The organism is Roseibium sp. R5, from assembly GCF_055755305.1.
The window spans coordinates 4,624,555-4,680,709 of sequence record NZ_CM146910.1 but is presented as its reverse complement, the minus strand read 5'-3'; the positions used below and the strand labels follow the sequence as shown (position 1 = coordinate 4,680,709).

58 protein-coding genes (2 of these 58 running past the window's edge) are annotated in these 56,155 nt (G+C 58.0%); 13 read left to right on the top strand and 45 right to left on the bottom strand.

What is annotated here, in order from left to right; genetic code table 11:
* The 38 genes from AC0J4F_RS21830 to AC0J4F_RS21645 form a co-directional block, all read right to left on the bottom strand.
* Positions 1-2,994: the 5' portion of a DUF4815 domain-containing protein gene (locus AC0J4F_RS21830; protein ID WP_473024691.1), read on the bottom strand. It extends 183 nt beyond the left edge of the window; 2,994 of the gene's 3,177 nt are visible here — the first part of the coding sequence; it begins with the start codon at positions 2,992-2,994; its stop codon lies beyond the left edge, outside the window.
* Positions 2,995-3,003: 9 nt separating this feature from the next.
* Positions 3,004-3,732 (bottom strand): hypothetical protein, encoded by a 729-nt coding sequence (locus AC0J4F_RS21825; protein ID WP_428527166.1) that lies wholly within the window; start codon positions 3,730-3,732, stop codon positions 3,004-3,006.
* Positions 3,733-3,755: 23 nt separating this feature from the next.
* A complete protein-coding gene (locus AC0J4F_RS21820; RefSeq protein ID WP_473024690.1) occupies positions 3,756-5,276 on the bottom strand; it encodes a phage tail protein in 1,521 nt (506 codons plus the stop codon).
* Positions 5,273-6,130, bottom strand: a complete 858-nt coding sequence (locus tag AC0J4F_RS21815) for a hypothetical protein (protein ID WP_473024689.1) — start codon at positions 6,128-6,130, stop codon at positions 5,273-5,275. Before AC0J4F_RS21815 ends, AC0J4F_RS21820 begins: the two co-directional genes overlap by 4 nt.
* Positions 6,123-6,506, bottom strand: coding sequence for a GPW/gp25 family protein (locus AC0J4F_RS21810; protein WP_428527160.1), 384 nt, complete (start codon positions 6,504-6,506; stop codon positions 6,123-6,125). Before AC0J4F_RS21810 ends, AC0J4F_RS21815 begins: the two co-directional genes overlap by 8 nt.
* Positions 6,507-6,553: 47 nt before the next feature.
* Positions 6,554-6,781 (bottom strand): hypothetical protein, encoded by a 228-nt coding sequence (locus AC0J4F_RS21805; RefSeq protein WP_473024688.1) that lies wholly within the window; start codon positions 6,779-6,781, stop codon positions 6,554-6,556.
* A 25-nt stretch (positions 6,782-6,806) separates the two neighbouring features.
* Positions 6,807-7,403, bottom strand: a complete 597-nt coding sequence (locus tag AC0J4F_RS21800) for a hypothetical protein (protein WP_473024687.1) — start codon at positions 7,401-7,403, stop codon at positions 6,807-6,809.
* Entirely contained in the window at positions 7,400-7,918 is a 519-nt protein-coding gene (locus AC0J4F_RS21795; RefSeq protein WP_473024686.1) for a hypothetical protein, read from the bottom strand. The genes AC0J4F_RS21800 and AC0J4F_RS21795 overlap by 4 nt, the downstream gene beginning before the upstream one ends.
* Positions 7,915-8,388: a phage virion morphogenesis protein gene (locus AC0J4F_RS21790; RefSeq protein ID WP_473024685.1), complete on the bottom strand. Its 474-nt coding sequence runs from the start codon at positions 8,386-8,388 to the stop codon at positions 7,915-7,917. The genes AC0J4F_RS21795 and AC0J4F_RS21790 overlap by 4 nt, the downstream gene beginning before the upstream one ends.
* 2 nt (positions 8,389-8,390) lie before the next feature.
* Positions 8,391-8,831, bottom strand: a complete 441-nt coding sequence (locus AC0J4F_RS21785) for a gp436 family protein (RefSeq protein WP_473024684.1) — start codon at positions 8,829-8,831, stop codon at positions 8,391-8,393.
* 4 nt (positions 8,832-8,835) lie between these two features.
* Complete coding sequence (locus AC0J4F_RS21780; RefSeq protein ID WP_473024683.1) at positions 8,836-9,156, bottom strand: hypothetical protein; 321 nt, start codon at positions 9,154-9,156, stop codon at positions 8,836-8,838.
* 118 nt (positions 9,157-9,274) lie between these two features.
* On the bottom strand, positions 9,275-10,177 hold the full coding sequence (locus tag AC0J4F_RS21775) for a Mu-like prophage major head subunit gpT family protein (protein ID WP_473024682.1): 903 nt from the start codon (positions 10,175-10,177) through the stop codon (positions 9,275-9,277).
* A gap of 55 nt (positions 10,178-10,232) precedes the next feature.
* Positions 10,233-10,634 (bottom strand): hypothetical protein, encoded by a 402-nt coding sequence (locus tag AC0J4F_RS21770; protein ID WP_473024681.1) that lies wholly within the window; start codon positions 10,632-10,634, stop codon positions 10,233-10,235.
* Positions 10,635-10,672: 38 nt separating this feature from the next.
* Positions 10,673-11,665 carry a phage protease gene (locus AC0J4F_RS21765; protein WP_473024680.1) on the bottom strand — a complete coding sequence of 331 codons (993 nt, stop codon included), beginning with the start codon at positions 11,663-11,665 and terminating at the stop codon, positions 10,673-10,675.
* Between the two features lie 324 nt (positions 11,666-11,989).
* Positions 11,990-13,225: an MBL fold metallo-hydrolase gene (locus tag AC0J4F_RS21760; RefSeq protein ID WP_473024679.1), complete on the bottom strand. Its 1,236-nt coding sequence runs from the start codon at positions 13,223-13,225 to the stop codon at positions 11,990-11,992.
* A 297-nt stretch (positions 13,226-13,522) separates the two neighbouring features.
* Positions 13,523-14,707, bottom strand: a complete 1,185-nt coding sequence (locus AC0J4F_RS21755; RefSeq protein WP_473024678.1) for a phage head morphogenesis protein — start codon at positions 14,705-14,707, stop codon at positions 13,523-13,525.
* Complete coding sequence (locus AC0J4F_RS21750; RefSeq protein WP_473024677.1) at positions 14,707-16,347, bottom strand: DUF935 domain-containing protein; 1,641 nt, start codon at positions 16,345-16,347, stop codon at positions 14,707-14,709. The genes AC0J4F_RS21755 and AC0J4F_RS21750 overlap by 1 nt, the downstream gene beginning before the upstream one ends.
* A complete protein-coding gene (locus tag AC0J4F_RS21745; RefSeq protein WP_473024676.1) occupies positions 16,347-17,969 on the bottom strand; it encodes a terminase large subunit domain-containing protein in 1,623 nt (540 codons plus the stop codon). The genes AC0J4F_RS21750 and AC0J4F_RS21745 overlap by 1 nt, the downstream gene beginning before the upstream one ends.
* Entirely contained in the window at positions 17,966-18,574 is a 609-nt protein-coding gene (locus tag AC0J4F_RS21740) for a DUF3486 family protein (RefSeq protein ID WP_473024675.1), read from the bottom strand. The genes AC0J4F_RS21745 and AC0J4F_RS21740 overlap by 4 nt, the downstream gene beginning before the upstream one ends.
* A 2-nt stretch (positions 18,575-18,576) precedes the next feature.
* Complete coding sequence (locus tag AC0J4F_RS21735) at positions 18,577-18,873, bottom strand: VpaChn25_0724 family phage protein (protein ID WP_428527131.1); 297 nt, start codon at positions 18,871-18,873, stop codon at positions 18,577-18,579.
* A gap of 1 nt (position 18,874) precedes the next feature.
* Entirely contained in the window at positions 18,875-19,198 is a 324-nt protein-coding gene (locus AC0J4F_RS21730; protein ID WP_428527129.1) for a DUF2730 family protein, read from the bottom strand.
* An 11-nt stretch (positions 19,199-19,209) separates the two neighbouring features.
* On the bottom strand, positions 19,210-19,380 hold the full coding sequence (locus AC0J4F_RS21725; protein WP_428527128.1) for a hypothetical protein: 171 nt from the start codon (positions 19,378-19,380) through the stop codon (positions 19,210-19,212).
* Positions 19,381-19,389: 9 nt separating this feature from the next.
* Positions 19,390-19,785 (bottom strand): hypothetical protein, encoded by a 396-nt coding sequence (locus AC0J4F_RS21720; RefSeq protein ID WP_473024674.1) that lies wholly within the window; start codon positions 19,783-19,785, stop codon positions 19,390-19,392.
* Positions 19,782-20,993, bottom strand: a complete 1,212-nt coding sequence (locus AC0J4F_RS21715; protein WP_473024673.1) for an N-acetylmuramidase domain-containing protein — start codon at positions 20,991-20,993, stop codon at positions 19,782-19,784. Before AC0J4F_RS21715 ends, AC0J4F_RS21720 begins: the two co-directional genes overlap by 4 nt.
* Positions 20,994-21,875: 882 nt before the next feature.
* Positions 21,876-22,301 carry a hypothetical protein gene (locus AC0J4F_RS21710; RefSeq protein WP_473024672.1) on the bottom strand — a complete coding sequence of 142 codons (426 nt, stop codon included), beginning with the start codon at positions 22,299-22,301 and terminating at the stop codon, positions 21,876-21,878.
* Positions 22,298-22,915 (bottom strand): regulatory protein GemA, encoded by a 618-nt coding sequence (locus AC0J4F_RS21705; RefSeq protein ID WP_473024671.1) that lies wholly within the window; start codon positions 22,913-22,915, stop codon positions 22,298-22,300. The genes AC0J4F_RS21710 and AC0J4F_RS21705 overlap by 4 nt, the downstream gene beginning before the upstream one ends.
* Before the next feature lie 7 nt (positions 22,916-22,922).
* Positions 22,923-23,168, bottom strand: a complete 246-nt coding sequence (locus AC0J4F_RS21700; RefSeq protein WP_473024670.1) for a gas vesicle protein V — start codon at positions 23,166-23,168, stop codon at positions 22,923-22,925.
* Between the two features lies 1 nt (position 23,169).
* Positions 23,170-23,829, bottom strand: coding sequence for a DUF3164 family protein (locus AC0J4F_RS21695; RefSeq protein ID WP_473024669.1), 660 nt, complete (start codon positions 23,827-23,829; stop codon positions 23,170-23,172).
* A 2-nt stretch (positions 23,830-23,831) separates the two neighbouring features.
* Positions 23,832-24,299, bottom strand: coding sequence for a hypothetical protein (locus AC0J4F_RS21690; RefSeq protein ID WP_473024668.1), 468 nt, complete (start codon positions 24,297-24,299; stop codon positions 23,832-23,834).
* Entirely contained in the window at positions 24,296-24,562 is a 267-nt protein-coding gene (locus tag AC0J4F_RS21685) for a hypothetical protein (protein ID WP_473024667.1), read from the bottom strand. The genes AC0J4F_RS21690 and AC0J4F_RS21685 overlap by 4 nt, the downstream gene beginning before the upstream one ends.
* Entirely contained in the window at positions 24,555-24,938 is a 384-nt protein-coding gene (locus AC0J4F_RS21680) for a transcriptional regulator (protein WP_428527108.1), read from the bottom strand. The genes AC0J4F_RS21685 and AC0J4F_RS21680 overlap by 8 nt, the downstream gene beginning before the upstream one ends.
* Positions 24,935-25,576 carry a hypothetical protein gene (locus AC0J4F_RS21675; protein WP_473024666.1) on the bottom strand — a complete coding sequence of 214 codons (642 nt, stop codon included), beginning with the start codon at positions 25,574-25,576 and terminating at the stop codon, positions 24,935-24,937. The genes AC0J4F_RS21680 and AC0J4F_RS21675 overlap by 4 nt, the downstream gene beginning before the upstream one ends.
* Entirely contained in the window at positions 25,576-26,331 is a 756-nt protein-coding gene (locus AC0J4F_RS21670) for an AAA family ATPase (RefSeq protein ID WP_473024665.1), read from the bottom strand. The genes AC0J4F_RS21675 and AC0J4F_RS21670 overlap by 1 nt, the downstream gene beginning before the upstream one ends.
* A 68-nt stretch (positions 26,332-26,399) precedes the next feature.
* Complete coding sequence (locus AC0J4F_RS21665; protein ID WP_473024664.1) at positions 26,400-28,559, bottom strand: DDE-type integrase/transposase/recombinase; 2,160 nt, start codon at positions 28,557-28,559, stop codon at positions 26,400-26,402.
* Positions 28,556-29,023, bottom strand: a complete 468-nt coding sequence (locus tag AC0J4F_RS21660; protein WP_473024663.1) for a hypothetical protein — start codon at positions 29,021-29,023, stop codon at positions 28,556-28,558. Before AC0J4F_RS21660 ends, AC0J4F_RS21665 begins: the two co-directional genes overlap by 4 nt.
* Positions 29,016-29,852, bottom strand: coding sequence for a ParB N-terminal domain-containing protein (locus tag AC0J4F_RS21655; protein ID WP_473024662.1), 837 nt, complete (start codon positions 29,850-29,852; stop codon positions 29,016-29,018). Before AC0J4F_RS21655 ends, AC0J4F_RS21660 begins: the two co-directional genes overlap by 8 nt.
* A gap of 132 nt (positions 29,853-29,984) precedes the next feature.
* Positions 29,985-30,335, bottom strand: coding sequence for a hypothetical protein (locus AC0J4F_RS21650; protein WP_473024661.1), 351 nt, complete (start codon positions 30,333-30,335; stop codon positions 29,985-29,987).
* Complete coding sequence (locus AC0J4F_RS21645; protein WP_473024660.1) at positions 30,336-30,647, bottom strand: helix-turn-helix domain-containing protein; 312 nt, start codon at positions 30,645-30,647, stop codon at positions 30,336-30,338.
* A gap of 194 nt (positions 30,648-30,841) precedes the next feature.
* Between AC0J4F_RS21645 and AC0J4F_RS21640 the strand changes: the two genes are divergently transcribed.
* From AC0J4F_RS21640 to AC0J4F_RS21630, 3 genes are all read left to right on the top strand, one after another.
* A complete protein-coding gene (locus AC0J4F_RS21640; RefSeq protein ID WP_473024659.1) occupies positions 30,842-31,324 on the top strand; it encodes a helix-turn-helix domain-containing protein in 483 nt (160 codons plus the stop codon).
* 171 nt (positions 31,325-31,495) lie between these two features.
* Entirely contained in the window at positions 31,496-32,566 is a 1,071-nt protein-coding gene (locus AC0J4F_RS21635; RefSeq protein WP_473024658.1) for an FRG domain-containing protein, read from the top strand.
* 80 nt (positions 32,567-32,646) lie between these two features.
* Positions 32,647-33,537, top strand: a complete 891-nt coding sequence (locus tag AC0J4F_RS21630) for a hypothetical protein (RefSeq protein ID WP_473024657.1) — start codon at positions 32,647-32,649, stop codon at positions 33,535-33,537.
* A gap of 501 nt (positions 33,538-34,038) precedes the next feature.
* Here AC0J4F_RS21630 and AC0J4F_RS21625 read toward each other — a convergent pair.
* Both AC0J4F_RS21625 and AC0J4F_RS21620 read right to left on the bottom strand, forming a co-directional pair.
* Positions 34,039-36,285 carry an EAL domain-containing protein gene (locus AC0J4F_RS21625; RefSeq protein WP_473024656.1) on the bottom strand — a complete coding sequence of 749 codons (2,247 nt, stop codon included), beginning with the start codon at positions 36,283-36,285 and terminating at the stop codon, positions 34,039-34,041.
* Between the two features lie 352 nt (positions 36,286-36,637).
* The gene (locus AC0J4F_RS21620; RefSeq protein ID WP_473024654.1) at positions 36,638-37,183 is read right to left on the bottom strand and encodes a LuxR C-terminal-related transcriptional regulator; all 546 of its coding nucleotides are present in this window, start codon (positions 37,181-37,183) and stop codon (positions 36,638-36,640) included.
* 83 nt (positions 37,184-37,266) lie between these two features.
* Here AC0J4F_RS21620 and AC0J4F_RS21615 point away from each other — a divergent pair, with 83 nt between their 5' ends.
* The 3 genes from AC0J4F_RS21615 (at position 37,267) to AC0J4F_RS21605 (ending at position 41,116) form a co-directional block, all read left to right on the top strand.
* A complete protein-coding gene (locus AC0J4F_RS21615; RefSeq protein WP_473024653.1) occupies positions 37,267-38,802 on the top strand; it encodes a class I adenylate-forming enzyme family protein in 1,536 nt (511 codons plus the stop codon).
* Positions 38,795-39,598 carry an SDR family NAD(P)-dependent oxidoreductase gene (locus AC0J4F_RS21610; RefSeq protein ID WP_473024652.1) on the top strand — a complete coding sequence of 268 codons (804 nt, stop codon included), beginning with the start codon at positions 38,795-38,797 and terminating at the stop codon, positions 39,596-39,598. The genes AC0J4F_RS21615 and AC0J4F_RS21610 overlap by 8 nt, the downstream gene beginning before the upstream one ends.
* A gap of 162 nt (positions 39,599-39,760) precedes the next feature.
* On the top strand, positions 39,761-41,116 hold the full coding sequence (locus AC0J4F_RS21605) for a PP2C family protein-serine/threonine phosphatase (protein ID WP_473024651.1): 1,356 nt from the start codon (positions 39,761-39,763) through the stop codon (positions 41,114-41,116).
* 4 nt (positions 41,117-41,120) lie between these two features.
* On the opposite strand, the gene AC0J4F_RS21600 is transcribed toward AC0J4F_RS21605, so the two are convergent.
* Positions 41,121-41,654 (bottom strand): PilZ domain-containing protein, encoded by a 534-nt coding sequence (locus tag AC0J4F_RS21600; protein ID WP_209177289.1) that lies wholly within the window; start codon positions 41,652-41,654, stop codon positions 41,121-41,123.
* A 397-nt stretch (positions 41,655-42,051) separates the two neighbouring features.
* On the opposite strand from AC0J4F_RS21600, the gene cysD reads away from it, so the two are divergent.
* Both cysD and cysN read left to right on the top strand, forming a co-directional pair.
* Positions 42,052-42,972 carry a sulfate adenylyltransferase subunit CysD gene (gene cysD, locus AC0J4F_RS21595; protein WP_209177807.1) on the top strand — a complete coding sequence of 307 codons (921 nt, stop codon included), beginning with the start codon at positions 42,052-42,054 and terminating at the stop codon, positions 42,970-42,972.
* The gene (gene cysN / locus AC0J4F_RS21590; RefSeq protein WP_473024650.1) at positions 42,972-44,906 is read left to right on the top strand and encodes a sulfate adenylyltransferase subunit CysN; all 1,935 of its coding nucleotides are present in this window, start codon (positions 42,972-42,974) and stop codon (positions 44,904-44,906) included. Before cysD ends, cysN begins: the two co-directional genes overlap by 1 nt.
* Before the next feature lie 220 nt (positions 44,907-45,126).
* Here the strand turns inward: cysN and AC0J4F_RS21585 are convergent, their stop codons facing one another.
* Positions 45,127-45,603, bottom strand: coding sequence for a YbaK/EbsC family protein (locus AC0J4F_RS21585; protein WP_473024649.1), 477 nt, complete (start codon positions 45,601-45,603; stop codon positions 45,127-45,129).
* A 238-nt stretch (positions 45,604-45,841) separates the two neighbouring features.
* On the opposite strand from AC0J4F_RS21585, the gene AC0J4F_RS21580 reads away from it, so the two are divergent.
* A complete protein-coding gene (locus AC0J4F_RS21580) occupies positions 45,842-46,030 on the top strand; it encodes a hypothetical protein (protein ID WP_133951090.1) in 189 nt (62 codons plus the stop codon).
* 97 nt (positions 46,031-46,127) lie between these two features.
* Here AC0J4F_RS21580 and AC0J4F_RS21575 read toward each other — a convergent pair whose 3' ends face one another.
* The gene (locus tag AC0J4F_RS21575; RefSeq protein ID WP_133951088.1) at positions 46,128-47,294 is read right to left on the bottom strand and encodes an FAD-dependent oxidoreductase; all 1,167 of its coding nucleotides are present in this window, start codon (positions 47,292-47,294) and stop codon (positions 46,128-46,130) included.
* Positions 47,295-47,368: 74 nt separating this feature from the next.
* Here AC0J4F_RS21575 and mnmC2 point away from each other — a divergent pair, with 74 nt between their 5' ends.
* Positions 47,369-48,133 carry a tRNA (5-methylaminomethyl-2-thiouridine)(34)-methyltransferase MnmC2 gene (mnmC2, locus tag AC0J4F_RS21570; RefSeq protein WP_133951086.1) on the top strand — a complete coding sequence of 255 codons (765 nt, stop codon included), beginning with the start codon at positions 47,369-47,371 and terminating at the stop codon, positions 48,131-48,133.
* Positions 48,134-48,139: 6 nt separating this feature from the next.
* Here mnmC2 and AC0J4F_RS21565 read toward each other — a convergent pair whose 3' ends face one another.
* Positions 48,140-51,208: an EAL domain-containing protein gene (locus tag AC0J4F_RS21565; RefSeq protein WP_473024647.1), complete on the bottom strand. Its 3,069-nt coding sequence runs from the start codon at positions 51,206-51,208 to the stop codon at positions 48,140-48,142.
* Between the two features lie 370 nt (positions 51,209-51,578).
* Here AC0J4F_RS21565 and AC0J4F_RS21560 point away from each other — a divergent pair, with 370 nt between their 5' ends.
* Complete coding sequence (locus tag AC0J4F_RS21560; RefSeq protein WP_473024646.1) at positions 51,579-51,887, top strand: EthD family reductase; 309 nt, start codon at positions 51,579-51,581, stop codon at positions 51,885-51,887.
* Between the two features lie 7 nt (positions 51,888-51,894).
* Here AC0J4F_RS21560 and AC0J4F_RS21555 read toward each other — a convergent pair whose 3' ends face one another.
* Positions 51,895-52,851, bottom strand: coding sequence for a 2-hydroxyacid dehydrogenase (locus AC0J4F_RS21555; protein WP_473024645.1), 957 nt, complete (start codon positions 52,849-52,851; stop codon positions 51,895-51,897).
* 225 nt (positions 52,852-53,076) lie between these two features.
* Here AC0J4F_RS21555 and AC0J4F_RS21550 point away from each other — a divergent pair, with 225 nt between their 5' ends.
* On the top strand, positions 53,077-54,270 hold the full coding sequence (locus AC0J4F_RS21550; protein WP_473024644.1) for a sirohydrochlorin chelatase: 1,194 nt from the start codon (positions 53,077-53,079) through the stop codon (positions 54,268-54,270).
* Between the two features lie 426 nt (positions 54,271-54,696).
* A protein-coding gene (gene ettA / locus AC0J4F_RS21545) for an energy-dependent translational throttle protein EttA (protein WP_133951076.1) crosses the window boundary here: on the top strand, positions 54,697-56,155 show its 5' portion. The gene runs 194 nt beyond the window's last position; only the first 1,459 of its 1,653 coding nucleotides appear in the window; it begins with the start codon at positions 54,697-54,699; the stop codon falls past the right edge of the window.

Genomic DNA, 56,155 nt, shown 5'->3' with positions numbered 1-56,155 from the left:
TTCCTCGCGGACCTCGACCGTCACCGTCGAGTTGCCGGGCAAGAACGCCTCAAAGCGCACCAACACGTCCGCGTTTGTGCCGCCCGTGAAGGCGCGGGTCACATAGTCGCCCTCATCGGCCAATGTTCCCAACACGACCTGGACGTTTGGAAACAGGATCGGCGACGCGTTCCCGGTTTCCGGTCCTTTCAGAACCGCGTGAACCTGCAGGTCCTCGGTGATCTTTTCCGACAGCGACACCACCGAATTGGGGGCAACGCGGATGGCGGAGCCGTCGGTCCGGGTAAAGGTCAGCTCGATTTCAGTACCGGCGGCCGGTGTGTCCACCCCGGCGTTGGCCAGAAGATCGGTCAGCTGCTCGGCCGCAATGGTTCCAAGCGGAACGGTGCGGGACGCCTCGGTAAAGGTGGCCTCCAGGATGTCACAGGTGAGGTCCATGTTCTGGTGCGCCGTCCAGGTCCGGGCGTTGGAAGACGACAGCAAGACCATGTTGGTGTTCGCCTGCGCGGTCACCCAGCCATGGTTTGGATCGTATTTGCCGGTTTCGGCGATCCCGAGCGCATGGTCCGCGTCGTCTGTCAGGAAGACAAACGCGCGCTCGGCCCCCTCCGGCCACCAGGGCGGCAGATCGAACAGGACATCCACCGTCTCGCCAACGGACACCGAGGTCATGTCGATGATGGCATCGGCGATGACGGTTTGGTTCGGCAAGCCGGTGGTCGTTTCGCGCAGCTGCATGATGATCGGCTTTTCAGTATCGCCAATCGCCATGATGGTGACGCGGATCCCGGCGCAATGGAAACCGCGCGGGGTCAGGAATGTGGTGGCCAACGGGTCGCGGCCCGCCCACCAGAACGTGGTGGTCCGGGTTGTCACCTGGCGCAGCTCGCGCAAGGTGATCGTGCCGCGTCCAATGTACTCGGCGCCGCCAAAAGATCCTTGAGTACCGAGGGCCTCAACCATCTTTGCGCCAACCGGGATATCCGGCGGCACTTGGAACGTGCCGGACATTGCACCGTTTTCGTCAGCGACCGGGGCAGGGTCCGGCAGGACGCTCACCCCGTCAAAGGTCAGGCTTGCCAGGACTTCGTTCGCATCGAAGCCGGACACCGTGAACGCCACGTCGCGTTGGCGGAGTGTGGTGCTTTCCGTGGTTTCCTCGCGCAGCACCTCGACCGACGTGCTGGTGGACGTGGAAGACGCATTGCCGGATCCACGGGTCAGGCTCCGGGTGACCGCGCTCTGCCAGGTCTCATTGACCGTGGTCCATTGATCGACCGCCGGGTCCAGCGTGACAATCGCGGGCAACGGGTCGAAGGCCATGTAGGGGTTGACCTTCATGGAACCGGTTTGAAGCGGCTGGGAAACGAAGGCGCTGACCTCGTAATTCAGAGACCAGGCTTCCGGCGACAAGGCCCCGTCCAGAACGGTGGCCGCAATCGGCAGGGTCAGCTCGCCGTCAATGATGGCCAGCGTCTGCGGGATACCCTGGTCGCGCAAATCATCGTCCACGAAGTTGTCAACGAAAATGCCATTCTTGGCGGCCGGGTCCATCCGGTCCGCGTCCTGGCGCAACTCAACACGGGCAAGCTGATCAAAGGCCGTGACCAACAGTTTCCGCATATCCTGTATATCGTCATAGGGCACTGACCGTGTGGCAACGTTGCGCACTTCCGGCGGTGTTCCGGTTGCGAACGTGTTGGCAATGGTGGCCAGCGGCAATAGGTCGTCCGGCACCTGCGGCGGGACCGGATTGTAGGCAGTTGAAACGCCTTTAACACAGACGATCTCGCCAAGCGTGTTGACCGCAAGGATATCGGTGCGGGGCCTGCGCCATTTGTAATCGATATCAACTTCACTGTCTGTCACCGCGCCGGATACGGTCACGGTATTGTCGTCCCAAGCGTCGGGGTCGATGGATTTCTTGTAGCGGTAGGTTACGGAGTAGGTGGACCCCGGCGCGGGTTCCACACCCCCGGCCGACCAATCCACCTCATCGCCGATCAGCGTGAAATCTGACCCGACCGCATAGGTGGTCGCGCCCTGCTTGATCTCAATGATGGTGGCGATTTGCGCGTGGGGGAGCGGGTCCCGGCCGCCGGAGGTTTGCCCGCGCAAGACGTTTTCTGTCACTTGGGTGAGCACCGACACGTCAAGGATCTCATCGATCGGGGTGCGGTTCAGCGTGAAAATCATGGTGCCGTTGCCGCCGTCGGCGAAATAATGCGGCTCGGCGTTGATGGTTTCCAGATCCGGATCGTCAGCGTAGGCAACGCGCAATGCGGCCGCACGGTCGATCTTGAGGCCGCGCACGTTGGCGACACCCTCTTCAATGGAATAGGTTCGCTCGTTGTTGATGAGGCCAAGATAGGTGACCTTGAAACCGCTGGCGACATAGTTGCCGTTGGCGTCCCGGTCATAGCGGGCGATCTCCGCATTGAGGCCCGTGATTTGCGGCGGCGGCGAGTTGTCCACCACCACGCCGTTGACGATCCGGTAGACCGGGAAGAACCGGTAAGAGACCACCGGTGTATCGGCCAGAGCCTCGGTGGAAGCCCCCCAACGGCACTTTTCCTGAAGGCGGGCCGCGCGCGGCTGACCGTGGGTCTTGAAGCGTTGATCGTTGAACTTCAAGGACGGGTCTTCCAACATTGTGATGACCCGTGTTTCGATGATGACGCCCACCGAAACCTCACCCGTCACGGGCAAGGTCATGTCGGCCGGGGCAAGATCGCGGACGTGGCCCTGAAGGTAGACCGATCCGGCTTCCAAAGAGGTTGCGCCGGTCGTATCGTTGACCACGATCTGCCCGCCGGAGGCGACATCGCCATCACGGAACAGGGCGTCGCCGTTGGCTTTCATCTGATGGCGGATCTGGCTTTGGGTTTCGCTCAAATCCTGCGCGAAGAAATAGCCGTCCTCGGTAAAGACGCTTTCGACGTATTCCTTGGCCGGATCGAACTCGTTTTTGTGGAACTGTGGGTAAATCGGCATGGGCCGCTCCTAGATCTCGAACACGAGGGAAAGATCAAGGCCGCTTTCCCCGGAGTGCGGGACGGCGGCAATGTGGGTGGCAAGCGCCAAAACCCCGGTTTCCGTTACTTGATCAGGTTCATAGAACTGCTGGCCCGGTGGCAGTTGCGCGTCGACCGCGCAGCCCATGAACAAGCCATAGGCGCGGATCGGATCGCCCGTGCCGTCATTCGGCAAAAGGTGGGCGCGGGCGAGCAGCATGCGGGTCGGCCGCTGCACAATCGCGTAAAGGTCGGACCCGATGTAGACGGTCACCGCGTTGTCGCTGTCCAGCACCTCAGCGACCGGCAAACAGAAATCGAGTGCGGTTGGCGCCAACCGGCCAACCTCGGCCTGGAGCACCGTTTGCTCCAGCGCGGCGGGCGGTGTCGATGCCTTGTAGGTAAACTGGACCTGGGCACCGGGGGGAATGGCACCGGTGGCAAGCCGGGTCACCGTGCCGGTTTGGCTGTCCACGGTGTAGTCGGTGTTCAACACGTAAAGCGTATCCCCGGCGGCGTTGGACAGCTGCGGGTCTTCCAGAGGCGCCAGATCGCTGGAAAACGTATCTGCGTCAAAGGTCTTCAGCTCGGCCTGATTTTCCCCCCACCAGTCCTCGCCATTTGCCACGGCAATCAGGAAGGTTTTGGGGTCGGCGATGAACAGATCGCGCAGCACCTTGGCAACTTCGGCGCGGCCTGCATTGGTCAAGACAGCCATTTTGGTGGGCTCCTATGTTTCGGTCATGGCGTTTCGGTATGGGCAAACAGGCCGACCGGGTTGGGTGGTGAGAAATTGAGGTCCGGGGACCAAGTCAGGCCGGAGACCGGCGCACCCTTGGACACAGCGGCGGCGCCGCCGGTCGACACGGTCTGGCCTGCATCTGCGGCGCTGGTCGCGGCCGCAGTTCTTTCCAGCGTGATATCGACACCGTTGTTCACGGCACCGGTGGTGGCCAGCGCCAACGAGACCCTGATCGGGTCCGGGACTTTGGCAAGGTGAAGCCAATGCGGTTTGGAGACCTGGTCGAGGAACCGGGTGGTTGCAAAGCGGGCGTGGCTTGCCTGAACCGGTACCAGATAGGCAAAGCGTGATTGCCAATCGGCAAACCGGGTCTGTGCACCCCGGACACTAGCGGCCAGGTGGCGGTCCGCTTCAGCGGAGGGAACCAGCCCTGTGCCCGCAATGTGCTCGCCCGGTGAAACGGCCTGACCGTGTGGGCTTTTGCGGGCCTTGTGGCCCGCAAACCGTGGGGGCGGGCTGGTGGCCAAGGCCCCTACGGTCTGCGCGGGGCCGGTGTTTAAAGCCCCTTTACCGGCCGCTTTAAGCACCCGTTCAATGGGGTCCGGGATCCGGTAGACCCGTTCCCACCCCGGTGCATCGACTTTAGAGCCGAACGGGAAGCCAATCTTTAGCCCGCCGCCCTCCACAGGCCTCAAGCCGATGAACACTGATTGCCAATCGGCAAAGCGGCCATGGCCTGCCCAAGCACTGGCAATGGGTCGAAGCACGTCCATCTGACCGCGTTGACGCGCGCCCGCGCGGGCCTTGAGGCCAATGGACGGCAAGGCCTGGTCCGGCGGCGCGAACTCTTGCCGTGACCCGGCCTTGTCCACGCCAAAGACGATTTTCATGTGCCGCCGCGCGACCGACCCCAGCAGCACGTCGAGGCCGCCCCGCAGTTCCGGGACCGCTGCGGCGTGTGCCAACCGGTAATCGACAAAGGACAGGATTGGTCCGTCCGGGGTCATGCGGTGGCCGCTGTCCGCGCCAAAGATGGACAACGCCATTTTGGACCGGCCGCCGCCTCTGACCGCGCGGATGTCGTAGTTGTAGGTGAGCCGGTAGAGCTTGGAGCGCAAGGAGTTGGACAGGCGGGACAAGTTGATGACCGCCTCAAGCCGGTCGCCAATGACAAGCTCGGTGAGGTGGAGGTGATAGTTCTTGTTTGCCTCTGCCTCGAATTCCGCGGAAACGTCGATCCAGCCGCGCGCTATGTGGCCCGCCGGGATCGTGCCACGCACCTTGTGCCAGGGGCGGCCCTCAGCCAGCGCCCGGCGCGGGTCGGTCAGGTAAGGCATGACCGGCTGCAAGCCCCATTCCCAAATCAGAAAAGGCAGCTCTTCATCGGCCGGGCGTTCAAACCTGTCCTCCAAGCGCGCGGGGATCGCGGCGATATCCTCCGGCACGGCCATGGCTTCTGCCAAGGCGCGTTCCAGCGCGCTGTCATTGGGCGGCAGGATGAGGCGGCGGGGCAGGGTCAATAGGCCCTCCCGCTCGCCAATTCAAGCACGAGGCTGTCCAGTGTTGCGACTTGGTAGGGGTGAACGTCCGGGGGCGGAGCACCCAACTCTTCCACCGAATAGACACCGGGAACCTGAAGCCGCGCGGAAGACCAGGACCACGGCATGTCGCGGCCGAGCGCCCGGCGCACCGCAAAGCCGTCCCGGTAGTGCCTGTCGAGCGCATTGAAGACCGCCGGGTCGGTGTCCGGCTCCAACACAATCCGGGCACGGACGGTGACCGGGACCGGTTCGGCGCCCATAACGATGATTTCGATATGATCTTCCGGGTGGACCGCTTCGGATGTCAGCTTTGCCCCAACACGGGCGACCAGGTCTTCCGAGGGGATGCCATCCACCGTCTTGGCGAGGATCGCGACGCGGACGGTGCTGGCATCGGGGAAATCAACCGCAATGGCTTCGATCTCATTGGGGGCAACGGCAATGGCATGGCGCCGGTACCACTCCGGCGGACCGGCGGCCGAGGACCCGGTCCGGCCGAGGATGATGCGCTCCTGGCGGCGTTCCTTGGTTTCCCCGTCGACCGGCTCCAGGCCTTCATCGCGCATCAGGTGGACAAGGTTGTCACCGCTTGCGAAATAGACAAAGCGGCTGCGGTAACGCTCGTTGTGGCGCTGGCGGGCGTTGGCCTCGTCCTCGGCGTCCGCGCGCAACAACCGGACCACGATATTGCTTTCGGTCAAGCTCGTGTAGTCGTTGCCGGTTGCCGTCTTGTAGGACGCCAGGAACACGCCAAGCTTGCGTTGAAAAATCGCCTCGGCGGAAAACTCGTCAATGATCGACGGCGGGGTCAGAAGGTGGAGGGCGTCAGACACGGAGCGCCTCCGGATTTGTCTCTGGGGTCAACTCCGGATCATCCGGGTCATAAACGCGGGTGAACACTTCACCGGTCGGCAGAAAGACGAAACTGTAGGCGAGCGCGACCCGGCCGGTTTCTGAAATGTCTTGCAGTTGAAACGTGCGGATGTCGGCTTCCGGCTCCCAATCGAACGCATCGATCAAAGCGCCGTAAAGATCCATGACGGCCGCCTCTCCGGCGGGCTTGGAAATCATCTCGGGGAGTTTGCTGCCGAAGGCCCGCTGGCCCGGTTGCGAGAAAAATGGCGTGGACAGGGTGGTTTCCACATCCTGCACAACCCGGTCGGGGCCGGACAAGGGTTCGCCTGTAAACCGGTTGGCGCCCAAAAGCATCACCGCGCTCCTTCTCGTATAGCGCGGTGATGGTGCGTCAGCTGGCCTTAGTAAGGCCCGGTGACATTTGAGCGGTCGAGAAGCTCGGCCGTGCTGGGTTCGATCACCATGATGTCAGGGCTGGCGTTGAACTCTGGCAGCTCTTCATCTGAGATCAAAACCAAGGCGCCTTCCTTGTAGTGGCGGCCATTGTGAAAATTGAGCTGAAGGATCCGCGCTTTTTCCGCGTCCCAGCCTTCGGGCAAGTCCGGCTTTATGGTCGTGTCTTTTGTCATTCTCTCAGTCCTTTCACTTTCGGGGTTAAACCGCGTGGGTTTTGCTGGCGCCGGTCACGATGGACCAGAGCCCGGCAGACGAGCCGATGGCCACCAGGACCTTGTCCCCGATGCGGGCAACCTTTGGGCCGCCTTCCGCGCCCAGATGCACCGTGGCGTTCACTGTGGCGGTGTCGGCATTGCAGGTGATTGTCCCGCTGGTGAGGTCGTAGGTTTCCTCACGCGCCTGGATCTTCGTGTCGCCGATGATGGTGAGGTCTTCCGCGCCGTGGTTGGACGGTGACGGGTTGGCCTCATTTGGACCGAGCGGCAGCACCAAAGAGGTTTCGCCCAGGTTGCCATTCGGGTTGATGACCACGACCTGTTCGCCCTTGGTGAGCGTGGTGCGTTTCTTGACGCCCCCGGCTTGGCCGAGCACCCGCGCAGGCGGGGTGGTGGCCTTGCCGCCGCCCTCATCGCCCTCGGTCTCATCGGAGACAATGGCCCGGTCGGTTTCCGGGTCGTATTCGTCCACGGTTGCCGTGCGGATGAGATCCCGGATCATGCCCTCCAGACGGACGATCTGCCCCTCCAGGTCGCGGATCCGGCTTTGCATGTCGCGCTGCCAAAGGTCTTGCCTCATGCCTCGGGCTCCCTCTTGTAGACCGTGTGTCCTTTGGTGGAGACCACTTCCTCCAGGGTGCGCGAACGATCCGGTGGATCGGCAAGCCGCATGTTCTGGCGCCAGGTCACGGCGGTGAGCGATTGGTTCTTGTTCCGCTCCTGCGATGTGAGCACCGGGATAACGTCAAACCCGGTCGGCTGGCGCAGGTGTTTGAAACCGAAGGTGTTGCGGTGAACCAGCCGGACCACCTCGGTGGCTGTTTGCCATGGATCCTCGCGGTGGGACCCGGTCTTGTTGACGATCATCACCGCCGCCTGAAATTCCAGGCGCATGCTCCCATCGTGTTCGATCTCCGGTTTTCCGTAGGCAATGGACACGAACGCGGCCGGGGTTCTGAAAGACATCTTGTCGAGGTCTTCTATGCGGAATTTACCGTGCAAGACTTCAACGGAGGTGAAGAGCCGGCACTCCTTCAATGCCGTTTCAAGGGCTTCCAAAAACGTCGTCGGGGTGGGCGCGGGGTGGTTTGTCACTGCACCAGGCTCCTGATGATGGTGTCGACCAGGTTCTCAATTTCCATCCGGTTCACCGGGGAAAGGCCGAGATAGGGGCGCGGCGGAATTGTCACCTTCTGGGCAAAGACCGTTTTGCCACCAACAGAAAAGACCAGCGCCTTCGCTTCCTTTGGAACAATCGTTGCGCCCATCTGGTGAACCGCCGCGTAGATCAGCGGCGAGCCGACCTCAACCGCCATGCCGGTGACCTCATAATCGATGGTGTCGCGCAAGGCGCCGCTCTCGACCAGAGTTTCCGAGCCCTGCTTATTGGGCTCCCAAGGGACCCCGTCTGGCGATGATTTTTCCACGTCAATCCGGCGTTGGGTCTGGCTTGTCACCAGCGCGCCGATGGGGTCCAGCAGCATGTCGGGGTTCAAGTTGGTGAACCGGCCAAGCGCCGCATTGATTTCCTCTTCCGGCGTTTCGACCTCGAACCGGACCGACATGGCTACATGCCCTTCAGGCTGTCGCGGGTCATGATCAGATCATCCGGGCCGTCAAACAAAACGTTGTCTGACCCGTCCGCACCGTCCGGGGTGGACGCGGCGGGTTCGGCAAGGCCAAGGCCGATTTGGCCCTTTGACACCTTGTCCAGAAACTTCTCCGCGCCTTCATAGCGCGCCCGAATGTCGTCGGTCAGGGCCGAATGCGACCCGGCCAGATAGTAGACCGCAATGTCGATGGCGATCCGCCGCAACACATCGGGAGCATGGACCAAGGGCAGTTGGTATTTGTGGGTGAGATACCCGTCAATGAACCGGCTGGCGTCTTCCAAGGCGCGCTCAGCAACGGCCCGGACCGGGGCGCCGGTGTTCTCCCGGTCGGTCAGGACCGCGAGTTCCTCAGAGCCGATGGCCTCAAGGGTTTGCTCATAAGTGGCGTAAAGCACCCGCTTACTCCGCAGACTTTGTGGGCTGTTTTGCCGGGGCCGCTTTCTTGACCGCTGGTTTTGCAGACTTTTTGACAGGCGGTTTTACTGAGGCGGGCGGGGTGGCGGCGCCTTGGGTTGTGGTGTCCGGGTCTTCTTCCGCCTGGTCCAGCCCGCCGTCGTTTTCAACGAGCTTGAGCACCGGGTCGGCTTGCAGGGTTTCGAACAGCGCCTTGGCTTCGTTCTCATCTTCCGGCAGCTCGACCGGCTTCGGCTGGCCCTTTCTAAACGCGATCCCGGCGCGGCGGCGGTCGCGGGCGGCAATGAATGTGGCAATCCGGGTCATGGATCCAGTCCTTAAGGTTCGGCAAGAAAAAAAGCCGGACCGATGAGGCAAAGGCATCGGTCCGGCCACTCAGCCCATCAAGGGGCTTCAATCGGGGGTGACGTCGGCCCCGATCCGGTTAGCCGGTGGACAGCCAGGGGCAGACCACGACCTTGCACTTGTTCCGGTGCGGGTTCGGCTTGTTGTTTTCAAATTTCTCAACGCTCATGAGGATGTTGGCCGTATCTTCCAGCGTGTTTGGAACGAGCAGAACGTTGGGCTTGAGCGCGAGTTTACGGCCGTAGTCGCCTTCCTGGCTGGTCATCGCCGTGTAGGCTTCGGCGAAGTTGTCCGGGGTCAGCTCCTTCTTGGAGGCAAAGGCCATCTGCCAGAAGCCGTAGCCCGCATTTTCGCGAGACTTGGCTCCGTAGATGACCTCGTCCAGCATGAAGACCCGCTCAGAGCTGGTGTCGGTCAGGGCGTTGAACTCGGGCGCCTGACGAACCTGGCGGACGAGTGGCTTGAGAGCGCGGCTTGTATCCATGAGATACCAGGCAGGCCCGGCGCCATCGAAGAAATTGGATTTGGACTGTTCTTCCCCTTCCTTGTCCAGAACCGGGTGGTCGGTGTCGAAGAAGTTCTGGCCGTCGTAACACGCGCTTTCAAAGCCAAGTTCCAACGTTTCGAAGATCAGCTCATCCGGGTGGCGGGCCACCGCTTCACCCATGCCGGTCATGCGCGGGGCATAGATGCCAAGGTTGTCATCAGCCAGGTCATCCAGCTTGAAGCCCACCGTCAATTCGAATTTGCGGTTCTTGATCCGGTAGTCATGGGTGCCGAGCTGGCGGATGACCCGTTCACCGATCCACTCGCGCATGCCGGGAAACTCGCCAAGCCAGCCGTATTCATTGGACCCGGTGGAGCTTGGCACCTCCGAGGCAACCTGGCCCCACATGGCCGCAACGCTGTTAAAGCCATGCTGGTAGTTCTTTTTGAAGCCGACCCCGGCCGTCTTCAGGTTCTCAAGAGTAAAGTCTGCCATCGTCGGCTCCTAAAAAGGGATTGGGTTAGGGGGCGGGTTCTCCGACCGTGCGGGCCTATTCGAACTCGACCCAGATGCGGGTGCCCTCAACGTCGCGGATGATGCCCGCAGCCGAGCGGCTGCCGCCGTCATCGGTGCGCGACACCGTCTCATCGTCTTCGATGAAACAGCGGGCGTTGATGTCGGCGCGGGTGATCGGATCCGCGACAGAGTTTTCAAAGTGGAAGAGGCCGTCCCGGCGGCAGTCGACCATGACGGCGCCATCTGCACCGCCGGTGTTGTCTGCAAGGTTCTCCGCGACACCAGCCACGGTCAGCCCGGCTTTGATCAGGCCGGGTTTTGCCAAGCTGCCGTCCAGAACGATCAAAGCGCCTTTAAACGCCTTGCCACCGGCGGCCAGAGGATGAGTAAAGCGGTCGCCGGACCGGCGGCGCACTTCACGGGATTTCGTCAACATGGGGTTCTCCTGAAGTTCGACAGGCTTGGGTCAGCCGGTCAGATGACGCCTTCTGCCTTCAGGTCCTTAACCAGGTCCGCGTCGTCCGGATCGTGGCCAAGACCTTGGAGGATCTTGCGCTGGTCTTTGTTGAGGGCGATCTGGCCACCCTCCGGATTTTTCGTGGTGTCCTTGCCGCCGTCATTGATTGACGGGCTGGCGGCAACCATGGCTTTGAAGGCCTCAAGGCCGCCGTCCTGTTTGCAGGCGGCAAGGTGATAGTCTTTGGACGATGGGGCCACCTTGCCGTCCTTGATCGCCTGATCGATCACCGCCTCGGCCTTCTGGCCTTCGATGGTGTCGATCTTGTTCTGGGCGGTTTCCAGATTGCCTTTCAGCTGGTCGTAATCCGCGCGCGGCACAAACAGGGTTGCATCCGGCGTTTCCGCTTTGTTGAGGGCGATTTTCTTGTCGTCCTGCAATTGGGTGACGGCGGCCAAGATGGCCTGGTCGGATGCCTCATCCGTCAGCCCAAGCGATTTGCAAAGGGCAATACGAGCTGTCTTGTCCATAACGGTCTCCATACCGATGTCAGGGGTGCTTTGGGATTGGTCGGCCTTGTTCAGCGCCTGCATGATCAAGTTGGGCTGATTGGTCAGCCCGGCGCTTTTGATCGCCAGGATGTTCAGCGCCTTGTCGTGGTAGAAAACGGGCGACAGGAACCGGTATTCGCGACCGGAGATCATCTTGGCCGCCCGGTTGGTCCACCCGACCTTGCCCCAGATCTCGCCGTCCCGGTCTTCCATTGCGGTAATCCAGCCAGCGGCCGGGATCTCTTCGCCCTGTTTGATTTCGCTGGCGTGTTCATAGTCGATGGCCATCGGGCCGCCGTACCGTTGGAACGCGGCCAAGATGCCAGTTGGATCTGAGTTGTTGAATTCCCGCCCGTCGCGCCCGCGCATGTGTCCAGCCGGGAGCAGCTGGATCTCCAGTGGGGCCTGGCCTTCGGAATTCACGGCCAGCGGGTAACAATTTCGGGCGGTGTGTTTCATGGTCCGGACAGTGCCGGAACGCCGCTTAAGGCGGCCCGGTGACAAGTGCGGACCTCGTCACCGGATCAGTTTTGCCGTTAAAGGGGGTTTAAACGGGGTAGGGGCGCTGTTTTCAATTTTTGCGCCCGTTGATGCGCGAAAGGCTCTCAGGAGGCCTGTGTGGCGGCTTTTCCGGCGGTTTCCTGAAATGCAGATACTCAACGGTTGGCGTGCCCCAGTTCAACGCGCCGACTCCAGAAATAGTTGTATTCGACTGGTTTGCACGATTTAGAGTGTGTCGTAGGTTTGGATAGTGCAATCCGCTACGCCCTTTTTTTGGGGGCGTTACAAATCACATTCCAGTTCTAACTTGCTAGATCTGCTATCCGATACACTGTGAAAAACAGTTGGAGAGTTGGCCCAAACAGCATCGATTACATCAGCGCTTGGGTGGCCATATTTGTTTGGCCCCGCGGCCGCATAAGCAATCTGAAGATTAGGAAAACTTTCCAAAAATTGATCGCTGTGATTATGGATGGAGCCGTGATGTGGAAGCATACATACACCAACATATGGGGTGATTGGTTGGTAAAAGGCTTGGAACTTCCGCCGACGACGCACGCCGCGCAGTTGAGCGTCTCCTGTCAGCATCCAGCCAGTGTGAATTGAGAACCCCCGCGAGGCACGCTTATTGCTATGAGACACTCGACCAGGTCGAGTCCCTTGGATTGGACCGGAATAAAGGGTCATCGAAATCAAATTGTGATCTTGCCAAAGCGCGTCATAGCAATCTCGAATGATTTCTCTTTTGTCTGGTTGTCTTGCTAGGTCTGCAACGTCCCGCAAGTTAAGCGCGGAAGCAAATTTCTCAGAGATTTGTTTCTTAAACGCCGCCATCTTCCGTTTTGAAGGTGCGTGGACATACGGGATAAGCGTCCAATTCAGCGCGCTACCTCCAACATCTTCAAACCTTATAAAAGACCCTAGGTCTACACGCCTTTGTCTCGCCCGTGGTCCTACGGTGCTAGAGGGGTGGTGATCCGACAATTCAAGCTGAGCGGTTTTTCCGGCTGGCTCAATCCATTTTGGTTTTATCTCTGCCTTTGGAGAAGATTCAGCGTCGCTTGGTTCTAAGGGTAGTTCGGGGACTCGGAAATCATCGTCGTCACCATCGTCGTCGGGCCCTCCAATAAGAGTGATGGTTTCAACACCTCTCCGTCCGAACCATCCGGCAAGATCGCTAGCGGCTTCAATAAAGGTTCCAGTCAGCTTTCCAGATGACATGTCCCGCCCTAGGGCTACCAGCAGCGTGTCGCTGTTCAAATAAGGCAAGATCACTTCGCGAACTTGGACATGTTCGAGAAGGTTGTCCACGCCGCTTATATGGTCGCTGTCAAAGTGAGAGAGAAATAGGAAATCAGCTCTGTCGTCATCTGCGACTTTGTTAATTTCCCGCTGAAGTGCATCCCTCTGGTTTGATCCGCAGTCATATATCCAACGTGTCTTCTGAGGCCCGGCCTCGAACATTCCACAAAACATTCCACCCTGACCGACAGGGTGTTGGGTCATTGTCACTTTCATTCTGAGCCTGCGAATATAAAAAAGTGGGAGAGCTGATGTGCTGATTCAATCGATGGATGAAGTAACTACGACATATTCCTCCTCCAAATCAATAAGTGGATCAATGGCATCAGAGCCGTAGGGTACTTCCTATCAAGGCCAGGCTGCGTTTTTGAGAACGTAGTTGCAACCTGGTATTGAACAGACCTCAAAAGCTGTTTATCCTCGCTGAGCGCCTTAGCAATCCGGACGCCACGCCTTTTTGCGTTGAAGGGATCCACCAATCTCTTGGGATGTTTTCCGTATCCCAGGCGCTTTTCAAAGCTCTTCAGATTTCTTGAGATATTTTTGAACCTGTTTCTGGTTCGTGCGCCTGAATGATTTTAAAAACATCTCATCGCGTAAGCTTGTGACGTGAAACACCGCCCGCCACCAGGTGCCGCCCACGTCCCCCATGATTGCGAAATCGGACGGTCCTTCCCGCCGGGAGGCGCCGTTGTTCAGGAGCTGCTGGACTAAAAGGTAATCTCGCGGGCTCAGTTCGCCGCGCTTACGTAACTGCTTGGCCGCGTCCGCCGTGGACAGAAACGCAATCCGGGTGGAGCTGCCCATGGCGGCGGCTATGCCTTGCGGCACCACGGCGGCCGGGGCAAAAACCGTGTGGCCGGAAAGCTCGCCGTTTGCCACCCGCCGGAAGGCCTGAGAGCCGACCAGGTCCGTCATCGCCGCCCGGCGGATATGATCTGGGGCCGCGTCCAAGTGCCCGGCCAAATGTTTGGCCAGTGTCCGGTGGCGTTCCTTTCCCGGATTGGTGTCCCAGCCCGGATCTATGCCAACCGGGATTTCGCGGGTTTCACCCGTGCGCTTGTTGGTCCAAGGCGTGGTTGCAACCTCGGGCCGTTCTGTCACCCCGCCAAGGCTGTCCGCTTCGGCCTTGGTGATCTGGCGCACCCAACACACACAGCCCCAGCCGTTGGGCGGATACCAGGTCGACCAGAACGGATCGTCCACGGGCAGGATGATGTTTTCCTTGTACGCATGGTGCGGGCGGTGTTCGCGCGCCGAGCCGAGCCGGTAGATCAGATACGGCAGCGCGGCTTTGGTGCGCTGGATCCTTGTCCATTTGCCCGCGCCATAGGCGGTGCGGGTGTTGGCCCAATAGATGGTCTTTAACCGCCGATTGGATCCGAGCTGGCTGATCACGGTTTCGCCGGTCTTGGGATCAACCATTGGCCTTTTGCCCCACCATCCCAGCTTTTTCAGCTTCGGGGCCAGGGTTTTCTTGAATGCGTCGAACGGCAGGCCCTCCCGGATCGCCTGTTGAACCTCCTGGTGGATTGCGGACAAGACTTCGACCTGGGTGGCCTTGGCCACCGTAAAGGCGTGGGCGTGATCCGCACCGTAATTGTCGCGCCAATCGAAACTCTGGCTTAGACCCCGCCCATCCAGATAGGCCAAGACCTCGGGCGCAGGCCCCGCCCCAAATCGGAAACCGTCCGCCATCAGTCTTGTTCCGTTTCGCCAACCGCACGGGCCAGAAGATTGGCGCCCGCCAACGCATCGGTGAGCGGCCCCATGTCTTGGGTTTCCATCAAGCTGGTGAGGCCGTCACTGAACTCTTCAAGCGTGTTTGATGCGGCGAGCAGGTCTTCTATGGGCTGAAGCATCGGGTCGCCCTGGTTTTGCCATTCGGCCATGCCGAGTGCGATGATCTCCTGTAACCGGCGCTCGGCCCCATGATCGTGTCTGGGATCTTGTCCGGGATCGTGTCCCTGATGATGTCGATAATCGCCGTGCCCTGTGTTGAGGGCGAGCTGCCTGTTTTCGGCAGTGTTTGTGTCAGGGTCGGCTTGTGCCGGCTTATCGTTTTTCTCCGGCGCGGTGGTGCCGTGTTCGTCCTCTTCCGTCGTGCCGCCACCCAGAATTTCTTCTCCGTCTTCCGGTGCCCGGTAGCCGAATTTCTCCCGGACTTCCTCGGCCGCTATCTTGAGCCCGATCCTGTGGAGCCGCTCCAGCACCTGGCTTTCAAGGTCGAGATCCTTCGGCTCGTCAATCTGCAAGGTCAATTTTGGATAGTTCTCAAGGGACCCGAAATTGAGCTTGCAATAGGGAACGATTAGCCCGGTGTTGAGCGTGTGCTGCAAGGCCGCGGTGTCGGCCTGGGCAATGTCCATGCGCACATCGTTGTGGACTTCGGCTTGAGACCGCGAAGAGCCGTCGTCGGTGGTCATGGTCTGACCGAGCACCGCCTTGGACACCTGACCGTCCAGAAACTCGGCGAAACCTTCAAACACGGCGCCGCCGTTCGCCTTGGATTGGATCAACTCCATGTCCATGGATTGCGGAATGATCGCCGCCGCGTCTCGGGCAATGGAGCGCACTGCACGCAACAGGGCGCGCTTGTCGCGGTCGCTGGCGCCCGGTCCATATTTGCCAAGGCGAAGCGGCTGGCCAAAGATCTCGCAGAAGGCGGCCCAATCCTTGACGGTGTAACTCTTCAAGAGCCAAGACCAAACCGCAAGACGGGCAAGACCGCCCCGGATGGGCAGGCCGGATTTGATGCGCGGAAAATGCGCAACGTATTTGAAATCCGGCAACGGCAGACCGTCTTCGTGATCTTTGTCCTTGAGCCGGATTTCCCGCCGCGTCTTTTTGTCGAACGTGATCCAGCGCGGGTCGGTCCACTCATAGCTCGCGGGTTTCCAGCGGGCGCCGGACGTGCCCCAAAAGACCTGCACCAGCGAGACGCCCTTGCCCAAAGCGTCCAGCAGATCGTGCCGCATGAAGCCGAATTCCGGATTGGCAAGGATGTCTTCGCGGACCAATTCGGCGATCTCTTCGTCGCGGGCGTCTTCGGACGCGGCCTCAATCTCCGGCCGGACGCCCAACACCGTCAGCTTGCGCGTGGACAGGACAGCGCCGTAATGGCCGTCGCGTTCTTCCATCTCCTGGGCAAGCTCGAAGAACTCGGCCGGGTCGCCCTCGACGGCTTCTTTCAAGATCCGGGCAAGCTTGTCCGGCCGCAAGTTGTTAGCGACCGGATCTGCGACAACCGTGCGCGGCCCGCTTTCCTCCGCCTCGGCAAAAGGCTTGGCCAGGCGCCTGCCGCTGATAGCGGTTTTAAGGGTCTTTAAGAGGTCCATTAGAACAGCCCTTCGCGTCTGGAATTGTAGAGGGTGGCGCCGCCGATATCGTCGTCGTCATCATCAAAGCCATCATCGTCCGGATCCGGGTCGTTGATGGACGTGTAGGCGTATTCGGCTGGGTCGGCCTCGGAAGCGGCATTGGCAAGGACCGCAGCGATGGCCGTATCGCCATGGCGCTGGCCGCCATCGGTTCCTTTGGTCACCGCATCGTCGGGCACTTTTGGAATGCCCCGGATCAATTTGATCTGGCGCATGTCAGAGGTCACATCCGCATCGGCAGGCAGGAGAAAGGTGCGCTCTTCAATCCGGGTTTTGAGGCGCGGTGTGTTTTCCAGATACCAGCCCTGGCTGAGCATCACGGCTTCGATCCGTTCGCCATAGCGCTGGCAAGCGACCTCGGCCAAGTATTGGCCGTTGCCGCGCGCGTCGTGTTTGCCCGCGTGGAAGTTCGGCAAGCGGTCAACGATGTAGAAAAGGATCTGTTCCTGCTGTCTGAATGGCACGTTGCGTATTTCCAGCGAGAACGGCACCCGGCGGACCAGGTCATACCATTCTGTCACTGGCAAGAGCACGGAAAGGTCGCCCGAACGGGCAAAGTCAAAGCCGTAGGAATGGCGCAAATTGTGCGGCAGGGTTTCGAGGACCGGATCCGCATGCTCGGCCAGCCAATCTTCGACATAAGCCTCCCGGATTGCATCGGGCTGAAGTTCAAACCCGGCCGGACAGGTGAACCGCAGCACCGGCGCCGCGTGGGTGGAAGCTTCAATCTGGGCGGTTGTCAGATAAACGCCGGAGCCCATGGACGGAATGCAGTCCAGCTCTTCATCGGCGGCCGTGCCATAGGCTTTTCGGATACCGTCGCGCCACTCCGCCTCGCCTTCGGGTGACCACGCCTTGCCGTTGACCAAACAGATGCGTTGGTAGAGCCCTTGCTCAAGGGCGTCGTCAAAGGTGACGCGGACCACCTTGCCCGGCTTCTTGCCGGACCGGATTTCGTTGAGGAGTTCGTTGAACGGATTGTCGACCCCGTTGTGGGTGGAAATCACCAACACCTTGCCGCCCCACATCAACAGCGCCATGGCGGCTTTGAGAAGCTCGCGGGCGTCATCGTGAAAGGCGAACTCGTCCAAGATCACAAAGCCCTGACGGCCGCGCAAAGAACGCGGCTTGGAAGAGAGCGCAACGATTTCGAAGCCGCTGGCAAAGGAAATCCGGAAGGCCTGAATGCTCCGGTCTTCGCCCTTTTCGCCTTGTTCCTTGAACAAGAACTCGCCGACCTCGGTGCAGGCCTGGTTGAACGCCCGCGCCCACATGGCGCACGTGTCGATGAACTCGCGGGCCATGTCGAGGTTATACCCGAGATAGAGCGTGTCCATGCCGCCCGCCGGTTTCTCCGCCCCGCTGATCAAGACGGCTGAGGCCCCAATGCCCCAGGTGGCACCTACGCGGCGGCTTTTGTCAGTGGCGGTAACGTTGTGGGTTGTCACCGCCTCGAACAGCTCGCGCTGATAGGACAGCAAAATGCCGTCTTGCGGGAGCTTGTCGAGATTGTCCGGCAGGGCTTGGCGGGAGGCCCGGCGGATCTTCTCCCATTCCTCGCGGGACAGAGGCGCGCTCATGATTTCACCCCGAGGATCTTGGCCTTGATCTCATCCACGGTTTCAGATGTGAGGCCTTTGACCGAGGCGACCGATTTGAGAGCCGCGTCAGTCTTCTTGGCAAAGTCCGCCTCGACCTGGGCGCGGCGCTTGGTGGAAATGTTTTGCGCGGTCGAAGCCGACCGCAAGGCGTTGGCGAGATCCATGGCCGATTTTGGATCCAGCCCGCTTTCCCCGGCATCGGTCAGCAACTCAAAGATCAGGGTCTTGATCGCCTCAGCCGCGATCAACGTCAGATCGTCCGAGGCCTCCGCGTCAAAGCTTTCGGAAATGCTGGCCGCAATCGCGCGGGTGTCCTCCAGGCGCCGGGTGAGGTGCGCTTGTTTCAAGGCGTAGCGGTTGAACGATGACGGCGAGGGGATCGTAAACTCCAGCTCGCCATGTGCGGCCTTCTGGATCTCCTCCAGTTTGAGATAGAACTCCTCATAGATTTCGACCTGTGTCCTGTCGCGGCTGCGCAGTTCGTTGGCCGCCCAGGCGATGACCTGGTCGCACTCCGGCGGCAACTGCTCAATGGATGACAGGCGTCCGCGCCCTTTTTTGGAACCGGTCTTGCGGCGGCCCATGATCAGCCCTCCAATGAAGGACGGCCAACGCCCTCGATAAAGGCCCTGCGCTGGACGTGGTCGAGGCCCGCCTGAAGCAATTGGGGCACAAGAACAGACCCGGCCACGGCGACCTTGACCGCGCCAAGCTCCTCCAGTTTCCGGATTTGTGTCCGGACATACTCGCGGCTTTTCAAATGGCCGAACTGTTCCAGGACCCGCGTCAAAACGGTTTCGTTAAGCCGGTGATCCGGCTCTTTGGCGAGGGCCTTCAAGATCACCAGTCGGCAATCTTCGGCAACGATGTCTTGGTAGCTCATGTCAGTGGCCCCCGTTTGTTAGGTGTTCCTCAACGCGCCGCACCGTGCGCGATACGCCGGACAGGCTTTCATCCAACCGGCCGACCGTTCCGCGCAGCTCCGCCAACGCCAGCTTGAGGTCGTGGACATCGTCCTTGTCCGGCATGTGCTTGAGTTCGCTCTCGACCGATTGAATGCGCCGGTCATGCTCAATGAGCTTGTTGTCGACCTTTTGCAGGTGCTCCGAATTGCCCTTGGCGCGGGCGGTTAGCCACCCGTAGACCCCCAGGACAATCAGGCCCGCAGTGTTGAAGACGGCCAGCCAGTTCTTGATGTCTTCGATCATTCCGGGGGCTCCTAGCTCAGCCATGCAACAAGGAAGGCCATCAAGGCGGTGAGCCCCCCGGTTTTCACGACCCAAAGGCCGCGTCCGGTTTCTGCCACCAGAACAGCTCCGAACGCGGCCGTTGAAAGGCCGCCAACCGTTGCCGTGACCAGGAGTGAAAAAATGAGATCAGTGCTTGTCACTGGCCACTCCTATCTCAGAGCCTTCAGGGCCATTGCCGCCCCGCCGGTGTAGAACAGCCAACGGATCATCTCGCCGCCCCAGTCTTCTAGGATTGGCACTGTGTCTACGCCCCAGCCCAACAGGAAAATGCTGTCCAAGATGACGGCGGTCCACCACAACCCCAGGGGCACAACAAACAACCCTGCGAAGATCCAAAAGGGGGCGTGGGCGAACTTGGCCTTGTTCAGGTCGGCCATGATTTGGGTCTGCGCCACGCCCGCCTGGATCTGGGCAATCGTGATTTCTGACTTGATCTTCGCCTCACCGGTTTGCCGGGCGGCGTCGGCCTTGAGATAGGCCAAGACCTTGTCAATGGACTTGGCGCTCAAAACCTTCAGGACCCACCCGAAAATCAAACCGGTCATCCGACGTGCCTCCACTCTTTAGCATCCGCCAAGCGGCGGAGTTTGATCTTGCGGGCAAGGAGGAAGACGGCGGCGCCAATGGCCGCCAATGCGAGCCACTTGTTGTCACCGATGAGGATTAGAACCGGTTTGATCAGCCCCGAGACCTCTTGGATAAGACCGGAGAAGTTACGGAGTGTTTCGATGCCAGCCATGGAGCCGACACCGCCCACGGCCTCGGCAATGGTACCGGTCACCACGGCGCCGACGCCAAGACCGGTCAGGCGGTCTGCCTGCTTGATCGTCTGGGATCCGCCTTGGCGCAGGTCTTTGACGGTCAAGCTGTCCCGGCTTCCGCCGGGCTGGCTGTTGATTGGAACGGCGGCCTCCAGGGCAGAGTTGGTTTTGTCACCAACAATGCCATCCGGCTTGAGACCGTGATCGACCTGAAACGCGACGACCTGGCGGCGGGTTGCGGGGCCAAAGTCGCCATCGGTCTTAAGGTGATAGCCGAGACGGACCAGCTGTTCCTGCAGGAAACGGACGCGGTCCCCTTCAGACCCGAGGCGAAGGATCTTGGCGTCCTCGGGTTTGAGAGCTGCGCTGCCGTTATTGGCCGCAAGCCGGTCATAGGCCGCCCGCATTAACCCGGAATAGCGGGTGACCTGGCCGGATCCGTTGTAGCGGCGGGCGATCTGGCGGAAGTCCTTGTCCCGCAGAGCCTGGGCGAGGCCAACGCCTTCCAGATACTTGATGAAGGCCTCTTGTTGCGCGGCCTCGGACCGGGCAAAGGCAAGCACAAAATCGCGGACATTGTCGTAGCCGCAGATCCCGTGATTGAACCCCATGATTTGTTTGGAGCCGTAGGAGGCGGAGCGTAGCCCTGCGATCTCGTGCAGATCGACCATCTTCTCCAGCCGGGTCCAACGGGCATCGGACCCGGTTCCGCCAAGGCCCTTGTAGTTGCCCCGGCTCCACTTAGGAACGGCAAGCCCTAGACGTTTGGCGCGGGCGCGCAGGGCCTTCGGGAGTTCCCGCCAGAACACGTGCTTTTCGGGCAAAATGATGAGCCGGCCCTTTTTGTCATAGGCCGAGCCGTTGCTTTCCACCTCGTCAATCGCTTTGAGGACGAGGACGTCGCACCCGATGCGGCGGGCGGCAAGTTCCAGGGCTTCATCGTTGGCCGATTGGCCGCCGCCCTCGCGTAGTTTGGCAATGATGTCGGACATGTTCCGCGCCTCTCAAGAGGAAATTCGGCAGATTGCCGATGACGCGGAAAAGGTACGGGAAGGGCGGGGCCGCTAGAGCGGTGACAGGTGCCGGGGTGGGTGGTGTAGGCTGAAGTTAAAAGGAAGTTCAATTGTACATTGAAAAATACTGAGTTTATTCCACATTAGTAGGGCTCGTGATCGCCAGGAGAGCAGAGGAATTCGTTTCCCCGCAACATTACTGGCGGGAGAAAGCGAGCAGAGATGGATGCCATAAGCTGTATCGGGTTGGCCGCTGATGTGGCGACCATAATCGGTCTGATTGTAGCGATCATCACCATCCGTTTGCACAAGCAAAATTGATGGTAGAGGGGCCCATTTGGGCCCTTCTTCGTGAGGGCAGAACGGCATGATATTGAAAGACGAATTTTCAAACCTGATTATACGTCTGCGGCTAGCCCCCGACGTTGCAGCTCATATCAGGTGGATGTGCGAAGAGTTCGGCGTTGGACAGACAGCCACCTATTTCTTTTTAGACAAACGGACCGTCCGAATTATAAAAACCGGTGTAGACAGGGGCCTCTACGATTTTGGATACTTTTGCGAGGGATACAAGATCCGGCTCCACGATTATGAGCGATGGACAGCCAGGTTGCGACGAACATATCCTGACTTTCCATTAGTCAGAACAATGACGCACACGCGCCGAAATTCAGAAAATAAAAAAAGAATTCACACTAGAAGGGTTAGGACAACCGACACCTTCCGCAATAGTTACAAGACATTCTCAGAAACGGGCCTACTGGTCGAGGACGACAGTGTGGTTGAGTTTCGAAATCGCATGCAGGCCGCCGCTGGTATCTGAAGGATACTGGTTCACGGCCTCAAGCGCATGGCTGCAAACTACGTTCTTCGCGGCCTCGGGTGGTGATCTAAAAACATGTCCGCCTGGTCGGCGTTTTTAGGCCGGTTTGAAGTGCCTTTAACGTGGCGGATAACCGTGCGCCGGTCGACGCCAACGCGGAGCGCGATTTGCCCGTAGGAAAGGCCTTCGCGGTCCAAGCGGCGCATTTGTTCCCGGCGCTGGATCGCGGTTGCGTTTGGGCCAAGGGGCACCTCGATTTCCTCGCGGCCGTAGTACGCGCAGAGCTTGTCCGCGTTGTCCCGGCCGATCAGATGAACCAGCCAGTGCCCATCCGGTGCCTTTGCCGGAACGTTGAGTTTTGTGCCGCCGCGTTCGCGGGTGAGCACCAAGACTGCGTCCGGTGTCAGCCCCGCGATCTCGACCATCTCGTTCATCTTGACGGTAAAAGCAGCGCGATCAGTCATGGCGTTGGCTTTCGGTAGAAGCGGCCCAGATGGTTCATTGCCTTGATCCAGTCACCATCGCTCAGCAGATCGGCGCTCTCCTTGCCGCTGACACAACGCAGCAGCTGCTCCAACGAACCGGAGGGGTGCCGGTTCTGTTTGAAAAGCTCGGTCCAGATATGAAGGCAGACTTGAAACCGTGGATTATTCAGAAGGCGGGCGCGCGTCTTGTCGTGGGTGAACAGATCCGGGTTGCCGGTATCGCGCCGGATCCAGATTTTAAGGGCATCAATCGCTCGTGCTGCGTCGTCTGCATGGGACAAGAACCTGTGATGATCCAAACCGGTTTGGCGCTTAAGCCAAGCCATCATGGCTTGGTCTGATTTGTTCTCGACAACACCAAGGTTATAACCGGCGATCCATAGCGCCTGGAGTTTCTTTGCAAACCGGCCGGTGGCCCTTTTTCCGTCCTGCGGCGCCAGTTTTTTAAGCTCGGAAATCACTATCTTGTGCTGGTTGCTGGTCATGTCCTTTGAGGACCGGGACCCTGTGTGCCTTTCCAGAAAAGACCGGTAGGTGTCATCGTCAAACCCGATCCGGTTTTTGAGGGTATGAATTGTGCGAATGGCGGTCATTTTTGCCTCAGTCTTTGTAAGGGAGCCTGCCTTGCGCTTGCCCGCCCACGGCCCCGGCGTCACCGAGCGGTGTGGGCTTTGGCGGCGTTGATAGTTCCCGCCTCAAAAGTTCGTTTGTAACGGCCTTCAACTCGGCTTGTTCGGCCTGCAGTCCGGGCCGCCAACGGACCCTGCGCGACAGTTTGGTCCGCCGGTCGCGCAGGGTTTGCGTCTCACTCAACTCGTACTGCGACGGTTTCGTGAGGCGGGGCATGTCATGCGGCCTTGGCGAGGTCGATTGTGATTGGGACCCACGCAGCCTCTGTGCTTTTGCGCTCGTAGAAGCGGACGTAGGCCTTCGATCCTGTCACCCTCATTGCGTCGCGTAGGGCATCCATGGCCCGCTTCCAGCGCTCGTCCTGAATTTCCAATCGCAACAGCATGAAGATTTCGGACTTGTTGATCTGGCCCTCTTTGTCGGTGTTGAAGGCACGGGTCACGATTGACTGGATCTCCGGGCGGCTGTTGGCTGCCCATTCAATCAGGCACTCGTCAATCAGCGATTTGGCGATATGAAGCTCCGGCCCGAAGTCGATGAAATCGGCCATGTGGACCTGCACCTTTTTCAGGCCGTCAAAGGTCTGGTAGGTCCGGTTGCCTTTTCGGCCACCTTTGGTGACGCCGTATTGCTGCTCCAATAGTGCGTCCAGCTCGCCCAGGTCCGTGAAAGTGTGGCCCCGGAAACGCTTGACCTGATCGGAGAGCGGTTGCGCAAATCCGATAATCTTGCGCACCATTTCGTCTTCAAGCTGGTGTTGCGGTTTGATGTTGTCGACCGCCACCAGGTCACCCTTGCCGTTGCGCATGTAGGGTTTCCCGGCAACCAACTCGATACCGTTTTCGGGCGTCTCAATTTGTGTGGTGCATTCTTCCATTGTCAGCTCCATTTCGCGGGGTGCCTGGCGGCTCTCTTGGTTGCCGGTCTGGCAAGCGATCTTTCGTAAGCGGCGGCGGATGGATCGCCCATCAGTGCGGCGGTCACGTCGCGGGGGCCGCGTTCGGCTTGCCTGACCGCGCTTGGGATTGTTCGAAACCGGCGCAGTTGCCATTTTGCCGGGTGGCTCGTTGTTGCCCCGGCAGACCGCTTGTTAGCGACCCGTGTTTCGGATGAAGCGGCGGCGACCGGCGGCGTTGTTTTTGGCCCATGGTCGTCAGAAACGGGTTTCGCTGGCGGGACAAGATCAACGCCCTGGATGGCCGAAAGGATGTCCTTGTAGGCAAGTTCAGTAGCCAGAGGTGACTGGCCAAGCTCGGCGGCAATGAAGTCCATGCCTTCACCGAGAAATATGTAGCCAACCAACAGGGCCTGGTCCCGGTAGGTGAGGGGGGCTGGGATCTTGGTCATGCCGCGCCCCCATCATTTGTCGGAACGGCCCGAAGCTTTGCTTTTGGAAACAGGATGATTTTGTCATCGCACAAATCAATGACCACGTGGTCCGATGGAGCCGGGATGATTGCGGGTAGGCTTTCCATGCCCTGCGCCCGTTCCGCACCTTCCAGCAGTCTGTTGCCAATGCGTCGGGTAAACTCTTGAAGCTGGCCTAAATCGCCTTTCTGGGCGGCGACCATGCACATGTTCCCCCAGAGCTGAAGATCATTGCTAAGCATCCTTGCCTCCTTTCAGGCGGGAGTGCGGGCACCCACCCCTGCAAGCGTTGTAAAGCCGGGTGCGGACGGAGTTGGTGAAAGCGCGGTCAGCGGCTTGGTGTTTCAGACACTGGTCGCGGCCGATCTCGCCGACGATTGGGCAGTCAACGGTTTCGTGCATGAGCGCACCGCGAACAGTTGCCTCGATCTTCTCCAAATCTCCGGGGTACTTGTTGCTGATCGTCTGGCTTAAGACGGCGGTCGAATAGCTCAGGCGTTTTGCACAGGCAGATAGGCTGGTGCTGTCGGCGATGAGCGCCAGCTCCTTGACCCAATCCGGTGGGGCGCCGTTCCAGGCCTGGTCGGTCTTTTCAGCAAAAGAAACGTGCTGGTTCATGCCGCGCACTCCTCAGCCAGTGGTGCGCCCATGACGCAACCTTTGTTGACGTCATAAACCAACTTGGTTTTGAGGATCTTTGGCGCTTCCGGGCCGGTGTTCATGGAGGGCTTAAGGCGCCAGACCGCAGGGACACGCGATTTGTTGGGGCGCATGACCAGAAGGTACCCGGCCTTGAACAGATGTTGGATGTACGTGGCCGCTGAATTGACGCTGACCGGCAGCTCATCGGTCGCCGCCGAGACAGCGAGGTCATGTTTGGTGAATTGGCTTAAGCAGCGCATCGCCGTCCACATATTGGCGTTCTTCTCGCCCTGCTGTCCGACAGATCCATCCCGGTTGACGACCGGCGTTTTCGTTGGACGCGACATCAGGCGATAGACGTTATGTTTGACGGACCCGCCGCGCGCCGTCGGCTCGTTATATGATCGGCTCACCGCCACGATTTCCGCTTTGATCAACCGTTGCAGGAAATCGCCAATTGACTTGTCCCTTGGATCATTCGAGCGGCTGGCGATCTCGGCAAGGGTGAACTCAGCGCCGTTTTTGCCGAGATCCCGCATCACGCTCCAGTAGTGGTCATGGCCGCGATAAACGGGGACGCCGGGTGTGACCCGCAGTTCCAATTGAATAGACATCAAGCGGCCCTCCGAACCCGGTGGCGCCGGGCTTGACCGGTCGCAAAGAAGCCCTCGTCAAAGTGTGCCGCTGTCAGGATTTTTTCACCGGTGTTCTGAGCGTGGGCCAAGATCTGGTTGAAGTTCACCACCAGGAGGCGGGCCTTGCCTTTCGCCCGGTCCAGCGTGAGATCAATGAGGTCATCGGAAAGCTCCAGACCAGGGCAATAGAGGTCGGCGAGCTTGCGGGCGTCATCATGATCGCACGTTTCGGCCTGTACCCAGCTCAAGACCCGGTTATGGAAACGTTCGACCTTCTCCAGCTTCTCCGGCAGCAGCTCTTCGCCTATCATCATGATGGGCACTTGGCTGTGTTCGTAGATTTCCCGGACCAGCTCCAGCATGCCCTTGTCGGCGAGCTTGTCCGCCTCATCGATAAAAAGCGGCCTGTGGGGGTCGTCGGCGAGGATGGCTATCGCTTCCTCGGTGAGGTCGGCAATCGTGCGCTGGCGGGGTTCTATCCCGGCTTCCCGCAAAAGCATCTGCAGGAATTTTTTCTTCGTCCAGCTATCCCCGATCTCTAACCGTAGCGCCCGCGTCTTGTTCTGCGCATAGATGGAGGCCTGGGTTTTTCCAAGACCGGAATGGCCATGAAAAACACCGATGCCGGGGAGCCCGAGGGGGCGGTGAATGAGGGTGTTTGCTAGGGTCAGAAACCTTGCGACGTTTCTGAGGCTTGCTAACCCGCCATTGACACTGTGGCTTGTATTGGTCATCTTTGTTTCCGTTAGTTCGACTAATTTCAGCCTCGGAAGTTGCAGCTTCCGGGGTTGTTTTTTGCCCATTAAGACGCGGGCGGTACTTGCTCCGAACGATCAAAATCCTCGTAGATCATGTTGAATGCCCGGTACTCAGGACCGGCTTGATAACCGGTGAGCCAAAGCGCATCGGCGTCCGCCAGATACTCGCCATTGGCTATTCTTTTCTCCAACCGTTTGGCCCGTTTGAACCGGTCCTCTGGCGTATGGTTGGAATTCAACGGTTGAACTTTCTGCGTGGCTGAGGGCGCTGCGCTCATCTCATCCATGATCTTTTGTTCAGCGTCTGACAGCGGCCTTGGAGCCCGCTTTGCGGCCACGGCTGCCGCAGCCTCGATTTGGCGGGTCTCGTGCTTTTCGGTGGGCTTCGGAAAACTCAGAACATGCGCATTGGTTTGGTGAGCCGACCGCTGCGCGTCTGCGATGGTGCGGGGCTTAATCCGCCGCTTTTCACGGCGGATATCTGCCAAGCGTTCTTCTTCAATTGCCTTCTGTTTGGCGCGGATTTTTTGAATGGTTTCCGCCGGGTCCATACCAGCGAGATCCGGGTTCACCGCTTCACCGAGATAGGTTTCCCCATCGGGGTCAAATAGCCAAAGGCGGCCCAGGTCGTCCGGGTCATGCCGTGCGAGGATTTCAGCACCCGGCAAAACGTCCCCGGTGTAGAAATATTCTCCGTCGACGCGGATGCCCTGTTTTGTCACCTTGCGGAGGCCGTCTTGCCCAGCGATTGGTGCAAGTAGAACGTTAAGCGCCGATTGATCCCGGATGGCTCGAACGTTGCCGGTGTACGCCCGCGCTACATCGAACGGTGTTTTGCGCTTCAGGCCTTCGTGCGGTGTGTGGGCGTAGCGATCTTCCGCCCATTGGTCCGCCTGCTTCTGGAACTCCAAAGCCGACAATTCGACATTGAAAAGCTTGGCGTCATCAGTTCCCAGACGCGTCGAGAACGCTTTGCGGGCTTCGATGACTTTACGGTCTGCAACCGAGTGCCCAATGAAGCCTGGTTGCACGGCCGCGAAGTCGCGTTGGAAGGTCCCGATCACGCGTTCAACGGTGCCCTTTTGCTCGGGGCTATAGGGAGTGGAAAGCTCGTGTTCGATCCCGAGCGCGCCAAGCAGCCGAACAATGGACTTGGCTGTGAAATCCGAGCCGTTATCGCTTTTGATCGTTTCGGGAACACCCCAGGCAAGGATGCATTTGCGGATCAGAAGGCCGACAGCGTCAGCGCGCGGCGTTTTTGTCACTAGAATGATGACCCGCCGGGAATAAAGATCGATGGCCGCGTAAATGTTCATGCGCCCGTCAAGCGTCATGACATCGGATGGGGAGGCGTCGATTTCCCATTTCTGATTGAGCCGGTCCATCCGGTTTGCGCCGGATGCCACAAACCGGACCTTGGACTTGTAGGCGTCAGGATCGGTGATTTTGAGAAGGACGTTCTTCTCCGTTTCTAGCCAGTTTTTAAGGGCGTTTTGAAACGTCCTTAAAGGCGGCATAGAGACCCGCTTTTGGCCGGATTTTCCGGTGACCAATACGGTTTCACCGAACTCTGCGACCGCCGCCTCCCGGATGTGCTTGGCGCTGAGGAACTGATTGGAGGCATAAGCGGCAAGGCAATAGGCGCGCACACGGCCATCCTCCGCACGGTCAAGGACACCGCTGCCTTTTCTGGCATTCGCGGGGTCATGGGCCAGCCGGTTGATGTTCGTAAGTGCCCCATCTCGCCAGCGCCTCATTGTTCGCGGCGAAACCTTTTTCACGTGGTCCAGGACCCACTCTGGCAGTGGTACCTTGTTATCCTCGAACAGCTCGCAAAAAAGGTGATCAGAACCCGTCGCGCCAAGCCCGCTTGTCTTCCGAAACCGGTCTGCAACTTTAAGAACGATCAGGCGGGCATCACGGGTGCTGAGTTCGCGCCGGTTCAACTCGTTGGTGGTCTCGGTGAGGTAATCCTCGCGTTCTACACGGATAAACGTTCCCGCATACTCGAGCCGTTGCGCAAGCGGTAAGAGGTCGATGTGATACTCAAGCCCGCCGCCGCCCTCGCGGCCTTGGCGTTTGCGGGCAAGGCCGCTGGCGGCCCACGCTTCGCGGTCGGCGGCCTTTTGAATGCCGCGTTTGGACGCCGGAAACCCGTCAAGCTTGAGGTCGGCGATCTCCTGCGCTGTCAGCCAGAGTTTCATCGGGACCCCCACGCTTTTGCCTGGAGGGTTCTCTTGAAATTGGAGACCTGTTTTTCGTGATCTTCGATCAGGGCGAGGGTAATGACATTTTCGTATTTCGCGGGAACGACCTTCAGATCGAAGTCATCGGCAAGAAAGCCCAGCAGCTCGGTCTTACCGGTCGCGCTTATGAGCGCAATGAACCGCTCCACTGTGATGTTGTTGTCGAGCTTGGCTTCGCTGGCATAGGCGTCCAGCGTTGCGACGGTGACCTTGTGACCCAGGCGATCGGTCATTGCGGCCGCGATCTCCTCCCGGCTTTTGTCACACTCCTTGAGGGCCTTCGAAACGGCGCGGCTGATCCGGGAGGCGAGCCGGGTGCCCGGGATGGCGTTCGGCTCAAACCCGACGGCTACCTTCGGCGGTGTCCAATCGAGGAACATGTCCGGGGTAAGGGTGTCTTTTGGGGGGCGGCCTCTACGCATCGAGCCAGCCCTCTTTTTTCACAAGAGTGATGATGTCTTTCTTGTGATTGCGGAAGACGGCGAACCGCGCGGCGCGGGGCAGGCTTGGCAGAATGTCACCCACCCGCTTGAGCAGTTTTTCGGTGTCTTTCTCCGGCGGTCTTCCCGACAAAAGCAGTTTTGCGTCGGCAATCGAGCCAGCCTTTGGAAGTTCACCCAGAACAAGGTCCAGGACCTTCGCTTGCGCGTCGTGGTCCAGTTCAGCCAGCGCTTTGAGGTCGGACTGTTTGTCTGCGAAGGCGGTTCCTTTCAACCGTTCGCGGGTGGCGGACGACAGACCCTTGTAGATCTGTACAGCGAGGGCAATTGAGCGCCATGAAAGGCCGGTGCTGTCTTCGGCATTCTGGCAAAATGCAAAAATTGCAACTTGCCTCTTTTCACCGCCCGTATGCTGATTTCCGCGCTTGCCGCCATGCTTTGTCTGCGGGTGCAGCGCCTCATAAATGCGTTTCAATTCAAAAAGAGCTTCACAGCGCTCCAGGGCGTTGAAATCCTTGCGGCCAAGGTTTTCCAGGATCTCATGCAACCGCAGCTCTTCTGCGGGCTGGTCGGTCGTTGGGGTAAGAACCCGGCAGGCGATCTCTTTACGCTTCAAAAGCTTGAACGCTTCGAGGCGGTGTTCACCAGCGACCAGCCGGAAGCGCTCCCCTTCAGAAACAACGTCGATTGGGGTTTTGTGCCCTGCCTCTCGGATCATGTCGGCGAGCGTTGCAGCCCAATCCGGATCCACCGGGCGCAGCCGGGTCTCTGGAACATCGATAAGTGAGATTTTGATTGTTGTGTCGGCCATCGAACATACCCCTTGAAAGCCGTTCAAAAAGACCGGGCGGCAGGAGCGACCTGGTGGTCCGCCCGGTAAGTTGGGGAGGAACGCAGCATCTTGGTCAGAGGCCACGCAAAGCGGCAGCGCCGCATCCCACCACTAAGCCGCAGGTGGCGCGGTTCCCCCGGCGCCCGGATGTGCGGTGGGCGCAAAGGGAATTTCAAAGGGCGTGGAAGCTGGAACAGCATGCCAGCGGGAGCCGATGCCAGCGCGATTGAGCTGGTTGGCGATCCGCTGCGCGGTCCGTCGGCTTTCATAGAGAAAGGCATCACCTGGAAAGAGGCCGGTTTCCCCAACGAGGAGATCCCCGGTCTCGGCGTTAACGGTCGTGAATACGCCTGTGAAAAAATAGAAGATGCCAGATTTGGCAGTCTTGGCGAGAATGTAGCCAGACGCCGTTGTTTGGGCTGCTGTCTGGGCTGGCGGGCTTGGATGACAGGAAATGGCCATTTATGCCGCCTCCCTATCCACGGACGCTGGCCGTTTTGGCCTAGCGGCATAAGTCGCATATTTGCTATCAAGGATTCGGGCGGTCGTCTTTGGATAGCGGCCTGGAAACAGTTTTTCTTTGGGGGTTTCGAGAAAGTCCGCAATGGCTTCCTCGGCCCATGCGAGTGGACGTTTCCAGACGTGGGACATGGACTTGGGATCCTTGCCGTTCGCCTCAGCGAGCTTGGCCATTGTCATGTGCTGGCGATGCAGCTCGGCTTTGATGGAAAACGGATCCCAGCCACCTTTGGGAACCTGTTTAGGCTTGGCCATAGCGGGTGCCTTTCGTGAAAACGGTTTGTTGCAGCAAGCCGTTTTCTTTGGATTTTGTGTGTAACCAGTCGGGCCGATCAGTCGGGCCGATGAAAGAGGGATAAGCTACATTTGTTATTTTGTAAATACCAAAAGTAGCTATTTTAGATTTGGCGAGACCTGAAAAAGAGTCAAAGACCGAGCTGGGTACGCGTATGCGCCAAGTCCGGCACCATTTCGGGGACCAGGACCGCGAGATGTTTGGTAAGTCTTTGGGTGTCAGCCGCGCTTCGTTGGCGTACTACGAAAGAGGTGAACGCACCCCGGATGCAAACGTGCTCAGCAGATATCGAACTGATCTTGGTGTCAGCCTAGAGTGGCTTTTAACCGGGGCCGGGGAAATGTTCGCAGATCCCTCTGTTGTTCCGTCAGGACCGAGTTTTCATACGATTAAGCCAGACGTGTTCCGCGAGGTCGGACGCTTGGTCACCAAACTGCATAAAGCTGAAGGCATAACACTGCCGCCAGATGCACTCTTTGACGAGCAATCCAGTGCTTACAATGCTCTGATTGAGAGGGCTGAGGATCCTGCCGACGCCAACGAACTCACGAGTCTTTTGCCGTGGCTTGCATCCCGCATCAAACGAAACCTGTTACAAGCCAAAGCAGAACCTGGCGCTGGGAAACGCGAGGCTTGATTTTAATGCAATTATCGATTGTGCCATATGAGCATTCGCGTAAGTCAGGCGCAATCTAAGATATTGTCATCGGAAGTTTAAATTCTAGATTGCTAAAATATTTAAAATGTGGGGTTGGAAATGTATGGGCAGTGGATTGGGAATTTCGAAGGAACAAACAGTGGAAACATAATGATAAACTTGGATGATCGAGGTAATTTTTTCGATGGAGTTGCCTACATAAATGAGGATCATCCGAATCCTATTTCATATTATACTTTAATTCGAACTCCGGACTCGGCTGATGTGCAGGAGCTTGATCTAACTCTGCATGTAATTGATCGAGCAAATTTGAATATAATTTCGAGAGGAGAGCTTTCGCGCCGTGGTTTTGAAGTTCAAATTCCCGAGAGGATTACAGTAAAATTATCACTGAAGAAAAAAATCCTCAAACTTGATTGGACAACGTCGATTGGAACAAACGGGACCGGCGTTTTGCCTAGATCTAAGTCCGATACTAAATCTGCAATAAAGCCAGTACGGGGAATAAACTCTTGGGAGAAGTTCAAAGCCTTTGCAACAAGTTTGGAGCCCCGCGCCTCGGTTTTTCGAGGTCAATCAAAACCGTTTCGTCTTAGAACGTCGTTTCATAGAACTGCCAGGAAAAACCTCTCGCGTTTCAGCAATGAAGACATACCAAGGCTTCACCAATTATTTTCTGCCCGAACAAAGCATTTTTTTGATTTAAAAGACCCACTCCAAAACGGCGCTTTTTGGAATCTCATACAGCATCATGGTTATCCTACTCCTTTGTTGGACTGGACCCATTCGCCTTTTGTGGCGGCATATTTCGCGTTTTCAAATGCAAAGTTCTCTGATGACAAAGGCAAAGCAGAAAAGGTGCGAATTTATATGTTTAATCATCGCCAGTGGTTGGATGATTTTCCTCAAATGGGCCGCGTAGACACTCCGTTTCCTCACTTCTCAATGCTAGATACAATACCGATTGACAATGAGCGGTCACTTCCGCAGCAGGCACTGTCCACCATTACCAATATCGATGACATAGAGGGCTATATTCTAGATTGCGAAAAGTCCAGGCAGGCTCAATATCTTCAGGCGTTTGATCTACCCTGCCGAGAAAAAGACAGTGTTTTAAGAGAGTTGCGACTGATGGGTATTACTGCGGGTTCTCTTTTCCCAGGATATGACGGTATTTGTGCGGATATGCGCAGACAGCTCTTCGATGAATCCCGGAGATAATTTTGACGAGTAAATCCTTAGTCTATGACTAAACAATATCCTGAAGTTAATTACATAAGATTGGGGCATGGAAGTATTTTATGAAAGCCACCTATGAACTCACTGATCCAGCTTCCGAAATTGCAGCGCTTTTTGAAGAGTTTTCCTCTATTCAACCCGGCCAAGTTGATGACACAACACAAAGCGTCTTGAGCTCGTATTTTGACTGCGATCCATCGACATCCGATTGGTACGAGTTGATTGGCACCATAGCCTCGCGCATACGTTCTCTGCGTGAGTTTATCGCCAATGTTGAAGACCGATTTGTAAGAGACAAGATGAGAAGTCAAACATTGAAGTCTCTAGATCACATGACACAATTTGTTAGCCCTAACCACATGATGAACAAATGGAGAGTCACGAAGGCAAACCTTTTTAGTGACGAACATATCGCTAAACTTGAAAGTTTCGCTCCAACTGCCGAAAAGTACAAACCGTTGCGGAAGCTGAGCGAAGAAGAGCGTCAAGCAATCTTGGATAAACTAGATGCTATTTTGCTCATGGTTGATGACGATCATGAACAATTTAGTGACATTCCTGAATGGGCCATAGCGCCAATAGTTGATGGAATAAAAAATTTACGTCGGGTCATAGGCTACCTAAGGTTTTTTGGACATCAAGCCGCGGTCGACGCTGTTCTAAATCTATCAATCAAAGTTGACAGCATAGCCGCTTCCGATCTTCCCAAAGAGCAAAAGAAAGATCTGTACAGCTTAATTCAAAAAACTATGCATGTAATGTTTTTCGTGGGCGAAGTATTACTGCTTCCGGCGAACGCCTACCAAGGATATCATGTTTATAAAGAGGTTGCATTGCAGCACTTGGTCGATCAAAAGGAAGAAAAATTAGCTCTAGTTGACAGCAACGCAGATCAAAAACTACTTCCCCCGCCAGATGACGAAGTTGCGTCAGATCAAGCTTTGGAGGAGTAGCCAATTCGATTATTGCAGCCCTTGGAATGCATGGATCTCGAAGGCCAAAGTTCTGCGGTTCAGGTCACACTTTTCGCATATTGTGTGTTGTGGAATGTTTCGTTCGATGAGTTCCCACCTCCGCTTGTGAGTGTGGGGGCTCCAACAGAAAAACTGGCAGAAATCCGCGAAAACCGCCGTGGTGCGAACTCTCGTAAGAGATGGCGAGCTGGTTCCCATCTTGAATTTGCGCGGTCGCTGTTTTCATTAGGAAATTTCTAATGGCACAAACTGCGCAACAATCCTTCCTGTGATTTTGTGCCAAATGAAGTTGCGCGGCGGCGCGCAGAAAATGCCAGCGTAATCGGCAGAATTCCGCCAAATACCGCTCAATCCCACTTAATCCCGGTTAAAGCCTAAGTGCCAAGTGTTGTTGCGCGTTACAGCAGTAACTCGGCTTGGCATTCTCATGCGAGAAATGGATGTGCCGTGACGTCTAGCCTTGCCCGTATTCCAGCTCGCTTATGCCACCGATTGTGTGCGGCGGGCGGGTGCCTTGGCCTTCTTCATTTCGTCCAAAGCGGCGGTCAACGGCGCATGCAGCTGGGCGTTTTCGATGTAAAAGGTCACAAAGTCTTCCGCTGCTAAGGGGCGGCTGAACAGATAACCTTGGAAGCTGGTGCAACCAGATTGCGAGAACCAGGCCTTTTCCTCCCCTGTTTCAATGCCTTCAACGACGGTCGCAAAGCCCAAAGACGCGCTGAGGTCAAAAATTGACTTCAAAATGTGCCCATTGATCTCGCCATGGCATGACCGGGTCAAAGACCGGTCGATTTTCACCGTATCTATCGGAAAAGCCTGCATGTACCTGAGAGAGGTGTGTCCCATTCCGAAATCGTCGAGTGCAAACCGGACACCAACAGCCCTGAGGTTTTCGATCGCCTCAAAGACTTTGTCATCCGGCAACAGGACCGTGCTCTCGGTAATCTCGAGTTCGACGGTTGAAGGGTCTAGTGCATACCGCGCGAGTGTCTGTTTCACCACATCTGCAAAATCGTGCTGAAGAATCTGGGACGGCGTTACATTGACAGACATCTTGAAGTCGGCCGCCACAAAACCGGTCCATTCGGCCCGGGTGCGGCACGCCAGATCGAGTATGTGCTCGCCAAGCTGCGGCATGATCTCCATATCTTCCGCCAGCTGGATAATCACCGGTGGAGCGATGTAGCCGTATATCGGATGTTTCCAGCGCAGCAGAGCTTCAACACCGCACACGCTGCCATCGCAGGCGTTGATCTGTGGCTGATACTCCAGGTGAAGACCCTGCCTTTTATCCAGAACGGCTTCCAAATCAATGGCAAGGGCGCGGGCCACCCGGCCGACAACACCGTTCCGTTGCAACAACTTTGTTGGAGTGCTTGGCGTTTCTGTTCCGGTTGAAAACCGCAGCAGGTCAGTTAAAGACTCTCGTATTGTCAGCGTGCTGACGGTGTCGGTCAGGCGGACAAACGGGGCGTAGATGAGGACCGACAGCACGAGGCAGACGGCTTGAACTCCGGCCCCGGAGAAAGAGCCTGTGACAGCATATGCGTTGAGTATCGGCGGCGTCGTCCAGGCGACGCCGTAGCTCGTGAAGGGCATCCACTCAAGGAGCATCGCACCATAAAGAACGCCGGTGTTTACAAGTGGTGCCAGCAGAAAGGGCAGCGCGTACAACGGATTGAGGACGATCGGGATGCCGTAAATTATCGGTTCGTTCACGTTGAACAATGCCGGTATCAACGCCAGCAGGGCGAAGCGCTTCACCACGGTCAACTTGCTGAAAACCAGCATGGCGATGATCATGCCAAGCGTTGCGCCGGAGCCTCCGACGTGCACAAGGTCGAACACCTGAGATGTGATGATGTTTGTAGGCGGCAAGCCCGCGGCGACATGTGCGATATTTTCGTCGGCCGCGGGGATTAGCTGCAAATCCGAAACACCATTGAGCATGTTCCGGCCGTGGACGCCGAACAGCCAGAGCACCTGTGACAACAGAACATATTTCAGGCCGCCCCAAAGCGAATTGTCGATGTTCCCGACCATGCCGTTCAGTTGTGCCTGAAGCTCGGCGGTCACATGCTCAGACCCGATAGTAAGCAGAGCGCCTTTCAGGCCCGCGAACACAATCAGCGTTGTAAGCGCGGCGGGCAGGACGCCATAGATATCGCCAAGCATTGCCTCATTGCTGAGCGCGCGGGTCTGGAAACGGAAGAGGTTCTTTCGGCACAGGAAGAGAAACAGGCCGGTGCTTGCAACAGCAACGAACAGGGCCGTGGGCAATCCCTGGCTTATGGAGAGAGAGGCCAGGAGTTGAGAGCTGTCTGCCTGTGCGATCAAGATGAAAAAGCTGGTGAGTGCAACCAGAATTGTGAGAAGCGGGTGCGCAACAGGGCGGCGCTTCTGGCTGTTCACGCTGTTTGTGTAAATGTAGGCGTAGCTCACGATCACGATGAGTGACGCGATGCCGAAAGTCGCGTTAATCACCGCATCCAGTACAACCTCTACATCTTGTCCGAAATGAAAATTGTGACCGGTGCCTGTTTGAACAAAAGGCGGGTATTTTATCAAAAGGGCGAAGGCGCCGAGCAATATAGCGGGCAAGGTAATGCAAAGGCTGCGTTGCAATGCAGAGAATGCAGAATTGTTTGAGAGTTTCTTGCTGAATAAAAGAGGTGCTGCGCAGAGCCTATTCAACACATCCGGTGTGTCGCTGGCATATTTCCCCATAGCTTCCCTCGATGAATGTGCCCCTCTACTGCAAGAAATGACAGAAGTTTATTAAATTAGACTTATTAATTCTGATGTGATTTTTGATTGAGGGTGGTGACTTTAGATGCTTTAAATTGAAAATTGCAATCGACTTGTGCGACATGAGATTATTGCATGCATTGGTTTATTCATTACTTGCTTTCGCCTGAAGTGGATAATCTGGAAGGGTGTGCAAGCGATCGTTCCTCAGTGCGATGACTAAACCACACCTGAACAGAACGCGGTGTTGAACGGCTCCAGTGTGGAGCGGCATCTGTTTTGGTTGAATGAATTCAAAAGGCCGTGCAGCCGACGTTTTACATGCGGCGTCTTAGACCGGAACACCGGCGATGTGGGCGATCAGCTCCAGGCTGTTGCGGGCGTTGAATTTTTTCATCAAACGGGCCCGGTGAACCTCTACCGTGCGGTGGGAGATGTCGAGCGCGCGGGCGATCTCCTTGGACGTCAGGCCCTCGGCCAGCATGGTCGCCACCTGACGCTCGCGCACGCTCATGTCGGCGAGCGGCCGGTCTTCTGAAATATCGGCAAAACTCCAAATGGCCTTGGCGAAGGGGTGATCAGGGTCCCGCGACTGCCCGCGTACCCGGCACCAGAACAGAGCACCGGATTTCCGGCGCATGATCCGCTCGTCCTGATAGGTGCCGCTGCCCAGCATCTTGCTGACCCCGATCTTGCCGATGCGCAAGAACTCTTCCGAAGAGGGATAAAGCACCGACAGGGAGACACCGGTCAGCGCGGCGGTGTCATATTCAAACATCGCCGCAAACCGCGGATTGCATTTCCGGATGGTCCGGTCTTCTGAGTAAACCAGTCCGATCGGCGCATGCTCAAAGGCAAGGGCAGCCAGCTCCTCCATTCGATCTCCATTACGTGTTTTGCCGGAATATCCAGATAAAGCGCGCAAATAGTATCCGGAAGGGAGAAAAGGGAGGCAAGGGCATGAACCCGGCAGAATGGCTGAAACGCACAGCGGCAAAATCACCCGGCGCACCGGCGCTCTTCTCCGGTGTGCGCCAGGTGGCCGATTATGCGGCATTTGCGGAGACAGCCGGGGCGATTGCACACGCGCTTCAAGGCCGCGGCATTGCCAGAGGCGACCGGGTCGCGGTCTTCATGGCTAACAGCACAGCCTATCTTGAAGCGCTCTACGGCATTTGGTGGGCCGGCGCGGCTGCAGTGCCGATCAACGCCAAGCTGCACGGGCGGGAAGCAGCCTGGATGGTGGACGACGCCGGCGCAAAACTGGTTTTCTGTGATGGAAAATCCGCAAACGCCCTGTCTGCTCTTTTGTCTGGCGATGCACAGATTGTTATGACCGGCAGCGCGGACTTTGACGCCATGCGATCGGAAGCCCCGCGCTCAGAGCCCGTGCCTCTGGATGAGGCCGATCTCGCCTGGCTGTTCTACACCTCGGGCACCACTGGACGGCCGAAGGGGGTCATGATCACCTGCGGCAACATCGCATCGATGACGTACAACTTCTTTGTCGATGTGGATGAGGTCAAGTCGGGCGGGGCCATACTTTACGCTGCTCCCATGAGCCATGGCGCCGGGCTTTACAACTTCATGCATGTCTTGCGCGGTGCACGGCACGTCGTTCCGGAAAGCGGCGGATTTGACACTGAAGAAGTTCTTCGGATCGCGCCAACCCTAAAATGTGTCAGCATGTTCGCAGCGCCTACGATGGTGCGCCGGATGGTGGATGTTGCCAAGGCCCAGGGGCTCAACGGTATGGGGCTGCGCACCATCGTTTACGCCGGAGGGCCGATGTATGAGGCCGATATTCTGGAGGCGGTGGAGGTGATGGGAACCCGGTTTGTCCAGATCTACGGTCAAGGGGAATGCCCGATGGGGATCACTGCGCTCTCCAGGGCTGATGTGTCCGATCGCAGCCATCCAAGATGGCGGGACCGGCTGAATTCCGTTGGGACGGCGCAATCTTCCGTGCGGGTGCGCGTCGTTGATGAAAACGGCGAAGATCTTGCCGCCGGCGAGGTAGGGGAGATCGTTGTGCGCGGGGCAACGGTCATGAAAGGCTATTGGCAGAATCCGGCCGCGACCAAAGACACCCTTCGAAACGGCTGGCTGTGGACCGGCGACATGGGGCGGCTCGATCCGGACGGCTATCTGACGCTTCAGGACCGCTCCAAGGATGTAATCATTTCCGGCGGAACAAACATCTACCCAAGAGAAGTGGAGGAAGTGCTGCTCAGCCATCCGGCGGTGCATGAGGTTTCCGTGATTGGCCAGGAAGATCCGGAGTGGGGGGAGATCGTTGTTGCCTTTGTCGTGCGTCTCAACGGGCAAAACGTGGAAGCAGCCGAGCTTGATGCCCTGTGCCTGGAGCAGATCGCCCGGTTCAAACGGCCAAAGACCTACCACTTCGTCGAGGCGCTGCCGAAGAACAATTACGGCAAGGTCCTGAAGACCGAATTGAGACAAAAGCTGATGGATGGAGGGAACGAACATGAGTGATTTGACAAGAAAAACCGCCCTGGTGACCGGATCTGTTCAGGGCATCGGTTTGGCGATCGCACAAAGCCTTGCTGGCGCCGGCGCCCGGGTGGGTGTTCACGGTCTTGCGACAGCGGAGCAGGCCGCGGAGGCTGTGGCCGCTGTTGAGGCGGCCGGTGCACCGGAGGCCCGGTTCTTTGACGCCAACATGCGGGATGTGGCGGCCATTGAGGCGATGATGCAGGAGGTGTCTGACTGGGGCAGCGCGGACATTCTGGTCAACAACGCCGGCATCCAAAAAACCGCCAGCTACGCCGAGCTCGATGCGGCGACCTGGGAAGCCATCATCGATGTCAATCTGTCCGGCGCCTTTCACACGATGCGAAAGGCGCTGCCCGTCATGGCTGAGAAGGGGTATGGCCGGGTAATCAACATTGCTTCGGTCCATGGCCTCGTCGCATCGGTGAACAAGGCGCCCTATGTCGCCTCAAAGTTCGGCCTGGTCGGCATGAGCAAGGTCGCCGCGCTGGAATATGCCGCCGCCGGCACCAAGGCCAAAGGCGGTGTCACCGTCAACTGCATCGCGCCAGGCTGGACCGAAACGGCGATCATCGAGCCGCAGGTCGCCGCCCGCGCCGCCCTTCACGGCGGAGATCGGGATCTAGGTATTGCCGATCTTCTGGCCGAAAAACAACCGACCCGGCGCACCTCCGATCCATCGGAAATCGGTGCCTTGGCGCTGTGGCTGTGTCATCCGGTTGCCCACAATGTCACCGGCACGACCATCCCGGTCGACGGCGGGTGGACAGCGCAATAGACTTTTCTTTTTCTTCCTATGCACATGCAATTGGCCGCGCGGTCTCGTGCGGCCATCTTTGTTTGCGGGGGACGGGATGTTTGTTGCCCCTTGTGCTCTTGCCTTCGGGATGGTTCAACTCAAAAGCAACGTGGGCTTAAGCAACAACCTGAAAGGCATCTAATGGATCCGTCCGGCGAACGGTTCTCAAGCGCAAGTGCTGACCTTGAAACGCTGGTCGCGCTCTTAAAGACGCACGACATTTTTGCCTCCATGGACGAGCAGCACCTGCGAAACATTGCAGCTGCCTGTCCGATCGAAGATGCTGCTGCCGGGACGGTTCTGTTTCGCCGGGGCGATTCGGGGTCTTTTGCTTATCTTCTGGTGTCCGGTGAATTGTCGGTGGATGTCGACACGCCGCATGGCGACGTCACCCTGGCGGTGCTGACGGCACCGGACATGGTCGGTGAGATTTCCGTTTTCGCCCGCAGTCCCCGGACCGCGACCGTTCGCGCGCGCAGTGCAGTGCAGCTTCTGAGACTGGACCGCGATGTTGTCCGCGGTCTCTTGATCGATCATCCGGACGCCATCTTGACCATCATCGGCGCTCTTGGAAGCCGCCTTCAGGGGATGAACGGTGCCATAGCGACCTTGACCCAGGCCGCAGAAGCGCTCAGCAACGACGCGTTTCAACCCGGCATGCTGGAAACCTTGAAGGCGGAGGCGGGCCGGTTCGGGCAGTTCGCCCATGTCTTCGACAAGATGGCGGGCGAGATCCGGGAAAAAAGCGCGCAGCGCGAAGAAATGCGCATGGCGGCCAAGGTGCAGGGCTCCTTTCTGCCGTCCGGCATCGACCCGGGTGCATTTGGAAAAACATTCGACATCGCCGCATCCATGATCCCGGCCAAGGACGTTGGCGGGGACTTTTATGACTACTTCATGGTCGGAGACGCCAAACTTGGCTTTGCCATTGGCGATGTCTGCGGGAAGGGCATGCCGGCTGCCATGTTCATGAGCGTCTCGCGGATGATCTTGAAAACACTGGCGCGGGAAGGCCATCCACCTGGCACTGTAATCAGCCGCCTGAACGATGTGCTTTCCGACGACAATCCGGAATGCATGTTCGTGACGCTGTTTTACGGATGCCTTGATCTGGAAACCGGCACACTTTCCTATTCCAGCGCCGGACACGAAGACGTTTATTGGCTCGGCACCTGTGGGGACTGTGAGCGGGTCGAAAGCCTCGGACCAATCGCGGGTGTTTTTGAAAAAACGGACTTTCCAACCCGAACGCGTCAGATCGCGCCCGGCGATGGTGTGCTGCTGGTCACCGACGGTGTGACGGAGGCCCTCAATCCGAACGGGGAGCTTTATGGTCACGACCGGCTGAACCGCTTTCTTGAAACCTCAAAAAATGCGAGCGCAACAGGGTGGATCGAGACTTTAAACGCAGAAGTTTCAAGGTTTGCCGCCGAGGCAGCCCAATCCGACGACATCACCTGTCTTGCGATGATCTTTCAAGGATCTGAACCTGGGTGATTGGTCAGCGCCGCTTGCCGAAGGCGGGTTTGCCGGAGCTGGCCGGCCGGGTGCGCCGCACCTGCTGCTGCTGGGCGCGTTTGGCATCATCCATCATGTGCTGGCGGGTGAAAAAATTGTCAGGGCTGTCATGCAACAGGTCAATTTCGGACTTCAGCGCCTCTTCGGAGGTTTTCAGCGTCTGGGCACGCTGAGCCCCGACAATGCGTTTTTCGCTGATGAATTGAACACCCATCTTCAGCCCGTCTTCCCAGCGCTTTTCGCAAGTGACCTCGAAGTTCTCCAGGTCAATCTGCAGCTCGAATTGTGGCGGCGCCATAAAGGCGGTCTCGAACTGCAACATCGCTCCGCCATCGGAGAGGTTGCGCACGATGCAGGGGAAGGACCTCAGGCCGCCTTGGAAAATGATTTTGCCTTTTTTCAAGACACGCGTCCGCCGCGGGCGGTCGTCTGCCGTCCGGGCTTCCTGGCCGCTCACTGGCGCCTGTTCCTGTTTGTCTTCGGACATGACTGTTTGAACCGGTACTTCAAGGATCACATGCACATCGCCAATCATACTATTAATGAATGCTTTCCAATCGGTGAATCAGCCGAATGCTGCCAAGAGGATTGCACTAAAGCCGCGGAAATCCCCTGGAGCCCCACCGCTGAAAAAAGAGACAGATTTTATTATTGGCCGGAATCGTGGAATGCCATTCCTTGAATTGATTACCGCCCATTCTCTATCTCTAACGCATCACAAACGGGCATGAATTGAAAAATTTCAATAAGTTGCCTGACATGGCTTGCAAGGTCGAACACGTCCGAAATGGAGGATTGATCCACTCCATTTCGCGTGTCGGCAGTTTAATGGCATTTCCGGAAAATCGTCTGGACTGAGCCATCAGACAGAGTCACGGTAAACCGGTTTTGGGAAAACAACGGTTATGAACATAATGTCGGCAGACCTGACGCCAGAACGCCTGAGCAATTTGCGTCGGCTTGAGGCTGAGAGCATCCACATCATCCGTGAGGTGGCAGCTGAGTTTTCCAATCCGGTGATGCTCTATTCCATCGGCAAGGACAGTGGCGTCATGCTGCACTTGGCGATGAAGGCGTTTTATCCGTCGAAACCGCCGTTTCCGCTGCTTCACGTGGACACCACCTGGAAGTTCCGCGACATGATCACATTCCGGGACGAGACGGCTAAGCAGCTCGGTCTGGAACTCTTGGTGCATACAAACCAGGAAGGCGTGGAGAAGGGCATCAACCCGTTCGATCACGGCTCGTCGGTGCACACCCATATCATGAAGACCGAGGCGCTCAAACAGGCGCTCGACAAATATGGGTTTGACGCGGCTTTTGGCGGCGCGCGGCGCGATGAGGAAAAGTCCCGTGCCAAGGAACGGGTGTTCTCCTTCCGTAATTCCAGCCACGGCTGGGACCCGAAGAACCAGCGGCCCGAGCTGTGGAACTTGTACAATGCCCGGGTTGCCAAGGGCGAGAGCATTCGCGCCTTTCCGCTCTCCAATTGGACCGAGCTCGACATCTGGCAATACATCCTGACGGAAAACATCCCGATGGTGCCGCTCTACCTGGCCGCCAAGCGCCCCGTCGTTGAACGCGACGGCATGCTGATCATGGTCGACGATGAGCGGATGACCTTGCAGCCCGGCGAGGTTGTCCAGGAAAAGATGATCCGCTTCCGCACGCTCGGCTGTTACCCGCTGACAGGCGCGATTGAATCGGATGCCACGACCTTGCCGGACATCGTCAAGGAAATGCTGATTGCCCGCACGTCCGAGCGCCAGGGCCGCCTGATCGACAAGGACGAAAGCGCCTCGATGGAAAAGAAAAAGCGTGAGGGGTATTTCTGATGAGCGTTCTTGAAGACACCCTGACCAGTTCCGAAGCTGTTGCCGCCTATGTGGCTGCCCAGGAGCAAAAGGACCAGCTGCGGTTCCTAACCTGCGGCTCGGTGGATGACGGCAAGTCGACCCTGATCGGCCGCCTGCTTTATGACACCAAGCTGATATTCGAGGATCAGCTGGCAGCCCTTGAGCGGGACTCGAAGAAACACGGCACGGTCGGCGAAGACATTGATCTGGCGCTCCTGGTCGACGGGCTGGAAGCCGAACGCGAGCAGGGCATCACGATTGATGTCGCTTACCGCTTCTTTGCTACCGACAAGCGCAAGTTTATCGTCGCCGACACACCGGGCCACGAGCAATACACCCGCAACATGGCAACCGGCGCCTCAACCGCCGATCTGGCCGTTCTGCTGGTGGATGCCCGCCATGGCCTGCAGGTGCAGACCCGCCGCCATGCCTTCATTGCCTCACTGCTCGGCATCCGCCACGTGGTGCTGGCGGTGAACAAGATCGATCTCGTTGATTATTCCGAAGAGCGTTTTGACGAAATCCGGAAGGACTTTGAGACCTTCGCCAGCGGCTTTGACTTTGAAAGCCTGGTGGCGATCCCGATGTCCGCCCGCTTTGGTGACAATGTTACCGCCAAGGGCGGGAACATGGACTGGTTTACCGGTCCAACGCTCCTGGAGCATCTGGAAACGATCGAGGTGGGCGAGCATGAGCTGGAAGCTCCGTTCCGCTTCCCCGTGCAATGGGTGAACCGGCCGAACCTCGACTTCCGGGGGTATTCGGGAACGATCGCCAGCGGCCGAGTGGCTGTCGGGGATGAGATCGTTGTGGCAGGCCCTGCCAAAACCAGCACCATCAAGCAGATCATCGCGCCGACCGGCGAGGTGGAAGAAGCCCGCGCGGGCGAAGCCGTCACACTGACCCTTCAGGATGAGATCGACATCTCGCGCGGCGATCTTCTCAGCGCGCCGTCTGCCCGTCCGGATGTCGCGGACCAGATGGCCGCGCACCTCATCTGGATGTCGGAAGATGCGTTGCTGCCCGGCCGCTCGTATCTCCTGAAGATTGGCGCGAAGACGGTCAACGCGACGGTCACGGAGATCAAGCACAAAATCAACGTCAACACGTTCGAGCATGTGGCCGGCAAGACGCTGGATCTGAATGAGATCGCTTTCTGCAACTTGAGCCTTTCCTCTGACGTTGCCTTTGACCCCTATGAGGCCAACCGGACAACCGGGTCGTTCATCCTGATCGACCGGATGACCAACCAGACGGTTGGGGCGGGCATGGTGTGGTTTGCGCTGCGCCGAGCAACCAACATTCATTGGCAGGCACTCGATGTCGACCGCAAGGCGCGGGCCGACAAGATGGGTCAGCAACCGGCGGTGTTGTGGTTCACTGGGCTCTCGGGCTCCGGCAAGTCAACCATAGCCTCACTGGTTGAAAAGCGCCTGCACGCGGAAGGCCGGCACACCTACACGCTTGACGGCGACAACGTGCGCCACGGGCTCAACCGGGATCTCGGCTTTACCGATGCCGACCGGGTGGAGAACATCCGCCGGGTGGGCGAGGTTGCCAAGCTCATGGCCGACGCCGGGCTGATCACGCTGGTCTCCTTCATATCGCCGTTCCGTTCCGAGCGGCGGATGGCACGGGACCTGATGGGCGAGGGCGAGTTCATCGAGGTGTTTGTCGACACGCCGATCGAGGAGTGCAAGAAGCGCGATCCGAAGGGGCTATATGCCAAGGCGGAACGTGGCGAGATCAAGAACTTCACCGGCATCGACAGCCCTTATGAGGCTCCGGAAAACCCGGAAATCCGCATCAATAACGTCGGTCGTCCGGCGGAAGAGGTGGCGGATGAGATTGTTGCGTATTTGAGGACGCGCGGGTTCCTGAGTGTTCTCGGCATGGATGGTGACGGAATTTAGAGCGGCCTTACTCACTGCTCTGTCAATCACGACGGACCCCGGATCAGATCCGGGGCGGCGCGGAGAAACACAGCGCTTTATTTAATACCGTCCCGGATTTGATCCGGGACCGACCTCCCCACAGTAAATAACTCCGCAGTCCCGGCCTTCGAGCCGGGACCTGCAATTCATTTAAAAACTGCCGACGACCATCAAGCCGGGACCTGCATCTTAATTGAAATTAGCCGATAGCCACGGGTGCCTGACACACGTCCACCCACTCAGCGCTCGTGATCTCGGCCATCCGGTCCGGCGCAATGCGGACAGCTGCATTGGTCGCGCCTGCGGCCGGAATGACAACGTCAAACGCTTTCAGCGAGACATCGCAGTAAACCTTCAGCGGTGAGGGCAGGCCGAACGGGCAGACGCCGCCGACTGGATGGCTGGTGATCTCGACCACTTCCTCGGCGCTCAGCATCTTTGCTTTGCCGCCAAAGGCCGCCTTGGCCTTTTTGTTGTCCAGCCGCGCATCGCCGCGGGCAACCAGCAAGAACACCTCATCCTTGACCCTGAACGAGAGCGTTTTTGCGATCTGACCCGGCTCTACGCCATGCGCAGCTGCCGCCAGATCAACTGTCGCACTGCTGTCCTCCGTGACCAAAACCTCAAGATCCGGGGCGGCCTCAGCCAAATGGGCACGGACAGATTCAAGCGACATGCGAAGCCTTTCTCAAGAAGATGCGAAAATACAAACGAAGATCAAAACTTTCCAATGTTGACATCAGTCCTACATTGTCTGTGTGTAAAGCTTCCAATCTTGTGGAGATTGTAAACAATACGTTCACTATGTTTCCATAATTTGGACAGCGTCCTGTGGGAAGAAGGTTATCGTGACTGGTGGTTGTTATCCCGTGGCTATTAAGTGCCGGATGACTCTGAACAAATAGGATAAGCAAATGGCAAAAGCCATGCCTGCTGCAACTGAAGAGCGTAGCCGCCGACAAGGTCCAGGCGCCGCACGCGGGCCTAATCCTGCCAGCGTGCCGGACGGCGTAGTCTTTCTTATTGTCAAGAACGGTCTTTTTTGGGGCTCGATCGCCCTCTCTGGTGCCGTTCTTTACAGTGCAGCCTCGATTTTTTTCTAACCGCAGCGCCGGACGGCGGCATCGCGAATTATTTTTGGACAGACAACGGTCTGCCGTAACGCGTGTCGCCAGTGTAATCCCGATTTTCCGAGCTTTTTTATCGGCGGACAGTCAGGTCCGCATCCAGCCGGTTCAACCCAAAATGATGATCCGGGCGGAATGTCTCCGGCAACGGGATGCGCGGCGAGCCCCCGGAAATCTCGGCAACAAGCGCTTCGGCGATCAAATGCGCAATTCCGTAGGAAATCTTGAAGCCACCTGTGGCCGCAAAGGTCCGCTCCCGGCCGGGCAGGGCGCCGACCAACGGGTCGCGCTTGTTGCATCGTGGCCGGATGCCGGCCCATTCGGTCAGCACCTCGCGCCCGTTCAAAGAGGGACAGAAGGCGGTGGCTCGCCGGATCAGATCTGCCGAGCGGTCCGCGTCGACCTCGGTATCCTGCGCAGTCCGGTCTGACGTGCTGCCAATTGCGACGGTGCCATCGTCATGCGGAACCACATAGAGCCCGTCGCAATAGATGGCTGGCCGGTTTTCGAGGCCGCGGCCGTCCATCAAGAGGGCCTGTCCTTTTTCCCCCCGGCCGATTGCCTCGCCTGTGAGGGTTTCGATGAGATCAAAAGCACCATGCCCTCCCGCAATGACGAAATTCGTAGCATTGATCGTCTGCCCATCGCTCAGATGGACCGTATCCTTTGCCTCATCGAACCCGGAGACACGTGTTTCTTCCAACAAGAGGCCCTGTTTTGCCACGAAACTTGCCAATGCTTTTAAGTAAAGCCGTGGAGCAACACGGGCTGCCAGCGTTTCAAAGACGATACCGTGAGGGGCTGCGTCCGCGCTCAGCCAATCCGAACGGCTGCCCTGCGGTTCAACAACATAGGAAAAACCGGTGTCCGCCGGATGCCAGCGCTGCTTGCTCTCCTCGGCGCGCTCCAGATGGTGGTCCAGTTTGTCCTGTGTTGTCAGCGGCAAGATCCGGCCCAGGCGCTTGTAGCCGCAGGTGACGCCAGAGACCTGTTCCAGTTCTGTGATATGGCCGGAAAGGCTTGAGAGCGCTTGAAACTGGAACTCTTTCTTCGGGTTCCAGCGGGCTGGCATGTGCGGCATCAATGCGCCAAGCAGTCCGCCGCTGGCCCCCGCGCCAACATGACGGGTTTCAACGACGGCAACTTTCAGACCAGCCCTGAGCCCTGCATAGGCTATCGACAGGCCGAAAATACCGGCACCGGCAATTGCCAGGTCATATCGCTCAGAAGTGCTTGCCACGTTGGTCCCCGCGCTTGATCGGCTCTCTCGGCTCCCGTATGAGGAGCTGACAATTAGAGGCTTGGTTTAGTGGCGTGACGGACGAAGAGCAAAGAAAAACCGCTGCGGCGTTTGGCCCGCCGGACCTTGAGTGGCTGGACGGGGACGTGCCGCGCGCCGAGGGGTTTGCGGATACCTATTTCTCAAAAGCCGGCGGCCTTGACGAGACCCGGCATGTGTTCTTGTCCGGCAACGGCCTGCCTAAGCGTTTTGAGGGGCGCGAGAGCTTCACCATTGCCGAGTTCGGTTTTGGCACCGGTCTCAACTTCCTTGCGGCGGTCCAAGCGTTGGAAAGGGTCGCAAATCCACCGGAGCTGACGTTCATCTCGTTTGAACTTCATCCCATGACCAGCGAGCAGCTCCGCAGGGCGTTGGCCGCGTTCCCCGAATTGATCGATTGGCCAGAAAAACTGACGGCGATTTGGTCTCCGCAGCCAGGCTGGAACATCCTGCAGCTGGGGCGAGCGAGGTTGGTGCTCGGCGTAGGTGATGCCCGCGTGTTGATCGCGGAGCTTCAAAACGTGCCCAAAACGCTCGAACAAGCGGGATTCGATGCCATGCAAGTCGATGCCTGGTTTTTGGATGGGTTCAGTCCGGCAAAAAACCCGGAGCTTTGGGACGGAACGCTTCTTGGGGCTGCGGCAAACCTCACTGCCTCAGATGGGACACTCGCGACCTACACGTCTGCGGGATGGGTGCGCCGGAACCTGCAAGCAGCGGGTTTCGAGATTGAAAAGGTCAAAGGTTACGCCGGTAAGCGCGAAATGGTGATCGGCCAGAAGGCGGCATTGCGCACCTGAATCCGATTAACTGCCGGTGAGCGCCCGCGGCATGGCTGACTGGGTCAACCGGTGCTCGATCCAGTTGCTGTGCCAATCCAAAACGTCGTCTGCGGGCATTGGACGGGCAAAAGCGTACCCTTGTGCATACCGGCAGCCGTAGGTGTGCAATAATTCTGCATGTGCAGGCGTCTCGACGCCCTCTGCCAAAACGTCGATGTTGTACACCCGGCCTAGGGAAATAATGAGTTTGAGCAATTCCTGGTCCTGGGCATTGTTCAGGCTGTCATGCACAAAGCCCTGGTCGATCTTCAAGGTATCAATTGGCAACTGTTTCAGGTAGGCGAGTGAAGAGTAGCCGGTCCCAAAATCGTCCAGCGCAAAGCGGACTGACGATAGGCGGCAATTCCGGATGATCTTCGAAACACGCTCAATGTCACTGAGGGCATCAGTTTCCAGAAGTTCGATTTCGAGCTGACACGGTTCGACAGCCGGATGCTTCTGAAGGTGTTTGTTCAGTGTTTCTTCGAAATCGCTCGAGGTAAGCTGGAGGGCGCTCACATTGACACTGACGGTCGTGTCGAGGCCAACTTCATTCCACCGCTCAATCTGTTCAAGGGCATTGTCCAACACCCAGTTGCCAAGTTCGATGGCCACATCAGGGTGCCGTTCGATTGGCGGCAGGAACGCGCCTGGCATCAAAAGACCCTTTTCGGGATGTTGCCAGCGTATCAGCGCTTCGTAGCCAATGACTTCTTTCGTGGCGAGCCGGATTTTTGGTTGATAGTGCAGGCGGAAAGCGTCTGTTTTTAGGGCCTTTTTGGCATCCGCCACCTGAGCATAATACTCGGTGAGCCTGCGGTCCTGTTCCGGATCGAAGAACTTGTATTGGTTCCTGCCGGAGATCTTCGCCTCATACATTGCCTGATCGGCTTGCCGCTCCAACTGGTCGCCGTCAATCTCTTCCGTTTGAGGGTAGAAGGTGACGCCGATGCTGGCGGAGACGGATGCTGTTGCCGCGCCGAGCTTGAACTCCTTGGACGCAGCATCAAGGATCCGGTTCAGCGTGCTGACGCAGCTCTTCTCATCCGGAAGATCGGTGATGATGGCAACAAATTCATCGCCCCCGATGCGCGCCAGCGTATCCTCCGTCCGCAGCACTTTGGTGAGACGGTGGGCGACCGAGACCAGCAATTCGTCGCCGGCAGCGTGGCCATAGGTGTCGTTCACGGCCTTGAAGCCGTCGAGATCAATAAAGGCGATTGCAAGGGTATGGCCATGCCGGCGCGCACGCGCCATGGCCTGTTGCATAGTGTCTGCCAGAAGGACGCGGTTTGGGAGGCCGGTCAAGCGATCATAGCGCGCCAGATGTTCCAACTGGCGTTCGTGGGCCTTCATTTTCGTAATGTCGACGAACAGGCCGATGTAATTGGTGGTGTTGCCGCTTTCATCTTCAATTGCGCTGATGGTCAGGCGTTCTGCAAAGACGTCGCCGTCTTTCCGTTTGTTCCAGATCTCGCCCTGCCAAACACCGTCTTTCCGGAGCTTGGACCACATCGTCTGATAGAAGTCCGCGTCATGCTTGCCAGAACTGAGAATGCTCGGATTGTTGCCCAGGATTTCGTCCCGTTCATAGCCGGTAATGTCAGTAAAGGCCTGGTTGAAGTCGACAATCGCGCCATTAACGTCGGTGATGATGATACCTTCATCTGAGTGCGTGAAGACGTTCGCCGCCAGCTTCAGGGCATTCTCGGCCTTCTTTTGCTCGGTGATGTTCTGCGCAACGGCATAGATCAGTTGCCGGTCAGCATCGGCCCTGGCGGACCACCGCAGATGCTTCGGCTCACCACATGTACACAGGTAGCGATTTTCAAATCCGTCGATGTTCTCGCCCGCTTTCAAGTCTGAAAAAGTCTCTTTGGTGATTTCGCGATCATCGGGATGCACGAAGCCGATAAACGGCTGTTTGTGGAGATCTTCGCACTTAACACCGAGCAACAGTTCCCAGACAGCGTTGCTACGCAGTATTTTGCCATCAAAACCCACAATCAGATTGAGGGACTGTGACTGGTTGAAGAACGTCTCTAGGTCCCGTTGGCTGCGTTTGCGCTCTTCGACTTCTTCTGTCAGTTCGCGCGTCCGGTTGCGGACCCTGGTTTCAAGAGTTTCGTTCAGATTGATGAGCTGGAGTTTTGAAAGGCGGAGCCGATTGTTGAAACTGCTCAAGGTGAAATAGCGCCACACAAGGAAAGCAACGGTCAGTATCACCAATATGGCCAGCATTCCGCCGAATACCCGCCTCGTTGTCCAAAAGGGATCAGGCGCGCCGTACCATCGTTTGTAGATTTTTTTGTAATCAGGCGAATTCACAAAGGATGCGACTGCAGCACTGAACAAGACATGCAGATCAGAGCGGTCGTTTCGAAAGCGCAGCCCGCGTGGTATCTCTTTCAACGCCGTGCCGGTGATGCGGATTTGGTCTTCGACGCCGATGTTCCGCGCAAGGGCTTGAAACACTGTGTCGGGGTAGACAACGGCATCCACAGCGCCGGAGAGAAGGCCCAAGAGAGCTTTCTCACCGGTCGGGTAGATCTCAAGCTCTACGTCTCTGCGGTCGCGCAGAAGAAACAATCCAACATTCCGCTCCACCACGCCAACCTTCTTCTGGTGCAATGCACTGATCAGGGTTGGAACAACATCCCCCTCCCGGATAAAGGCCACGATCCGGAAGGTTTCGACGGGAGGGGTGAACAGGTTGTTGGACTTGCGCTCGGACACAATGCCACTGTTCGGGATGAGATCGGCTTCGCCCGCTTCGAGCAGTCGGATGGCTTCTATGAAGTTTGGAGCAACCTTGTATCGAACTGTCAGATTCAGTTCTTTGGCAAGATGGTTCAAAACGTCGATTGCAAATCCGGCTGGATTGCCATCCTCGTCCAGGCTGTATTGCGGCGGCCAATTGGCCGGGACGGCTGCAATAATTTCGGTGCTGGTTGTCTGCGCGCCGAGATGGCCTTTGCCCGGAGGCGCGGCTTCCGTAACGGTTGAAAACACCAGAGCGCCGGCAAAAGCCAAAAGAAGGAACAGCACTCTCATATGTTCGATTGCCCCACCGTTGCACCCGTCGCCCGAAGGCCGCCGCCAGAAAGATATAGCGGGCGTTCTGTCACATGGGTCAGCATGTTTGAAACAAACGAGTGATCCATGTTCCGACTTCTGCAAAGGCTATATTTGAACAAGTGAATATTCGGATAAAATACTCACATATATGTACAAATACGATCGAAACACTTTGTTGAATTGCTTTGTTTGATCCGTATTTTTGTCAGTATTTGGGATTGTCCGCTGCCGGTGCGGCCGGTAGGCTTGCTCGCGGATTGTTCGTTGCCTTTCTGAACACTCCCAAGTTTGGCAGGTGTCACTGCCAATGATAGGTCTGAACGGCACGGCGGCCAGGGAGGTTTTTATGGCATTTTCACTGCAGGTTCTTTATCCGGTCCGCCCGGATACGACCTTTGATTTCGGGTATTACGCGGAAAAGCACATGACGCTTGTGGCCGAGCATATGGGGCCGCATGCCAGCCAGGTTCAGGCCACAAAAGGCATGGCTGGCGGACCGGATGCACCGCCAGAGTTCTATGCGGTCGCGACCATGGTATTCGAGACCAAAGGCCAACTGGAAGCTGCCCTCGCAGCGGCAGGGCCGGTAACGGCGGACATCCCGAACTACACGAACACCCGGCCGCAATTGCTGATCGGTGAAGTGATCGGCTGATTACCGACTACTTGCCCATTTCCGGAACCGGTGTGATGGCCGCACCGGTTTCGAACCAGCTTTTAATATTGTCGGCAACCAGCATCGCCATTGCATTGCGGGTGGCCTGACTGGCCGAGCCCACATGCGGCAACACGGTGACTTTCGGCAGCGCCAGCAAGGCTTCCGGCACGTTCGGCTCGTCTTCAAACACATCAAGCCCGGCGCCGTAAATCGTGCCGTCTTCCAGCGCTTTTATCAGGGCCGCCTCGTCAATCACCGACCCGCGGCCGACATTGATCACGACCCCGTCCGAACCAAGGGCGTTCAGCACTTCGGCATTGACCGCGTGATGGGTCGAAGGGCCACCCGGCGCGACCACCATCAGCGTGTCGCAGGCCTCTGCAAGGCCTGTCAGAGTCGCGTGATACGGATAAGCGACACCGTCCTGTTTTCTGCGCCCGTGATAATGGACGTCCAGACCGAAGACTTCGGCCCGTTTTGCGATCGCCTTGCCGATCCGCCCGAGCCCGAAGATACCGAGCGTGCGGCCGCGCAAGGTCGCTGCGGTGGTCGGATACGGCTTTTTCGCCGCCCAATGTCCGTCGCGCACCCACTGTTCGGCCTGGCCGAGTTCGCGGATCGCCATGATCATCAGGCCGATGGCGGTATCCGCGACCTCTTCATTCAAGACATCCGGTGTGTGCGTGACCATGACCTTGGCCGCAAGGCACGCAGGCACATCGATGTGATCATAGCCAACGCCAAAGCCTGCAACGATTTCAAGGTTGGGCAGATGCTCCAAAAGCTGCTGATTGAACGGCCCGAAGCCAAGCGCAACGCCGCGCACTTTCGGACCGACCTTGGCCAGAACCTTCTCCCGGTCCTCCGCTTCATGGAGCTTGTGCACGGTAAAGCGCTTTTGAAGCTCTTCTTCTGCGATCGGCAGCAGGCGGTAAGGCATCAGGATGTCGGGCTTGGTCATGATGGAATCCGGAGTAGGGCAGGGGCATTGAGCGGTTCTTGTTAGAAGAATTCTTCTGCGCCGTCGAGGCCGGTTTAGGCCGGACGCCGCCCCTTGGTCTTCGTTTTTTGACTGGAAAACTTCGGCATTTCGACACAGCTTTGGGCAAATTGCCGCCAAACCATTTTCTGCATTCACCCGGCCGGGTTTAGGCGCTATCTACAGCGCAACAAGGAGAGGCCGCATATGTCAAAGACGGGCATCATGATTTGCGGGCACGGCAGCCGCGCCAAAATTGCCGAAGAAGAATTCGCACTCCTCGCCAAGGGCTTGCGGGACCGGTATCCGGAAATGCCGGTGGAGTACGGCTTTCTGGAATACTCCGCGCCGAACATTCATATGGGCCTTGATTCCCTGCGCGATCAGGGCGTCACGCATATCCTGGCAGTGCCGGGCATGCTGTTTGCCGCGACCCACGCCAAGAACGACATCCCGTCGGTGCTCACCACCTATCAGGAAAAGAACCCGGGCCTCACCGTCAGCTATGGCCGGGAACTCGGTCTGCATCCGCAGATGATCGCGGCCTTCGAAGCGCGGATCCTTGAAGCGCTGGGCCTCAATCATGTCCATGATGGCGATCTCTACGACACCATGCTGGTGGTTGTCGGACGCGGCACCTCCGACACGCTGGCCAATGCGGAAGCGGCCCGTCTGACCCGGATCGTCACTGAAAACCTGGGCTTTGGCTGGTCGGAGACCGTCTATTCCGGTGTCACCTTCCCGTCAGTCGGCCGCGGGCTCGAGATGGCCCTGAAGCTCGGCTACAAGAAGATCGTGGTTGCGCCGTATTTCCTGTTCTCAGGCCGCCTGATCGACCGGATCTACAACTATTTGGACAAGGTCGCGGAAACCGAGCCGGACGTCACCTTCTACAAGGCGCATTACCTAGCCGATCAGGCGCATGTGATCGACACCTTCGTGGAACGGATCACGGAAGCCGCCGAAGGCTCCCTCGTTGAGACCACCGACCTGATGGCGTCCTTCAAGGATCGTCTTGCGCGCGGCGAGGTCGAGGTCCATCACCACCACGCCGAATACAGAGATCCAATGGATGACGAGGCCGGTGCCAGCGATCACGATCATGCGCATGACCATAGCCATGATCACGGGCATCACCACCACGGTCACAGTCACGGCCATGCCCATCACCACCATCATGGACATGATCACGGGCATGGCCACAGCCACGGTGTCTACAAGCACATTGCCCACCCGAACGGCCCGCGCACCATGATCGATCAGGGCGTGTGCTGCTGCTTCATGGGCCAGTTCCCGCAAGAGGTGATCGACGAGGAACGCGAGCTGCGCAAAAGCCTCGGCATCGCGCCGACCGTCCCCGAAAAACTCCCCGCCTGCGCCCCAAAGCGCAAAACCGCCTAGAAGCGGGGCACCGGTCGCGGCTCGGCAACCTATGTCCCGGCAGCCCTGCAATGTCCCTCGGCAGTCATCCCCGCGTCCTGCGGGGATCCACTCATTTCCAGAGCCGGTATTGTTTGGCCGAAGGGGCCGCCAGTCCGACCGCCATAATCCCGGCCTTGAGCCGGGATCCAAGCTGTTTCGTTTTTGCCGGATCAGCCGTGCTTTTGCGGCAAGGTCACGGCATGGATTGCCGTCCGACCAAGCATGGCGCAGGCGTCTCACGCCCGGCAATGACGGATTCCTATAAGAGCAAGCGGAAAACTGCGCGACGACGGGCATCACATTGCCAGCATCTCCCCCATTGCCCCAGTGCGCCCTTTCGCGTAAAAGGGCGCCAGATTTTAGAAAAGAATCCCGACATTCCAACCTGCGGAGACGACGAGCCCCATGGCGCGCCAGTTCATCTATCACATGCACGGGCTGTCCAAGTCCTACACCGGGGGCAAGAAGGTCCTCGACAACGTTCACCTTTCTTTCTACCCGGACGCCAAGATTGGTATTCTGGGCCCGAACGGTGCTGGTAAATCGACGCTCTTGAAGATTATGGCCGGCCTGGACAAGGACTTCCAGGGGGAAGCCTGGGCGGCCGAGGGCGCCAAGGTGGGGTACCTGCCGCAGGAACCGCAGCTGGACGAGACGAAGACGGTTATGGAAAACGTCATGGAAGGCGTTGCCCACAAGCAGGCCAAGCTCGACCGCTACAACGAGCTGATGATGAACTACTCGGACGAGACGGCCGAGGAAGGTGCTCAGCTTCAGGATGAGATCGACGCGCAGGATCTGTGGAACCTGGAAAGCCAGGTAGAAATGGCCATGGAAGCGTTGCGGTGCCCGCCCGGCGACAGCCCGGTCAACAACCTGTCCGGCGGGGAACGCCGCCGTGTGGCGCTTTGCAAATTGCTGCTCTCCGAGCCGGATCTTCTGCTGCTTGATGAGCCGACCAACCACCTGGACGCGGAAACAGTGCATTGGCTGGAACGCCACCTGCGCGAATTCAAGGGCTCCGTGCTGATCATCACCCACGACCGCTACTTCCTGGACAACGTCACCGGCTGGATCCTGGAGCTCGACCGCGGTCAGGGCATCCCGTACGAAGGCAACTACTCCGTTTATCTGGAGAAGAAATCCAAGCGGATGGAGCAGGAAGGCCGCGAAGACATGGCGCGCAACCGTGCCATCGCCCGCGAACGCGAATGGATGGGCATGAGCCCGAAAGGCCGCCAGACCAAGTCGAAAGCGCGTATCAAGGCGTTTGATGACCTGTTGTCTGCTCAAGAGCAGCGCCAGCCGTCCATCGAACAGATCCTGATCCCGGTTGGCGAGCGCCTCGGCGCGAATGTCATCGAGGTCAAAGGCGTCTCCAAGGGTTTTGAAGACCGCCTCTTGATCGATGATTTGTCCTTCAAACTGCCGCGCGGCGGCATTGTTGGTGTCATCGGTCCGAACGGTGCGGGTAAATCAACGCTCTTCAAGATGCTGACGGGGCAGGAAAAGCCGGACAGTGGCGAAGTGATCACAGGTGACAGCGTCCGGCTTGGGTATGTCGACCAGTCGCGGGACGCGCTCAACCCGGACAACAACGTTTGGGAAGAGATCTCCGGTGGCGCGGAAGTCATCTATCTGGATGACAAGGAAATCAACTCCCGCGCCTACTGCTCGTCCTTCAACTTCAAGGGCCCGGCTCAGCAGGCAAAGGTGGGCGATCTCTCCGGTGGTCAGCGCAACCGCGTGCATCTGGCGAAGGTCCTGAAACAGGGCGCCAACGTTCTCCTGCTCGATGAGCCGACCAACGATCTCGACACCGAGACCCTGGCAGCTCTTGAAGACGCGCTGGAAAACTACGCCG

Coding starts and splice junctions, on each gene's coding strand:
- AC0J4F_RS21555 (WP_473024645.1), bottom strand. CDS start 52,851: ATGACCAAGCCCGACATCCTGATGCCTTACCGCCTGCTGCCGATCGCA.
- AC0J4F_RS21620 (WP_473024654.1), bottom strand. CDS start 37,183: ATGGAGGAGCTGGCTGCCCTTGCCTTTGAGCATGCGCCGATCGGACTG.
- AC0J4F_RS21705 (WP_473024671.1), bottom strand. CDS start 22,915: ATGACCGCCATTCGCACAATTCATACCCTCAAAAACCGGATCGGGTTT.
- AC0J4F_RS21760 (WP_473024679.1), bottom strand. CDS start 13,225: ATGAAAGTGACAATGACCCAACACCCTGTCGGTCAGGGTGGAATGTTT.
- AC0J4F_RS21605 (WP_473024651.1), top strand. CDS start 39,761: ATGGATCCGTCCGGCGAACGGTTCTCAAGCGCAAGTGCTGACCTTGAA.
- AC0J4F_RS21735 (WP_428527131.1), bottom strand. CDS start 18,873: ATGAGCTACCAAGACATCGTTGCCGAAGATTGCCGACTGGTGATCTTG.
- AC0J4F_RS21810 (WP_428527160.1), bottom strand. CDS start 6,506: ATGCTTTTGGGCGCCAACCGGTTTACAGGCGAACCCTTGTCCGGCCCC.
- cysD (WP_209177807.1), top strand. CDS start 42,052: ATGTCGGCAGACCTGACGCCAGAACGCCTGAGCAATTTGCGTCGGCTT.
- AC0J4F_RS21740 (WP_473024675.1), bottom strand. CDS start 18,574: ATGGGCCGCCGCAAGACCGGTTCCAAAAAAGGGCGCGGACGCCTGTCA.
- AC0J4F_RS21745 (WP_473024676.1), bottom strand. CDS start 17,969: ATGAGCGCGCCTCTGTCCCGCGAGGAATGGGAGAAGATCCGCCGGGCC.
- AC0J4F_RS21550 (WP_473024644.1), top strand. CDS start 53,077: ATGTCAAAGACGGGCATCATGATTTGCGGGCACGGCAGCCGCGCCAAA.
- cysN (WP_473024650.1), top strand. CDS start 42,972: ATGAGCGTTCTTGAAGACACCCTGACCAGTTCCGAAGCTGTTGCCGCC.
- AC0J4F_RS21560 (WP_473024646.1), top strand. CDS start 51,579: ATGGCATTTTCACTGCAGGTTCTTTATCCGGTCCGCCCGGATACGACC.
- AC0J4F_RS21635 (WP_473024658.1), top strand. CDS start 31,496: ATGATAAACTTGGATGATCGAGGTAATTTTTTCGATGGAGTTGCCTAC.
- AC0J4F_RS21610 (WP_473024652.1), top strand. CDS start 38,795: ATGAGTGATTTGACAAGAAAAACCGCCCTGGTGACCGGATCTGTTCAG.
- AC0J4F_RS21825 (WP_428527166.1), bottom strand. CDS start 3,732: ATGGCTGTCTTGACCAATGCAGGCCGCGCCGAAGTTGCCAAGGTGCTG.
- AC0J4F_RS21645 (WP_473024660.1), bottom strand. CDS start 30,647: ATGGCCAAGCCTAAACAGGTTCCCAAAGGTGGCTGGGATCCGTTTTCC.
- AC0J4F_RS21790 (WP_473024685.1), bottom strand. CDS start 8,388: ATGTCGGTCCGGTTCGAGGTCGAAACGCCGGAAGAGGAAATCAATGCG.
- AC0J4F_RS21675 (WP_473024666.1), bottom strand. CDS start 25,576: ATGTCTATTCAATTGGAACTGCGGGTCACACCCGGCGTCCCCGTTTAT.
- AC0J4F_RS21630 (WP_473024657.1), top strand. CDS start 32,647: ATGAAAGCCACCTATGAACTCACTGATCCAGCTTCCGAAATTGCAGCG.
- AC0J4F_RS21700 (WP_473024670.1), bottom strand. CDS start 23,168: ATGCCCCGCCTCACGAAACCGTCGCAGTACGAGTTGAGTGAGACGCAA.
- AC0J4F_RS21800 (WP_473024687.1), bottom strand. CDS start 7,403: ATGAGGCAAGACCTTTGGCAGCGCGACATGCAAAGCCGGATCCGCGAC.
- AC0J4F_RS21685 (WP_473024667.1), bottom strand. CDS start 24,562: ATGCTTAGCAATGATCTTCAGCTCTGGGGGAACATGTGCATGGTCGCC.
- AC0J4F_RS21660 (WP_473024663.1), bottom strand. CDS start 29,023: ATGCGTAGAGGCCGCCCCCCAAAAGACACCCTTACCCCGGACATGTTC.
- AC0J4F_RS21615 (WP_473024653.1), top strand. CDS start 37,267: ATGAACCCGGCAGAATGGCTGAAACGCACAGCGGCAAAATCACCCGGC.
- AC0J4F_RS21775 (WP_473024682.1), bottom strand. CDS start 10,177: ATGGCAGACTTTACTCTTGAGAACCTGAAGACGGCCGGGGTCGGCTTC.
- AC0J4F_RS21750 (WP_473024677.1), bottom strand. CDS start 16,347: ATGGACCTCTTAAAGACCCTTAAAACCGCTATCAGCGGCAGGCGCCTG.
- AC0J4F_RS21665 (WP_473024664.1), bottom strand. CDS start 28,559: ATGAAACTCTGGCTGACAGCGCAGGAGATCGCCGACCTCAAGCTTGAC.
- AC0J4F_RS21690 (WP_473024668.1), bottom strand. CDS start 24,299: ATGACCAAGATCCCAGCCCCCCTCACCTACCGGGACCAGGCCCTGTTG.
- AC0J4F_RS21640 (WP_473024659.1), top strand. CDS start 30,842: ATGCGCCAAGTCCGGCACCATTTCGGGGACCAGGACCGCGAGATGTTT.
- AC0J4F_RS21565 (WP_473024647.1), bottom strand. CDS start 51,208: ATGAGAGTGCTGTTCCTTCTTTTGGCTTTTGCCGGCGCTCTGGTGTTT.
- AC0J4F_RS21650 (WP_473024661.1), bottom strand. CDS start 30,335: ATGGCCATTTCCTGTCATCCAAGCCCGCCAGCCCAGACAGCAGCCCAA.
- AC0J4F_RS21695 (WP_473024669.1), bottom strand. CDS start 23,829: ATGGAAGAATGCACCACACAAATTGAGACGCCCGAAAACGGTATCGAG.
- AC0J4F_RS21655 (WP_473024662.1), bottom strand. CDS start 29,852: ATGGCCGACACAACAATCAAAATCTCACTTATCGATGTTCCAGAGACC.
- AC0J4F_RS21580 (WP_133951090.1), top strand. CDS start 45,842: ATGGCAAAAGCCATGCCTGCTGCAACTGAAGAGCGTAGCCGCCGACAA.
- AC0J4F_RS21670 (WP_473024665.1), bottom strand. CDS start 26,331: ATGACCAATACAAGCCACAGTGTCAATGGCGGGTTAGCAAGCCTCAGA.
- AC0J4F_RS21805 (WP_473024688.1), bottom strand. CDS start 6,781: ATGACAAAAGACACGACCATAAAGCCGGACTTGCCCGAAGGCTGGGAC.
- AC0J4F_RS21680 (WP_428527108.1), bottom strand. CDS start 24,938: ATGAACCAGCACGTTTCTTTTGCTGAAAAGACCGACCAGGCCTGGAAC.
- AC0J4F_RS21710 (WP_473024672.1), bottom strand. CDS start 22,301: ATGACTGATCGCGCTGCTTTTACCGTCAAGATGAACGAGATGGTCGAG.
- AC0J4F_RS21715 (WP_473024673.1), bottom strand. CDS start 20,993: ATGTCCGACATCATTGCCAAACTACGCGAGGGCGGCGGCCAATCGGCC.
- AC0J4F_RS21585 (WP_473024649.1), bottom strand. CDS start 45,603: ATGTCGCTTGAATCTGTCCGTGCCCATTTGGCTGAGGCCGCCCCGGAT.
- AC0J4F_RS21780 (WP_473024683.1), bottom strand. CDS start 9,156: ATGACCCGGATTGCCACATTCATTGCCGCCCGCGACCGCCGCCGCGCC.
- AC0J4F_RS21755 (WP_473024678.1), bottom strand. CDS start 14,707: ATGGCGGACGGTTTCCGATTTGGGGCGGGGCCTGCGCCCGAGGTCTTG.
- AC0J4F_RS21625 (WP_473024656.1), bottom strand. CDS start 36,285: ATGGGGAAATATGCCAGCGACACACCGGATGTGTTGAATAGGCTCTGC.
- AC0J4F_RS21730 (WP_428527129.1), bottom strand. CDS start 19,198: ATGATCGAAGACATCAAGAACTGGCTGGCCGTCTTCAACACTGCGGGC.
- AC0J4F_RS21770 (WP_473024681.1), bottom strand. CDS start 10,634: ATGTTGACGAAATCCCGTGAAGTGCGCCGCCGGTCCGGCGACCGCTTT.
- AC0J4F_RS21765 (WP_473024680.1), bottom strand. CDS start 11,665: ATGAAACACACCGCCCGAAATTGTTACCCGCTGGCCGTGAATTCCGAA.
- AC0J4F_RS21720 (WP_473024674.1), bottom strand. CDS start 19,785: ATGACCGGTTTGATTTTCGGGTGGGTCCTGAAGGTTTTGAGCGCCAAG.